Here is a 55677-nt window from a genome sequence, read left to right as displayed (position 1 = left end):
GGATCCGGGGGAAAATTCCTGCAGAGACCAGTAACCCCCTGAACCGGGTGCTGATCAAAGCGTATCATCCTTTGCTGCTGCGGGTCCTCCACTGGCCAAAAACAACCCTGCTGGTTGCGGCCTTGTCCATTTTCACGGTTATCTGGCCACTGAGTCAGGTGGGCGGTGAATTTCTGCCGAAGATTAACGAGGGCGATCTGCTGTATATGCCGTCGACCTTGCCTGGCGTCTCTCCGGCAGAAGCTGCAGCGCTCCTGCAGACAACAGACAAGTTAATCAAAAGCGTTCCTGAAGTGGCTTCTGTATTTGGCAAGACCGGTAAAGCAGAGACCGCAACGGATTCCGCGCCGCTCGAAATGGTGGAAACCACGATCCAGCTCAAACCTGAGGATCAGTGGCGTCCCGGCATGACAATTGACAAGATTATTGATGAACTCGACAGGACAGTCCGTTTACCGGGTCTGGCAAACCTCTGGGTGCCGCCTATCCGTAACCGTATTGATATGCTCTCAACCGGGATCAAAAGCCCGATAGGTATCAAAGTGTCCGGGACTGTTCTGTCCGATATCGACGCGACGGCGCAGAGTATCGAGGCGGTAGCCAAAACCGTGCCTGGCGTGGTGTCTGTCCTGGCTGAGCGACTTGAGGGCGGGCGCTACATCGATATCGATATCAACCGGGAGAAAGCCTCCCGCTACGGGATGACGGTAGGTGATGTCCAGCTGTTCGTCTCTTCAGCAATCGGAGGTGCTATGGTGGGTGAGACAGTTGAAGGGGTGGCCCGGTACCCTATTAACATTCGCTACCCGCAGGATTACCGGAACAGTCCGCAGGCGCTGAAACAGATGCCGATCCTGACCCCGATGAAGCAGCAGATCACGCTGGGCGATGTCGCGGATATTAACGTCGTTTCTGGACCAACCATGCTGAAAACCGAAAATGCCCGGCCAGCCAGCTGGATTTATGTTGATGCCCGCGGCAGGGACATGGTGTCGGTGGTTAACGACATTAAGACGGCCATCAGCGAGAAAGTGAAACTGAGACCGGGAACCAGTGTGGCATTCTCCGGACAGTTTGAACTGCTTGAGCATGCCAACAAGAAACTGAAGCTGATGGTGCCGATGACGGTGATGATCATTTTCATCCTGTTGTATCTGGCATTCCGCCGGGTTGACGAAGCCCTGCTGATCCTGATGAGCCTGCCGTTCGCCCTGGTTGGCGGAATATGGTTCCTGTACTGGCAGGGCTTCCATATGTCAGTGGCGACCGGAACCGGGTTTATCGCCCTGGCCGGGGTGGCAGCAGAGTTTGGCGTGGTCATGCTGATGTATCTGCGTCATGCCATTGAAGTGCACCCGGAATTGTCCCGTAAAGAGACGTTCACACCGGAAGGTCTTGATGAAGCCCTTTATCATGGTGCCGTGCTGCGTGTCCGGCCGAAAGCCATGACCGTGGCGGTGATCATCGCGGGTCTGCTGCCGATACTCTGGGGAACCGGCGCAGGTTCAGAAGTCATGAGCCGTATTGCGGCCCCCATGATTGGCGGGATGATCACAGCTCCGCTGCTGTCCCTGTTCATTATTCCTGCCGCCTATAAACTCATCTGGCTGCGCAGACATAAAAAGAGCGTGTCATAACCCTGAAAGGACACCCCTGCGGGTGTCCTTTTGCATAAATTCACCCTGACGTCAGGGTTTACATCGATAACATACAGAGGTGAGTATGAAAAAAATAATTTTAATGGCCCTGGCTTTTGGCCTTTCACTTCCGGCAATGGCAGGTGAAAAAGTAATAGACATGTACAAGTCTGAAAACTGTGGTTGCTGTTCCCTGTGGGGCAAGGCGATGGAAAAGGACGGGTTTGAGGTACGGACCCACGTCATGAATGATCAGGCTCTGTCAGCCCTGAAAGAAAAATATGCTGTTCCTGCTGAGCTGAGAAGCTGTCATACCGCAGTTACTGGTAATTTGATCATTGAAGGTCATGTGCCTGCCACAACGATACATAAGGCAATGCAGTCTGGTTCAGGGATTTATGGCCTTGCCACCCCCGGTATGCCTGCGGGAAGCCCGGGAATGGAGATGGGGGCCCGTAAAGAGGCTTACGATGTTATCGCATTCTCTCCGGAGGGCAGTAAAAAGATCTTCCAGCGAATCGAATAGTCAGCGGAACGGCTGATAACGGGACGTCGGCAGCAGGCACTCCTGTGCCGGCGACATTCGTGGTAATCGCATCCATGACATACCCTGAAGACAGAAAATGCTTCAGGCATGCATAAGGAGAGTTACTGTGAAAAATGACAATGTAGTGCAACACAACAACCAGACTGCTTCTGAACAGACATTATCCCCGGACGAGAGCCACGTATTGCATAAGGTGAGAGATCCCGTGTGCGGGATGGCATTCCTGCCCGACAAGGCGCACAGCAGCATTCGATACCAGGACCATCAGCTTTATTTCTGCTCTGCCAGCTGTGAGAGTAAATTTACAGCCCATCCCGACCGTTATCTTACCGAAGATGCCAGTGAACATTCCCACCACCACCACGATCACCACGAAGTCAGCCCAGACCAGATAAAACAGCCTCACCATCAGGCGGAGAAAGATATTTCTGAAGGTGTGTGGACATGTCCGATGCACCCGGAGATACGCCGCAGTGGTCCCGGAAGCTGTCCTGTCTGTGGAATGGCACTGGAACCGCTCGTAGCCACGGCATCGACGGGGCCGAGTGATGAACTTCGCGACATGACAAGACGCTTCTGGCTGGGGTTGTTGCTGGCGTTTCCGGTTCTGATACTCGAAATGGGATCTCATCTGTTTCCCGCCTTGAGGAATACAGTACCGCCACAATACAACACATGGCTGCAACTGCTTCTGGCCTCTCCAGTCGTGTTGTACTGCGGCTGGCCATTCTTCGCCCGGGCCGGAATGTCGTTGCGTAACCGCTCCCTGAATATGTTTACCCTTGTTGCAATGGGGACCGGCGTAGCCTGGGTTTACAGCGTCATTGCAACCGTCTTCCCCTCCTGGTTTCCTGCATCGTTCAGAAACATGGATGGCCTGGTGGCCGTTTATTTTGAAGCCGCAGCAGTAATTACGGTGCTTGTTCTGCTGGGACAGGTTCTTGAACTGCGGGCACGGGAACAAACCTCAGGTGCCATTACTGCGCTTCTGAACCTTGCCCCCAAAACAGCCAGGCGGCTGGATCATGACGGTCATGAAACGGATATTAATGCAGAAGATGTCCTGCCTGGCGATAAGCTCCGCATCAGACCTGGAGAGAGTATTCCGGTCGACGGTATCGTGGTCGAAGGCAAAACAACTGTTGATGAATCGATGGTGACCGGGGAGTCTATGCCGGTTACCAAAAAAGAGGGTGAACCTGTCATTGGGGGGACGATTAATCAGACAGGTAGTCTTATCATCCGAGCAGAGAAAGTCGGTGATGAAACGATGCTCTCACGAATTGTTCAGATGGTCGCTGATGCACAGCGTTCGCGAGCCCCCATCCAGAGAATGGCTGACAGCGTTTCAGGCTGGTTTGTTCCTCTGGTGATACTTATCGCGGTTGTTGCTTTCGTGATCTGGTCTGTCTGGGGGCCCGAGCCCAGGATGGCGCACGGTCTGATTGCGGCTGTGTCGGTCCTGATTATTGCCTGTCCCTGCGCGCTGGGGCTGGCCACGCCGATGTCGATAATGGTGGGGGTGGGCAAAGGAGCCCAGGCCGGGGTGTTAATCAAAAATGCCGAAGCCCTTGAGCGTCTTGAAAAAGTGGACACGCTGGTTGTCGACAAAACAGGCACGCTCACGGAAGGTTCGCCTACGGTGACAGGAATTATCAGTCTCAGTCCGGGTGGGGAAGCCTCTCTTTTGCGTGTAACGGCCGCAGTGGAAAAAGGCTCGCAGCATCCGCTGGGTATGGCAGTCGTCAGAGCAGCACAGGAAAAGGGGATCGCAATACCCGCAGTCACTCATTTCGATGCGCCGTCGGGTAAAGGTGTCACAGGCGATGTCGAAGGTCAACGGATTGTTATTGGTAATGAACTGGTTATGCAGGAAAACAGTATCGTTGTTGATAATCAAAAGGCCGTTGCGGATACGTTGCGGATGGAAGGCGCTACCGTTATCTATGTGGCCACGGACGGGGACCTTGCAGGCCTGATAGCTATTTCGGATCCCGTGAAAGCAACCACGCCGGATGCACTTAAAGCGTTGCGTCAGGCGGGGATCCGCATCGTTATGCTCACCGGGGATAACCAGCTTACCGCTGAAGCAGTCGCACGGAAACTGGGAATAGATGAGGTTGAAGCCGGGATTCTGCCGGATGGCAAAAAAGCAGTGATAACCCGACTGAAAGCGTCTGGCCATGTGGTTGCGATGGCCGGAGACGGTGTGAATGATGCCCCGGCGCTGGCAGCGGCTGACGTGGGAATAGCCATGGGAACGGGTACAGATGTGGCAATTGAAAGTGCCGGAGTCACCCTTCTCAAAGGCGACCTGATGATACTGAACAGGGCCCGTCATCTGTCAGAGATCACCATGAAAAATATCCGACAGAATCTGTTTTTTGCATTTATCTACAACGCACTTGGTGTGCCGGTGGCTGCAGGCCTGCTTTATCCTGTGTATGGAATACTGCTGTCGCCAGTTATTGCGGCGGCGGCCATGGCTCTTTCTTCCGTCAGCGTCATTGTGAATGCGTTGCGTCTGAAAAGTGTCAGGCTCGGGAAATAACACTGAGTGAAGGGTCTGTTATGAACAGAAGGAGTCCAGTATGAAAAGTACCACCTATGCGCTTATTGCTGTCGCCGCGATCGCGGCATTTGCCCTCCTGCGAGAACACTGGTCACATGTGGCAGGTTACTGGCCATATCTGTTATTGCTGGTCTGCCCGCTAATGCATCTTTTCCACGGCCACGGAGGGCATGGGGATCACCAACATCACGGAAGTGAAAACAATAAAAAAATTAATCCGGCAAACGGGGCCGCGTCGCGGTCCCGTTATCAGTCCAGGTATCGTTCGTAGTCTCTGGCATGCGCAAAGGCATGCTGTTCGAGTTTGTTATCAGCGGGTGCCGATGCCCGGAACGCCAGTGAATTAACAGGATTGTTATTGATGACCAGCTCGTAATGTAAATGAGGACCGGATGAACGTCCGCTGTTACCGGATAACGCAATAGCACCTCCCCGGGTAACTCTGGCCCCTTTAGTAACGAGTATTTTATTGAGGTGGAGATAGCGAGTTTTAACACCGGCTTTTCCCGTTACTTCAACAAAATATCCCATGGTACTGTTGTATTCGGCCCGGGTGATTTTTCCGTCGATGACGCTGACTATTTTCGTGTTCATGGGCATGGAATAATCAATGCCATTATGGGGACTCACTTTTCCCGATACCGGGTTAAGTCTTGCAGGATTGAAAGGTGAACTGAGTCTTGCTGTGGCTGGTAACGGATAATCGAGACTGCCTTTCCCGGAAGTATCGGAAAGATTATAGAACTTTTTGTCTGATATACGATACGCCGTGTAATTAAATGAGCCGGACGTAAATTTATAAGCCACTACACGTGATTTTCCCGCTTTCTTTTGCAGTACGAGTTTTAATGATTCATTTTTTTTCAAATGCCGAAGATTAAAGCGGGAAGGCAAAGAGCGCTGAAGGATAGCGATCTCGTTCGATTCCAGCCCCGAGCGGGTGGCTGAAAGGTAAGCATTTTCTTTTACGACATCGGTAGAATACATTTACTGGAATTCGCCGTTAGCATGAACACTGCGGCGTATGCTAGGGGTTTTCAGGAGGCGTGTCATCTGCCAGTTAATCGGGAGCACCGTTGATGGTCGTCATTTTTGTAACATATCTTGTTTCCCGTTTGCTCCTGAAGATCTGGGAACTGTATGACCAGCCTGACGGTGATGATTAACGGGACTGAAACAGGTTACGGCAGAGCAATATGGGGCTCATGTCCTGCTACGTAACCCGTCAGTAAAGCCCTGCTAAGCACTAACCCGCCTGCAGTTACCTGGAGGAATACAGGCCGCGAAGCTTTCTTGCCTGTGTCTGATGAGCTTCCGCACCGGCATTATTGACCTGCTCATGCACGAGGGCGGCTTTCTCTCCGGCATTCAGTTCGTTAAAAGAAGAAGAGGAGGTCTTTGAATTTGCACCACTGTCGGACAGCATTTTTTTATGTTCCTCAATCATTTTCTGATGTGCATAGGACGCGCTGTTGTTCATAAATGAATGAGCAACAATGGCCCTTTCATGTTCATTCATTTCAGAGAATGAGGGCGTGTTGTTTTTATTAACCCTGTCCGGTAAGTTTTCATGCGTCGAGGAATTCACATGACTGACGGCTGAGGCATTATTAACAAATCGATGTGCTTCATGGGCAATATCACTGGACTGAGCAAAAGCTGCCCCACAAAATAAAGCTGTAAACGCAGTGGCCGTGATTAATATATTCATGTGTAATTACCTTCTGAGGTACATAAAAGATGTCCTTATGATCATATATAAAAATAATCAACCTGTGGGGAAGATGACGTAAATGTAATACAGCTATGTACATTACACGATTGTAATGAATTTGTTTCTTAAGGTGTGCTAGATTCATTTCATTGTAAGTGGATGAACCAGTAATTTAATTTAAATCGGTTCTCGAATTCTGTCAGTAACCATACTTTAAATAAGGGAATGCGCATGCTGTTGAAAACGTCTCGACGAACTTTCCTGAAGGGGTTAACCCTCTCTGGCGTAGCCGGAAGTCTTGGCGTATGGAGTTTCAATGCGCGTTCCAGTCTGAGCCTGCCAGTTGCCGCATCCCTGCAGGGTACTCAGTTTGACCTGACCATTGGTGAAACGGCCGTCAATATCACGGGCAGTGAGCGTCAGGCCAAAACAATCAATGGAGGCCTGCCGGGGCCCGTTCTTCGCTGGAAAGAAGGTGACACCATTACCCTGAAGGTCAAAAACCGTCTTAATGAACAGACGTCCATTCACTGGCACGGCATTATTCTTCCGGCCAATATGGATGGTGTTCCGGGGCTGAGTTTTATGGGCATAGAGCCTGATGATACCTACGTTTACACCTTTAAGGTTAAGCAGAACGGGACTTACTGGTACCACAGCCATTCCGGTCTGCAGGAACAGGAGGGGGTATACGGTGCCATTATCATCGATGCCAGGGAGCCAGAACCGTTTGCTTACGATCGTGAGCATGTGGTCATGTTGTCTGACTGGACCGATGAAAATCCTCACAGCCTGCTGAAAAAATTAAAAAAACAGTCGGATTACTACAATTTCAATAAACCAACCGTTGGCTCTTTTTTCCGCGACGTGAATACCAGGGGGCTGTCAGCCACCATTGCCGATCGGAAAATGTGGGCTGAAATGAAAATGAATCCGACTGACCTCGCGGATGTCAGTGGCTACACCTACACCTATCTCATGAACGGGCAGGCCCCGCTGAAAAACTGGACCGGACTGTTCCGTCCCGGTGAAAAGATACGCTTACGGTTTATCAACGGCTCGGCAATGACCTATTTCGATATCCGTATCCCCGGGCTGAAAATGACGGTCGTGGCTGCAGATGGCCAGTATGTAAACCCGGTTACCGTTGACGAATTCAGGATTGCCGTTGCCGAAACCTATGATGTCATTGTGGAGCCTCAGGGTGAGGCCTATACCATCTTCGCACAATCCATGGACAGGACCGGTTACGCTCGAGGGACACTGGCCACGAGAGAGGGGTTAAGTGCTGCCGTTCCCCCCCTCGATCCCCGTCCTCTGTTGACCATGGAAGATATGGGTATGGGGGGAATGGGCCATGATATGGCAAGAATGGACCACAGCCAGATGGGAGGCATGGATAACAGCGGAGAGATGATGTCTATGGACGGTGCTGACCTTCCGGATAGCGGGACATCCTCCGCGCCCATGGATCACAGCAGCATGGCCGGTATGGATCATTCCCGGATGGCCGGAATGCCGGGTATGCAAAGTCATCCTGCGTCAGAAACGGATAACCCACTGGTTGATATGCAGGCGATGAGCGTCTCTCCGAAATTAAATGATCCGGGTATTGGTCTTCGAAATAACGGAAGAAAGGTTCTCACGTACGCGGATTTGAAAAGCCGCTTTGAGGATCCTGACGGACGTGAACCTGGCCGTACCATAGAACTGCATTTAACCGGCCACATGGAAAAGTTTGCCTGGTCATTTAACGGAATCAAGTTTTCAGATGCCGCACCGGTGCTGCTGAAATACGGTGAGCGGCTCAGGATCACGCTGGTCAACGATACCATGATGACTCACCCCATTCACCTGCATGGTATGTGGAGCGATCTGGAAGATGAAAACGGTAATTTCATGGTTCGTAAACACACAATAGATGTTCCCCCTGGTACAAAACGCAGTTACAGAGTGACAGCAGATGCGCTTGGCCGCTGGGCGTATCACTGCCATTTGCTCTATCACATGGAAATGGGAATGTTTCGTGAAGTCCGGGTGGAGGAATGATGCGAATGAAGAGAAATTTGAAGGCCATACCTGTTCTGGTCGCCGGTTTGTTTACCTCACAGCTTTCTATTGCGGCGGGCTCCGTCTCTGCAGATCCCCACGCCGGGCACGACATGTCTGCCATGCAGATGCCAGCAGATGAGAATTTCACTGAGATGACGTCAATGGAGCCCATTGTAACTGAGAGCAGAACGCCAATTCCGCCTGTTACCGATGCCGACCGGAAGGCTGCATTCGGCAATTTACAGGGGCATGCGATTCACGACAGTGCGATTAATTATCTGGTTCTGCTGGATCAACTGGAATGGCAACGGTCGGATAACACCAACAATTTCAGCTGGAGTGTTAACAGCTGGATTGGAGGCGACACAGATCGGATTTGGCTAAAGAGTGAAGGTGAACGAAGCAATGGGGAAACGGAGGCGGCTGAAGCGCAGTTACTCTGGGGACATGCGGTTGGCCCATGGTGGGATTTGGTTGCGGGTGTCAGGCAGGATTTCAGACCTGCTTCTGCCCGGACCTGGGCTGCTGTCGGTTTTCAGGGGCTGGCACTCTATAATTTTGAGTCTGAAATTACGGGTTTTGTCAGTAATGGCGGAAAAGCAGCCCTTCGTTTGGGAGGAGAATACGACGTTTTACTGACTAACCGGCTCATACTCCAGCCATCCTATGAGGTGAATTTCTACAGTCAGGATGATGAATCGCGGGGTCGCGGCAGGGGACTGACTGACACAGAGCTGGGGCTCCGGCTGCGCTATGAAATACGCCGTGAGTTTGCACCCTATATAGGCGTTTCCTGGAATCAACTTTACGGGAAAACATCCGATATGGCGAAAAGAGAAGGTGAGAAAGACCATCAGGTAGTATTCCTGGCGGGAGCCAGAATCTGGTTTTAACGCACTGATATAAAACACTCAACTAAACAGGTAAATAAAATGTCGATTTTAAATAAAGCCATTCTTACAGGTGGCCTCGTTATGGGCGTTGCTTTCTCTGCTATGGCCCATCCGGAATTAAAAAGCTCTGTGCCACAGGCTGATTCAGCCGTAGCGGCCCCGGAAAAGATTCAGCTTAATTTCTCGGAAAATCTGACCGTGAAATTCTCAGGTGCAAAATTAACGATGACGGGTATGAAAGGCATGTCATCACATTCTCCGATGCCGGTCGCGGCAAAAGTGGCGCCAGGCGCTGACCCTAAATCGATGGTCATTATTCCGCGAGAGCCTTTACCCGCTGGCACTTATCGTGTTGACTGGCGCGCGGTTTCTTCAGATACGCACCCTATTACCGGTAATTACACCTTTACAGTGAAGTAATATTATGAACGACCTGATTATGATTGTTATTCGTTTTCTTCTTTATCTGGATTTGATGGTAATATTTGGATTGCCATTTTTTCAGATATATGGAATAAGCGGTGTCAGACATGAAACCTATAACCTGACTAATTTCAGGTCGTTTATAACCTTTGCTGTTGTTACAGGCATCATTCTTACTGGCATTAATATGCTCCTGGTATCTAATGCCATGAGTGGAGTAACTGACCTCAGAGAATTATCCATCCATGTTATCGAGATGGTGATAGAAGAAACTGATGTGGGTATTAGCTGGATTGTCAGGCTCTGTGCCCTGTTTACCACACTCGGTGCTTTGTTCCTTTACACTAATAAGAGAGTATTGTCCTGCCTGCTGATGACGATGAGTGGGGGCGTGGCGCTGGCTACACTTGCCTGGGGAGGACACGCCGTTATGCATGACGGTCTGCATTACTATCTCCATTTACTGAGCGATCTGACCCATCTCGGCGCTGCAGGTGCCTGGACAGGTGCTCTGGTTGCATTTGCTATCCTGCTGATGCGCAGAAACGAGCATAATGCACAGAGCGTCATTGTGATATCTGACTCCCTGGCAAAATTTGCCACGGCAGGAACGGTGATTGTTGTAGCCCTGATCCTGAGTGCGCTGGTCAACTATCTGTATATTGCTGAGGGTAACTTAACTCCCTTATTCAACAGTTCCTGGGGGAGGATATTGCTTGCCAAGACGGCTCTGTTTGTTCTGATGCTTCTTCTGGCTGCAGCAAACCGGTTTCACCTGGGTCCCCGGCTTGAAGTTATGGTCAGGGAAGGGAATTATGATCGCAGCGTTGCCCTGATGCGAAACAGCATCCTGACAGAATTCGTTGTTGCGATTATCATTCTGGGCGCCGTAGCGTGGCTCGGAATGCTTGCTCCGTCTCAGGTCAGCTAGGGGACAGCCAAAGCTCATGCGTGAGATTTTTACTTTCATATCAGCGAGTTGACCATGCAGCGTATTTTAATCGTTGAAGACGAACAAAATACAGGTCGTTACCTGCAGCAGGGACTGGTTGAGGAAGGCTATCAGGCCGATCTCTTTAATAATGGCCGCGATGGTCTCGGGGCCGCGTCGAAGGGACAGTATGATTTGATAATACTGGACGTGATGCTGCCTTTCCTCGACGGGTGGCAAATCATCAGCGCACTGAGGGAGTCCGGGCACGAAGAACCGGTCCTGTTTTTAACCGCAAAGGACAACGTGCGGGACAAAGTGAAAGGACTGGAGCTTGGCGCAGATGACTACCTGATTAAGCCCTTTGATTTTACGGAGCTGGTTGCACGTGTAAGAACCCTACTGCGCCGGGCACGCTCGCAGGCCGCAACAGTCTGCACCATCGCCGATATGACCGTTGATATGGTGCGCCGGACCGTGATCCGTTCGGGGAAGAAGATCCATCTCACCGGTAAAGAATACGTTCTGCTTGAGTTGCTGCTGCAACGCACCGGAGAAGTGTTACCCAGGAGTCTTATCTCGTCCCTGGTCTGGAACATGAATTTTGACAGTGATACGAATGTGATTGATGTCGCCGTGAGACGTCTGAGAAGTAAAATTGATGATGACTTTGAGCCAAAACTGATCCATACCGTTCGCGGTGCCGGATATGTCCTGGAGATCAGAGAAGAGTGAGGTTCAAAATTTCCCTGACCACACGCCTGAGCCTGATTTTTTCTGCGGTGATGCTTACGGTATGGTGGTTATCAAGTTTTATCCTGATTAGCACCCTTAATGGCTATTTCGATAATCAGGACCGCGATTTTCTGACAGGTAAACTTCAGCTCACCGAAGAGTTTCTTAAAACAGAGACGTTCAGGAACAAAACGGATATTAAGTCATTATCAGAAAAAATAAACGATGCGATGGTGGGGCACAATGGCTTATTCATTTCTATAAAAAACATGGAAAATGAAAAAATTGTTGAACTCTATGCCAAAAATTCTGTTGTTCCAGCGGTCCTGCTTAATAAGTCGGGTGATATTCTCGACTATATGATCCAGACGGAAGAAAATAACACCGTGTACCGCAGTATCTCGCGGCGGGTTGCCGTGACGCCGGAACAGGGTAAAAGCAAACATGTCATCATTACGGTTGCCACGGATACTGGGTATCACACCCTGTTTATGGACAAACTCAGTACCTGGCTGTTCTGGTTCAATATCGGTCTGGTCTTTATTTCTGTTTTTCTGGGCTGGCTGACCACACGTATTGGTCTGAAACCGCTACGGGAAATGACCAGTCTGGCTTCCTCCATGACCGTACACAGCCTGGATCAGCGTCTAAATCCCGATCTGGCTCCGCCGGAAATCTCTGAGACCATGCAGGAGTTCAATAATATGTTTGATCGCCTGGAGGGGGCATTCCGGAAACTGTCAGATTTCTCGTCTGACATCGCGCATGAGCTGCGCACACCAGTCAGTAATCTGATGATGCAGACGCAGTTTGCACTGGCTAAGGAAAGGGATGTTTCGCATTACCGCGAAATTTTATTCGCTAACCTGGAAGAACTGAAAAGGTTGTCACGAATGACCAGTGACATGCTTTTTCTGGCACGTTCAGAGCATGGTCTGCTGCGGCTGGATAAACATGATGTGGATCTGGCAGCCGAACTGAATGAATTACGTGAGTTGTTCGAGCCCCTGGCAGACGAAACAGGAAAGACAATCACGGTTGAAGGAGAGGGCGTTGTTGCCGGAGACAGCGATATGCTCCGACGTGCTTTCAGTAACCTGCTTTCCAATGCAATCAAGTATTCTCCCGATAACACCTGTACAGCGATACACCTTGAGCGTGACAGTGACTGTGTGAACGTGATGATTACGAATACGATGTCCGGCCAGGTTCCCGCTAATCTGGAACGTTTGTTTGACCGGTTCTATCGCGCAGACTCATCAAGGTTCTACAACACGGAAGGCGCGGGGCTGGGCTTATCAATTACAAGGTCGATCATTCATGCTCACGGCGGCGAGCTGTCAGCAGAACAGCAGGGGCGTGAAATTGTGTTCAAAGTGCGCCTGTTAATGGATTAATCCCGTTGTTCAGGAGAAACCTGGAAGGTGACAAAATTGTCATCATTCAGTCACGCGATAAACAGAGGCGGTTTTTTATAATTATTCATAAATCAGGAGCAGCGTGATAACACAATCACCTGGTTCCTGGAGTGATGATTAACCCGCCCTGAGATCAACTGCTTTCTCTGTTATAAGCCATTGATTGTTTGGGTATGTAAACACCGGAGACCCAACCATGAAAAAGATTCTCGTATCATTTGTTGCCATTATGGCTGCCGCTTCATCTGCCATGGCTGCAGAGACAATGAACATGCATGACCAGGTAAATAATGCACAGGCACCTGCCCACCAGATGCAGTCATCTGCTGAAAAAAGTGCAATTCAGGGAGACAGCATGACAATGATGGATATGAGCAGTCACGATCAGGCCGCAATGTCCCATGACATGATGCAAAACAGCAATTCTGCTGCCCACCAGGACATGGCTGAAATGCATAAAAAAATGATGAAAGCTAAACCCGGAGCTACCAACGAAACAGCAAAGTCATTTTCTGAAATGAGCGAGCATGAGAAGGCCGCAGCTGTACATGAGAAGGCGAATAATGGTCAGTCTTCCGTTGTTCACCAGCAGCAGGCTGATAAGCATCGCAGTCAGATCACCCAGAATTAACCCGCAGCTCCACTTGTTAGACCCTCATTTGACGCCGAAGTCACTGGCTTACGCTCCCGTCCGGGAGCGTTTTTTTTTCCCATATATCAAACTTTAACTCTGAAGAGGTGGAAGTATCTGACCAACACTGTCACGTAACGCCAGATAACTACAAAAACACCTTTTTCCTCCTGTAAATTGCAGTTCCTGCAAGAACATCAAGGCATAATGTTGGAACAGCGTGTGATACACACTTAGCATCATGTTTTGTATGTGTTTTTTTTAAAACTTTACAACTTTAAAGTCTTTTTCAGGTTAAAGGATACAACTTTAATGTCTCTACACAGCTGAAAAGAACGGTTAATATTTATTTTTTAGCGTGATGCCTCCTTAACGGGCCCACGCTTTTTATTGCGTGCATGGTGTTTTGTCTTCTTAAAAGGGTTGTCTATGTCTGCTGCTCATCTCGGTTTCCCGACGGAAACCGTTGTTGTCTTCGTGGTGATGGCCGTTGGGGCGATGTTTATCGACCTCTTCATGCACCGTCACGATAAACCGATCTCGCTGAAAAACGCGGTCATGTGGTCCATCTTCTGGGTCATGATGGCGATGGCCTTCGCCGGATTCTTATACGTGCACCACGGCGCGGAGATGGCCAGTCTGTTCCTGACCGGCTATGCGCTGGAAGAGGTGCTCTCCGTCGACAACCTGTTTGTGATGATGGCGATCTTCGCCTGGTTCGGCGTGCCGGATAGATATCGTCACCGCGTGCTCTACTGGGGCGTGCTCGGGGCGATTGTGTTCCGCGGTATTTTTGTTGCCATCGGCACCAGCCTGCTGAGCCTGGGGCCGTATGTTGAGGTCATTTTTGCGCTGGTCGTCGGCTGGACGGCGGTGATGATGCTGAAACGCAATGAAGAGAGCGATGAAGTAGAAGATTATTCCAACCATCTGGCGTACCGCCTGGTGAAACGCTTCTACCCGGTGTGGCCAAAAATCAGCAGCCATGCGTTTATCCTGACCCAGAAAGAGGTGGATGCCGAACTGGAGAAGCCTGAAAACAAGGATGTAATGGTAGGCCGCGTGAAGAAGGCGAAGCGCTACGCGACGCCGCTGCTGCTCTGTGTTGCGGTGGTGGAGCTGTCCGACGTGATGTTCGCCTTCGATTCCGTACCCGCAATCATTGCCGTCAGCCGTGAGCCGCTGATTATCTACAGCGCAATGATGTTCGCGATCCTCGGCCTGCGTACCCTCTACTTTGTGCTGGAAGCGCTGAAGCAGTATCTGGTGCATCTGGAGAAAGCGGTGGTGTTACTGCTGTTCTTCGTGGCGTTCAAGCTTGGGCTGAATGCGACCGACCATTTCTGGCATCACGGTTATAACATCGGCGCCACGGCAAGTCTGTTTGTGGTGCTGGGGGTACTGGCGCTGGGGATTATTGCGAGCGTGATGTTCCCGGGAAAACGTGAGGCCTGATGTACCGCTTTTCTCCCTCTCCCTGTGGGAGAGGGCCGGGGTGAGGGCACCGGGCCGCACCTAACCCTTAATTGGTGAATTTCGGCGCTTGCTCGGATGATGAAAATGCCGCCAGTGCGGATCCTGCGCCGCCGCCAGCAACTCGTGGTCGCCACGCGTGTCGCCCCAGGCGCGCAGGTGATACGCGTTCAAATCCCCATACACCTTCTCCAGCCTCGCCACCTTCTGGGCACACCGGCAGTTGTGGCCGGTGATCCGCCCGGTCAGCTTGCCGTCTTTCACTTCCAGCTGCGTGCCAATCAGCTTAATGCCGAGCTTATCGGCCCACGGCTGCAATACCAGCGCCGGGGAAGCAGAGCAAATCGTCACTTCCGCACCGGAATTGACCTCGTTGGCGACGGCCAGCACACCTTCCGGGCGCATCAGCTTGTTCCAGTATTTTTCACAGAAGGCTTCCGCCTGCTGACGTAACCAGTGCTCATCCACCCCCGTCAGGAAGGTTTTGATCAACACCTCTTTCAGCTCATCTCGCGTCAGCTTGCGGCGCACACAGTGCAGCGTAGGCAGGGCCATGCGCACCAGTCGGCCAGCAAAGTAGCGCTTGCCAAAGGCAAAGCGCAGGAACGGGATAAAACTGTCGTGGTGCGTCAACGTACCATCAAAGTCAAAGACAGAGAGCACGCTGGACTTCGCCACGGCTTCGTCGGCAATCATATTGGTCATAAATACGTCTTAGCTGAAATACACATTCTGTTCACTAGTTTACCTGCTTTACCTTCATAGTCCTTATATCAGGTCGCATTTTTTCCTGAACCTGTGGCCTGACGGGTCAAACTATGTCATCCACCACGCCACCGTCAACGCGCAGCGCCGCGCCGGAAGTCGCGGAGGCCTGCATGGAACAGACATACACCACCATATTCGCCACTTCTTCTACCGTTGCGGCGCGCTGAATAACCGAGCTGGGACGATTCTCCATCACGAACGCTTTCGCCAGCTGCTCCAGCGATTTACCGGTTCTTTCGATTTCGTCTTTCATCATCGCGGCAAAACCGTCCGACATTGTCGGGCCCGGCAGTACGCTGTTCACCGTCACGCCGCTGCCTGCCACGAACTTCGCCAGACCGCGCGCCAGCGAGAGCTGGGCGGTTTTTGTCACGCCATAGTGGATCATATCCGCAGGAATATTGCAGGCCGATTCTGACGAGATAAACACTACCCGACCCCAGCCCTTTTGTACCATGCCGGGCAACAGGGCACGGGAGAGGCGCACGCCGGACATCACGTTGGTTTGCCAGTAGCGTTCCCAGGTCTCGTCGTCGGTGGAATAAAAATCCTGCTGGCCATAGATCCCGGCGTTATTAACCAGAATATCGACGTGCGTGGCGACCCTGAGCAGTTCGTCAACGCCCTCCTGCGAGCTCAGGTCGGCGATGGCGGCACGGACCTGTACGCCAGGCACCACCTGCTGTAGCGCCTGAATGCCTTTATTCACCGAGTCGACGCTGCGTCCGTTTACGATCACTTCCGCACCGCTCTCCGCCAGCCCGCGGGCGATGGCAAACCCAATACCGCCGGTGGACGCGGTCACCAGCGCTACTTTCCCCGTTAAATCGATTTTCATCGTTCACTCCTTGTCGTTTTATGGTTCAAAACTTAAAGCGTAGCAGTTGACGATGACGGCTCCTGCTTAAAAAGGCGCAACAGCGTCTCAACCTGCTCGTCCAGCGGGCTGAGGGAGCGTTTGACGATGAGGTGCAGCGGCGTGGCGCGACGTACGCCGTGGCTGAGCGGCAGCGTTTTAAGGATGCCCTGCTGGAGCGGGGTCTGAATGCGTTCTTCCGGTAACCAGCCGTACCCAACCTGATACATCACCGCTTCGATCGCGGCATCGATGGTGGAGAATGTCCACGACTCCCCGGTGGGGTGAGTGGTGGGCTGGCTGTCTGCGATCTGAATGCGCGGCCACGGCCGTAGCATCTCGTCATTAAGCGGCGTATCCAGCGAAAACAGCGGGTGCGCGTGATGCGCGACGGCAACAAAATCGATATTCATCAGCCATTCGCCCAGGCCGGTAATGTCCTGGCGGCGGGTTAAGACCATCACGTCGGCTTCATCATTGAGCGCATCTGCGCGGCTGTTTTCCAGAACCTCGGTAAGCCGCACCTGCGTTTGCGGGTACAGCTGCTGAAACTGGCGCAAAATCGCGAACAGCCGGCTACGCGGAAAAATACTGTCTACCATCAGGTCGATACGGGTTCGCATCCCGCTGCGCAGGGTCGCAGCGCGCGTTTCAACATAGGCGAAGGCTTTCAGCAGCGGTTTAACCTGATTCAGCAACAGCTCACCCGCCGGGGTTAGCACGGCACGCCGTCCCTCTGTCATCAGGAGCGCCACGCCCAGCCGCTCCTGCAAAAGCGACAGGTTATAGCTGACCGAGGACTGGCTGCGGTAGGTCTCTTCCGCCGCCTTAGCGAAGCTGCCAGCCTCGATGACTCTCTCCAGCAAGGCCCACTGTTCGAGCGTCGTCTTGTGCATAATTAATCTAAATTTTGGATGAATTTGATTCAAACATAGCGTTATTCATTCATTTTTTGAAGGGGTACGATCGTCTCATCAAAACAAAGGAGACAGCGTATGAGCACCTTCGATAAACATGATTTAAGCGGCTTCGTCGGCAAACATCTTGTATATACCTACGATAATGGCTGGAATTACGAAATTTACGTTAAAAACGAAAACACCCTGGACTACCGTATTCACAGTGGTCTGGTTGGCAACCGTTGGGTGAAAGATCAGCAGGCCTACATCGTCCGTGTTGGGGAGAGCATCTATAAAATTTCCTGGACGGAGCCAACCGGTACTGACGTGAGCTTGATCGTGAACCTGGGCGACCGCCTGTTCCACGGCACCATCTTCTTCCCGCGCTGGGTCATGAATAATCCGGAAAAAACCGTCTGCTTCCAGAACGATCACATTCCGCTGATGAATAGCTACCGTGATGCCGGACCAGCGTATCCAACCGAAGTGATTGATGAATTTGCCACCATCACCTTCGTGCGTGACTGCGGTGCGAATGACGATAGCGTGATCAATTGCGCGGCCAGCGAGCTGCCTGCAAACTTCCCGGAAAATTTAAAATAAGATCGAGAACAACGTGAACGGGACATCGGCCATGTTGGTTTTAACCGGCATGGCCGTTTTTTATGCCGCAGGAATACCGGAGTAAGTAACCGCTTCCGCCGTTAAGGTGAAAGGCGTAGGGGTACAGACCGCCAGGCTCAGCGAGCCGAAGCGTAGCTGACTGACCGGGAGCGACTGGGCGGTGCTGTCAATGCTGACTATCTGCCACGCGCTGCCGCCACGCTGTTTGACGATTGCCTCTTTGCGTGTCCAGATGCGCCAGAATGCGGAAAGCTGCTCTTCCGGCGCTTCACGTTCCAGCTCGTCATGTTCGGTGAGGCTGAAAACGGCATTTGCCAGCGCCTGCCAGTTCTCCCGCGGGCGGATCACTTCGATATCGCAGCCCACTTCACCTTCATCGCTCATCAGCAGGGCAATATCGTCCCCGCTGTGGCTCAGGTTAAACCACAGCGGATGGCCGTTAGCGAAGGCCGGTTTTCCCTGCTCGCCGTAAATTATCTCGGGAAGGGGCGAGGGGGATAAGGTTCTGGCGAGCAGCGTCCGGCCTGCAAGCCAGGAAGCGTGTCGTGCACCCTGAGGTGCCATGTCTGCGAGCGTTGACGCCAGCGGGTCCGCGCTAAGGGTGGAGATCTTTCCCAGTACAAACTGGTACATAGTTACGCCCAGCGTTTAATGATTATCGAGGTATTGATGCCGCCAAAGGCAAAGTTATTGCTCTGAATAAATTCGCAATCAATCGGGCGGGTTTCCCCCATAATATAATCTAAAGCGCCGCATTGCTCATCCGGTTGTCTTAAATTGAGCGTCGGCGTGAACCAGCCCTCCCGCATCATGTGCAGACTCAGCAAGGCTTCCAGCGCGCCGCAGGCACCCAGGGTATGACCGAAATAACTCTTTAAGGATGAGATGGGCACGCTGTCGCCGAAAATGGCGGCGGTCGCCTGACTCTCGGCGATATCCCCGCGATCGGTTGCCGTGCCGTGGGCAGAAATGTAGCCAATGTCCTGAGGGCCAAGACCCGCCATCGCCAGCGACTGCTCCATACACACCTGCATGGTTTCACGCTGGGGCTGGGTGATGTGCGCCGCATCGCAGTTGGTGGCAAAGCCCACGATCTCGCCATAAATTGTCGCTCCGCGCGCTCTGGCGTGATCCAGCGCTTCCAGCACCAGCGTACCCGCCCCTTCGCCAATCACCAGGCCATCGCGCTGAACGTCAAACGGCGACGGCGTGGTTTTTGGCGCGTCGTTACGCTGGCTGGTGGCAAACAGGGTATCGAAAACCGCCGCTTCCGACGGGCACAGCTCTTCCGCGCCGCCTGCCACCATCACCGTCTGGTAGCCGTGACGAATCGCTTCCCAGGCGTAGCCAATCGCCTGGCTGCCAGAGGTACAGGCGCTCGAGGTGGGGATCACCCGTCCGCGCAGGCCAAAGAACAGCCCGGTATTCACCGCCGTGGTGTGCGGCATCATCTGCACATAGGTGGTGCCGGTGATGTTGTGGGTGTGCTTTTCGGTGAGCATGGAGGCAAACTCGCTGACCGGCCCGGTGCTGCCGGTCGACGAGCCGTAGGCGATGCCGGTCTGACCGTTGGTCAGCACCGCGTCGTCGATCAGTCCCGCCTGCTCCAGCGCCAGCTCGGTGGCGCGGGTAGAGAGCAGCGACACGCGGCCCATGGCGCGAATGCGCTTACGGGTATAGTGAGCGGGGAGAGTGAAGTCTTCAATCGGCGCGGCGAGCAGGGTTTGCAGGCCGTCATACGCCTGCCACTCCGTCATGGTACGCACCGCATTTTCATACTCGCGCAGACGGCGCGAGATGGTCGGCCAGTCCTCGCCGAACGCGGTGACGCCGCCCATGCCCGTAATCACTACCCGGCGGGTCATAGCATGCCTCCGTTAATCGAAATCACCTGACGCGTCACATAGCCTGCCTTATCCGACATCAGGTAACTCGCCAGCCCCGCGACCTCCTCGGCCTGGCCCATACGCTGCATCGGGATCATCGACATCGCCGCGTGCAGTGCGGCTTCGTCCATTTCGATCATGCCGGTATCGATCAGCCCTGGCGCGATGCAGTTGACGGTGATTTTGCGTTTTGCCAGCTCGGTGGCGAGCGCTTTGGTGGCGCCGATGATCCCGGCTTTCGCCGCGCTGTAGTTCACCTGCCCACGGTTGCCCATAATGCCTGACACCGACGACAGGGTGATGATCCGCCCGCCCTTGCGGGTGCCGATCATCGGCATAATGCAGGGATGAATGACGTTATAAAAACTGTCGAGATTGGTGTGGATCACGCTGTCCCAGTCATCGTCGCTGAGCGCAGGAAATGCGCCGTCGCGGGTAATACCGGCGTTACTGACCACGCCATACCACGCGCCGTGGTCAGCGATCTCCTGTTCCAGCACCGTGCGGCACTGCTCGCGGTTGCCCACGTCGAAGGTGAGTAAACGGCCCGCGCCGCCTGCCTGGACAATCGCTTCCAGCGTCTCCTGCGCGCCCGCTTCATCACGATGGTAATGCACGCCGACGGTGAAACCGTCCGCCGCAAGCTGAAGGGCGATAGCGCGGCCAATGCCTTTGCTGGCGCCAGTGACCAGTACGGATCTCATGATGGTGTTCCCTGGTTGAAAAGTGTGGTTAATTCTTCCTCGCTCGGCTGGAAGGTGTTCACGCGTCCCGTGGCGAGGGGGACACTATCCGCATGAATGGTGCACTCGAAGCTGCCAAAGCGTTCATCCTGCATCAGACGTTCGATGGTGATGGTCAGCGTGCTGCCTGCGGCAAAATGCCCTGCGTCGCACACCAGCTCGCGCGCGCCCAGCACCATGCCCAGCGCACAGTGCGGCAGCCCTTTTTGCATCCGGTGCCATTCAGACCAGACGCCCACGGTCTGGGCCATCAGCTCCAGCGCAAACCAGCCAGGCAGGTTGCCGTCCGCGTCCAGGAACGGGGCCAGAACGCCCCGTTCGTTCACCGTCACGCTGCAAACGGCGCGGTCATCGGTGACGCTTTCCACGCTCTCAAGCAGCAGCATCGGCGTGTCGTGAGGAAGATAATCCCCGGGAGGTAAGTAGTGCATCATACTCTCCCCAGCAGAAGGCTGGCGTTGTTGCCGCCAAACGCGAAGGAGTTTGACAGGATCACCGGTTTATTCAGCGGTGCGCTCTGGTGCAGTAGGCCGAAGGCGGGCAGGGTGTCGTCCGGCGCGTAGCGGGAAAAATCCTGCGGCGGCAGCGGCATGCTTCGGGTCAGGATCAGCCAGCTCAGGGCGGCCTCGGTGATCCCCGCGGCGCCCAGCGTGTGGCCGGTAAGATGTTTCGTGGAGCTGCACGGCACGCGGTCGCCAAAGAGATCGTGGATCACCTGCGCCTCAATGCGATCGTTCAGCGGCGTGGCGGTGCCGTGCAGGTTGACATAGCCGACGTCCGCCGCCGTTATGCCCGCCTCGTTCAGCGCCTGGTTGATGGCGCGGATCGCCCCTTCGCCCTGCGGATGTGGGGCGGAAATATGGTACGCATCGCTGGATTCCCCCGCGCCCAGGAGCGCAACCTCGCCCGGCTCGCGGGTCAGCACCATCAGTGCCGCCGCTTCGCCAATGGTGATCCCCCGACGGTTGCGGCCAAACGGTTCGCACAGGGTCGGGGAGAAGGACTCCAGGCTGTTGAAGCCGTTGACCGGCATGCGGCTCAGGCTGTCGGCCCCGCCGACGATGGCGACGTCCACCAGCCCGGCGTCGATCAGGCGACGACCGCTGATGATCGCCCGCGCGCTGGAGGAGCAGGCGGTCGAAATGGTATACGCCGGGCCGTCCAGCGCAAGCCAGCTGGCGAGAAAGCGCGACGGATCGCCCAGCTCCTGCTGCGGATATTGCCACTGCGGGCTGCGCTCGCCGTTCTGCGCGCGGCGCACGTACTCATCACCCTCGTCCAGTCCGGAGGTGCTGGTGCCCAGCACAACCGCCACGCGGTCTCGCCCCACGCGCGCAATGGCCGCATCGACGGCGGGCCAGATTTGCGCAAGCGCCGCCAGCAGCAGCTGGTTGTTGCGGCTGCGATGGGCGGAAAAAGACTCGGGGACAGGGGGAAGTTCACCCTCCACGCCTCCCAGCACGGCCTCGGGTAAGCCCTGTAGCCAGCCCGCACGCTGGCGCATCCCGGGGGCCACGCCAGCGATCAGGTTCGCCGCTATTTCATCAGCCGAGTTGCCGAGCGCGTTGACCATGCCAACGGCAGAAAGGTAAATCATCTCAGTCACCCAGATATTGAATGGTGATGTGGTAGTGAAAAGCGTGCTGCACAATGCTAATCGGTTCGCGCCTGCCGTTACGGTTCAGGTAGACAATTTCCGTGACCAGTTTGCCATCGGGGTTGCGCAGTTCGCGTCTGGTGTCAGTATCGTTCAGCGTCCAGCCTTTCGGCAACTGCGGCTGCCAGGCGCTGAGCGGCCAGTGGCTCAGCATCACGTCGGCCAGCACCTGGCTGGCGGGCGGCAGCAGCGGCATCACAACCGACTGCTCGGTGTGGATCCCGGTGTCGTCGTAGGTGGCGAGGAACAGGCGGATCCCGACGTAAGAGAGGCCGGCAAGCGTCACTTTATTTCCGTCGGCGTTCAGCATCACCAGCAGCGACTGGGTCTGGCCTTTAAAACTGCCGGTAAGCAACTGCTGCGCGCGGATGGCAGGCGTGATGCCCGGCGGGGGTAGCGTGACGCGGGTGCCGGGCTGGAGCCAGGCCTGAGGGCGCGCGTCATCGCGGTTCGTCGTATGGCTACACCCCGCCAGCAACAGGGCCATCATCACTGCCGCCAGGCGAATGAAACGGGTCATGGTAAGTTCTCTTTGTTAGACGGCATCGCCAGCGGGGCGAGCAGGAACGCGGTGAAGATACCGCTCACCAGCACAGTGCCAAAGCTGCTGATGGCCTGAGTGGTGCTGAATACCAGCATCCCCAGCGTCAGCAGGGTGGTCATCATGGCGAGGGTAATCGCCAGCATGGAGGTCAGCGGCGTGCCGCGCGGGTTGCTGAAAAACAGCGTGTAGTTGATGCCAATGCCGAGGACCAGCACCAGCGCCAGCAGGGAAAACAGGTTCACCGGATGGCCCGTCACGGCCAGCGCCGCCAGCCCGCCGCCCAGCGACAGCACGGACGGCACCAGCGCCACCAGCCCTTTTCGCCAGCCGAGGCGTAGCATCGCGCCGCAGGCAATCACCGCCAGCGCCACGCCCAGCAGCCCCGACAGCAGCGAGCGGTAGAGCGCAAACAGGCTGTCGAAGCTGGCCTTACGGTCAACCCAGACGACCCCGGGATGGCGGGTGGCCAGCTCACCGAGCGCGGCGCTGTTTCTGACGCCATCGACCGGGACCAGCACACCGCTTTTGCCGTCCGGCAACGTCAGCCACAGCAAACGCCAGCCCTCGCTGGCCGGGCTGGCGAGCCACGCTTCCACGCTAACAGGCATGGCGTTCAGATTCGGGGCGACGGCGTTCAGCCCCGTGCTTTGCAGCATTTTCGTCACCGTCGGCGCGGCGTTACGCAGAAGTTGCAGATCGCTGTTCTGCCGCGCCAGCGAGTTCAGCGGCAGGGTACGCCAGCGGGTTAATTCACCGGCTTTTTGCGCCTGCGCCAGCGCCGGGGTAAACGCCTCCAGCCGCTCCAGCGTTTCCTGAGCCGACGCGCCGTACACCAAGAACCATTTCTGATCGACATTTTGCCCGGTCAGGGCGGTGATGGTTTTTTCCTGCGCCAGAATGTCCTGCGGCAGCGCCTGAAGCCGGGCGATATCGTCATCCACCCGCAGGCTGGCGATCCCGATGGCGGAGAGCAGCGCCAGCGCGACCGGCAGCCCGACGGAGAGGGTTTTGCTGTCGCGCCAGGCGTTCAGCCAGCGCTGCATCATCCCTCTCAGGGGGATCGGGCGGACCGGCATGCCCCGGCACAACCACGGATGCCAGAACATTACCGTCAGGCACGAGGCGCTCAGACCTGCGGCGGCGAACACCGCCATCTGACGAATGCCGGGGAAGGGGGCCAGCATCATGAAGAGATACGCCACGACGGTGGTCAGCAGCGCCAGCAGCAGCGCGTTACGCACTTTTGCCAGGCTTTGCCAGGGCGAGTGTTCCGCGCCGTGCACCATCCGCTCCGTGAGGTAGTAAATCGTATAGTCCGCCGAGATGCCGATAATGCTCATGCTCATCACCAGCGTCATCAGGTGCAGCTCACCGAACAGCAGGAGCGTCACGACCGTCCCCGCCAGCGCGCCGATGGCAATGGAGAGCAGGCTCAGCAGCAGCGGACGCACGGAGCGAAACACCGACACAATCAGCAGGATCACCCCGAGCACCGTGGCGACGCCAAGCGTGGAAATATCGTTTTTAGCCTGCTGGCTGGCGTAATCGCTGTAGAACACCGTCCCGCGCGAGAGCAGCTGCGCCTGTGGATACTGGCTTTTCAGCGTCTGCTGCAACGCGTTGAGGGTGGTCACCAGCTGGTGGGTTTGCTGCATGTCAAACGACGAGCCCGCCAGCTCGCCGTGTAGCAGATACCAATAGTTCCCGGCCGCATCCTTTGTCACCAGCCAGCCGTCCATCAGCTGCATCTTCTGGCTGTTCTTCGCCAGCGCGAGCTGCGCGCCGCGCATCAGCATCAGCGGATCGTTTTGCAGCTCCTTGCCGCTCACGCCGGAAAAGGCGGAGTAGAGCTGGGACAGGATCCACTGAGCCTGCGCTTCACCGCCGTTTTGCAGGCGGGCGCGGGTGGCCGGATCGACCAGACCATTGCGGTGCTGCCAGAAGAAATCTCCCCAGGCCTGTTGCCCGGCGGCATCCAGCGGACCTTTTACGACACTCAGCGCCTGGCTGCGTTGCAGCAGGGTTAACCACTGCTGCGCCACGCGCGGGTCCGGCTGTTTGCCGGGGCTGACCAGCCAGATGAGCTGGCGGTCGAGGCGCTGCATAAATCCGTCGTTAAGAGCGGGAGGGATCGCGCCGAGCGTCTGTTTCGGCAGCATGGCGAGCACGCTGCTGTTCAGCCGCGCGCCAGGCAGCAGCGACAGCAGCACGCCCAGCAGGATCAGGCATACCGCGGCCCACAGCAGCGCCGGGCGCAGGGCGTTACGGTGCGGCAAAGCGCTGGCGTTCTGCATCAGTCAGGCGGGCGGGCGTCAGTTGGTGGCGGGAGAGGGCGATATCCGTCGTGTCGCCCTGCTTATCGTTCAGGCGAATGGATTCCAGATAGATCGCGCCCTTCAAATCAAGGGTGGAGAAAATCTTGTCCAGCGGCGTGGTGACGGGCGTCAGCACCAGCGACCAGCGGCCTTCGCCCAGGTCTTTGAAATCGACGCGGAAGTTCTCTTCCAGTACCTTGCGGTCGGCCTGGAACAGCGCCCGCAGCAGATGGTTGAACTGAAACATCTGCGGGTTAGTGTCGGCGGTAATGGTCTGCGGCGACTGACCGTTGAAGATCTGCACCATCCGTTTGTCATCCAGCAGCAGCGTCATCGGGAATGGCGCTTTTTGATCCCATAGCAGGCCATTGTCACGGGCGATTAGCATCTCCCCCTGCGAGCGCAGGGGCTGAGGCATATCCTTGATCGTGCGGGTCTGTTCGAAGTGTGCGCGCACTACCGGTTGCTCCGCAAACCGCTGTTGCAGTTCATCCAGCGTGACCGCGTTCACCAGCGGGCTTACCAGCAGCGCGAGTAGCGTTATCCATTTCATGGCGCGATCCCCATGCGTTCGAACAGAATGGCCGGGCTGACAAAGCACATCTCCCGGCTTGCTTCTTCCACCGCCACCTGAATGGTGTAGCCGGTGGTGGTGCGTTTCCCGGTTTGCGCGTCGAAGATTTGATAGGCGATGCGCAGACGGTTTTCAACCTCTTCAATGTGGGCGCGGATGCGAATGCGCTGCTCGAAGGTCACCGCGTCGCGGTATTTCACCCGGGTATCCACCACCGGCCAGACGTAGCCGGACGCTTTCATCTGGCGATAGCCGTAATCAAACTGGTTGAGCAGCGCTTCGCGGGCAATCTCAAAGTAGCGGAAGTAGTTGCCGTGCCACACCACGCCCATCATATCGACGTCGTGGAACGGAACGGTGATTTCAACTTCAGCCGTAAAGCGGGGATCGGTCAGCACCCTTTACTCCTTCTCGTTGATCTCTGGCAGCTGCCAGAAATCGAAAAAATTAAACCAGTCGAGCGGCGACAAGAGCGCGTAATGCTCCAGCCGCTCCGCATAGCGGTCGACGGTCTGCTGTAGCGCCTGCTGGCGTTCGCCGCGCGGCAGCAGCAGCGGGTCGGCAAACGGCTCGCAGTGCAGGGTCAGCTTTCCCTGCTGACAGAGGGCAAAAATCAGCACCACCGGGCAGCGCAAAATGGACGCCAGGATAAACGGCCCCTGCGGGAACGGCGCGGGCTGGCCCATAAATTCGCTCCATATCACCCGCCAGCTACCGCCGCGCTGCGGGGTGACGGCAATGCGATCGCCCACGATCGCCACCCATTCGCCGCGATCCAGCTTCTCTTTGATGAGGATGGCGGTCTCCGGGCCAATGTCGGTGACCGGCATCAGGTGAATGCCCGCCTGCGGCGCCATCTCCTCCATCACCTGCTTAAAACGTCTGGCGTTGTCGCTAAAGACCAGCGCGTTGATGGTTTTCGCCCCTTCGCGCTGGGCCAGCGCCCGGCAGGCTTCCACATCGCCAAGATGCGACGCGAGCAGCAGTTTGCCCTGAGGATCGTCGAGCCCCAGCGCCTCCTGCGCGCCTGGCGCAAAGACCAGATCGCGATGGAGTTTCATTTCGCCGCGCCAGCTGGCCACTTTGTTCAGCATGGCATGACCGAAGCGCAGGAAGTGGGAAAAACTGTTAAGCCGCGCGGGTTGCGGCATTTGCCGCTGTGCCATCACCGTTTTAACCCGCGCCAGCCACTGCTGCGACGCCTGACGCGCAGCGCGGGCGGTTAGCCAGTAGACGGCCGTAACCGGCCATAGCAGGGCGGTAAACGCCTTACGCCCCAGCAGTTGCCAGACGCGCAGCATCAGGCGCATGCCCCATAATCCTTTCACCTCCTGCTGCTGCGCCCAGTGCTGCGAGCGGCGACGCATCAGCAGGGAAGGAATGCGCGGCAGCATGCTGAGAAACAGACGGGTATGCATCAACGAGATGCGCACATTGTCTTTCAGGGCATCGAAATGGGATACCCCGTCCGGCGGATAGGTCACGCGGGTGGGCAGAAAATAGCTGGTGTTGCCCTGCCAGTAGAGGCGCACCATCACTTCGGTATCAAAATCCATTCGCCTGCCGAGCGGCGTGGTTGCTGCAAGGCGCAAAACCGGGGCTATAGGGTAAACGCGAAACCCGCACATGCTGTCTTTCAGTTGCAGGGAGAGGGTTTCAATCCAGACCCAGACGTGCGTTATCCAGCGGCCGTACAGGCGCGAACGGGGGATCGAGTCATCGTAAACGGGCTGCCCGGAAATGAGCGCATCGGGATGGCGTTCGGCCAGCGCCAGCAGTTTGGGGATGTCTTCGATAGCGTGCTGGCCGTCAGCGTCCACCTGAACGGCGTGGGTGAAGCCGCGATCGGCGCAGTCTTTCAGCCCCTGCATCACCGCCGCGCCTTTGCCGCTGTTTTCGGCCAGCCGCAGTAGCGTGACCTGCGGACGATCCGCCGCCAGCGCTTCAAGCGTGCGGCGCGTGGTTTCATCGCTGCCGTCGTCCACCACCAGACAGGGCAGATCGAAAGGCGCCAGGCGCGCCAGCACCGAAGCCATCATCACCCCGTGGTTATAGCACGGGATCAGCACGCAGGGACGGAAGGTTACTGACATAAGCGAATCTTCCCGCTGCTGGCGGTGTGGCGCTCGTTACCCGCATGGCGCTGGTAGCTAAAGGTCAGCATCTCGCGTTCGGGCTGCCAGGCAAGGAGCAGCGTGACCGTATTCTCCGGCAACAGCGGGGCGGCGAACTTCACGTTCTGAATACTGTGAAAACGGTAGCCCGGCGCCAGCGCGGCAGCGTAATGCATTACCCAGTCGAGCTGGGCCACGCCCGGCAGCAGCGGCTGTACGGCGAAATGTCCCTTAAACCAGAGCAGGTCAGGATCAAGATAAAAGGTTATCTCCAGATGCTGTGGATCGGGCTGGAGGCGCCCGATTTCAGGGATCTTCATGAAACAACTCCTGTAGCTGCGCAGTCACGCGCTTGTTCATGCTGTTGACCGGGATTTCATCAACGATCCGCCAGTAGCGCGGCACGGCAACCGGTTCAAGCCAGGGGCGAAGGGCGCGTCGCCAGGCGAGCTCCTGCGCTTTTTTGCCCTGTTCGTGTTGCTGACGCACCGCTTCATTCAGCACCAGCAATACGCCAATGCCCTGACGCCCGCCGCGCGTCACCGTCAGCGCGGCGGCCTCGCGGATGCCGTCCAGCGCCAACAGGCAGCGCTCAATGTCATCGAGTGAAATGCGTTTATCTTCAATTTTGACCGCCCGACCGCGGCGCCCGACGAGGCTGAACTGCCCGTCAGCCGTGAAGTGCAGGATATCATCCAGCACGACCCCCTCCACCTCGGGGATCAGCGGCGACATCACGCGATCGCCGTGAAACGTCACGCCGGGGAAAGGCTGCCAGCGCGTGCTTTCCTCCTGACGGTAGCGCCAGGCCATTACGCCTGTTTCCGTGCTGCCGTATATTTCATCCGGCCAGACGTTGAGCCAGGCCTGAACCGCGGCGACCTCCTGCCAGGGCAGCGCGCCGCCAGCGGAGAAGAGCAGGTTGACGGGGGGCGGCGTCAGTGACGCGTCCAGCCGCTTGAGAAACGCCGGACTGCTGATGAAAAGATAGCGTTTATCGTCGGGAAGGGCAGAGAGCTGCTCGGCATAGTTGAGCAGGCTGGCGTGCAGCGGCAGGCCGAGCGCCATGGGTAAGACGACACGAAACGTCAGGCCATACAGGTGGTGCAGCACCACGGAAGCCACGACGTGACAGCCCGCCAGACGCTCGCCAAAATGCGCCGCCAGAAGACGAGCCTCACGATCCAGGCTGACCACCGGCTTACTCACCCGCTGCGGCGTGCCGGTCGAGCCGGAGGTGTAAAGCTCGATCGTGCGCATCTCACCGATGGCAGGCAGCGGTGAAAAGGGATGGCCTGCCCGCTGAGCGGAAGCCACCCGCAGCTGTTGCCCCTGAAAATCGAGCGTGGTGTCGCTCAGGACGCCGCTGAACAGCGCCCGCTGTTCGTTAAGCTGCGCCGCCCGGCTGTGCCCGGGGAGGACCGGCGTTTTACCCGCATGCAGCGTCGCCAGCAGCGCGACAATAAACAGATAGCCGTTTTCGATGCACAGCGCCCAGCGCTCGCCATCTTCACGACGCAGCGTGTCGACCAGCTGAGTGACGTCGTGGCGCAGATCGCCAAGCGTCCAGAGATGGTCGTCCTGCCAGGCGACAGGGGTGTCGTCAGGGCGGGGCGCACTGAGCCACTGGCTAAGCGGAAGAGGGTTAAGCATCGTTTTTCTTCACCCGTTGTCGCACCAGCCACTCGCCAGCCATCAGCGTGCCCATCAGGAGATAGGCAATCATCCCGTTCCACAGCGTCCACAGACGGATATCGGCGTGTAATACGGTAAACAGCGCGATCGCCCCGTTGATAATAAAAAAGCCGCACCAGACCTGGGTAACCCGGCGCGTGTAACGTACCCCGACGGGGGAGAGGTCCGGTTCACGCAGGCGCGCCAGCCGCTCGACGACGGGCATTGCCGTCCACAGCGAACCGCCAAACACCACCAGCATCACCAGATTCACCACCACCGGATATAACAGCACCCACTGGTGCGCGTGCAGGACGTAGCTCGCCGCGCAAAGCGCTATGCCGGCCAGCGCCACGCTTACGAACAGATAACGCAGGGGGCCGCCTTGCCGACGGGCCTGGCAGACGCGCATCAGCAGCACCAGCGCCATCACGGGCAGTATCCCGTGCAGGCTATTATTCGCCAGCCCGAAGCCGATCAAAAACGGCCATGCCAGCAGCATCAGCCCCGTCAGGGCGGGAAGAACTGGAATCGAACGCACGTTACGCGTCGCGCTGAAGCTGTTCCACAACGTCCACGACGTCCTGCACCGTGCGCACCGCTCTGAAGGTTTCAGGCTTGATTTTATGGCCCGTTTTCTTTTGCAGGTGCACCACCATATCGACGGCATCAATGCTGTCGAGGTCCAGATCCTCGTAAAGACGTGCCTCAGGGGTAATATCCTCCGGGGCGATTTCAAACAGCGTAATAAGAAGCGCAGAGACTTCCTGATAAATCGTTTGTTGTTCTGTCATAGCGGTCATTCTCAGGCGCGTTGTTGATGGATAAAAGCCGCGAGCGTGGCAACGGAATAAAAGTGCTGACGCATCTCATCACTTTCGGCAGAAAGCACTACGCCGTACTGATTTTTTACCGCCAGCCCCAGCTCAAGGGCGTCGATTGAGTCCAGACCGAGGCCGTCGCCAAAGAGCGCGGCGTCTGTATCAATATCCTCTGGGGTAAGTTCTTCCAGATTCAGTGTAGAGATAATGAGATTCTTAATTTCAAGATAGAGCGCTTGCATCTTTCGTTCCTGACAAAGATTGAAGACCGGTTGTTAACTGATGCTGCATATGCCGGTTTAACTGCCTTGCTGCCAGCGCGGGTTCGTGCTGACTCGCATCATAAAAATCATGAATGTTGATGCGTTCGCGAACATCCACGGTGAAAACAGGTTTGTTGGGGGGCACGTTATACCAGCTGCTCTGTTTATCCAGCATCCGTTCGCTACAGTGGATCACCACCACGCGCACGGCGCTGTTGCAGCGAACGGCGATATTCGCCGCCCCACGTTGCAGGGTCATGACTTCCCCCACCCGGGTGCGGGTGCCTTCAGGGAAGATAAGCAGGGTGTCGCCCTGGGACAGACGCTGCTGGCTTGCGGCAAGCAGCGTGTCGGCTTCGCTGTTAATCAGATAGTCAGCCGCGCGGATCACGCCGCTGACGAACGGGTTACGCAGCAACGCGCTTTTCACCAGACAGTCGGTTTCGTTCATCACCGACGCCAGCAGAACGTAGTCCAGCAGCGAGGGATGATTCGCAATCACCAGACAGCCCCGCTCGGCGCGCAGAACGTCCAGGTTGTTGAAACGGTAATCCAGTACCCCTACACCGCGTACCACCGCGAGGAACAGGCGAAAACTGGCAGAAATAGTACGGCGTGCCAGGCGGCGACGTTGGGTGCGGTCGCGCTGGAAAATCAGCAGCAGGTTAAACCATACCAGCGACAGCGTCAGTCCGCCGAGGCCGAACAGGGCGAAGCACAATCCGGTCATCAGCATCCGCCATAACCGATCGAGGCGGGAACGTAACCCTCTCATTGGCGCGTCCATTGCCACAGCAGGCGCTCGCCCGGCAGGGTGAACTGGCGCTCGTCCCGCAGGTAATGGCGCAGGAACTGGAGGCTTTGCGGCAGCGCGGGCTCTTCAGGCGCGCGGTTGACGTGCGTTTCACAGCTGAGCGTATTTCCCGCCTCAATCACCAGCGCCAGCGCGTAGGGCCAGACGGGCATCTGCGGCGGCAGCCCGGCGTGATAAAAATCAGGCAGCAGACCGTCGAAATCCACCAGCAACACGCGGGAGTAGCCCGCATGCAGCAGGCTCAGCACGTCGCACAAGCTCTGCTGGAAGGTATCCATACCGGCGGAAACCGACGAAGAGACAACAGGCTGTCGCGCGGCGATAGTGAGATTGCCGACCGCCGAGTTGTGTACCGACATGGCAAAATCGGTGGGGGAAACGGGCTGTTCTGCCGCCAGGGCCTGGAGAATACGGAAATTGCGCTCCAGCTCCCCATGACGGCTGCTGTAGACGACGGCATCGATGCGGTGTTTGCGCAGCATCATCAGGCCAAGATCGACGGCCAGCCTGCTGCCTGAATTCAGGCGGCGGGCGGTCATCATCGGCAGATCGGTCAGTTTCGCCAGCGGTGCAGCGGGATCGATGGCGTCAGACCGGCGTGACCATGCCTGCCATTCGTCGGCATCGCTGAGTCCTGGCGCTCTTGCCTGCCAGTCGATAAGGGTAAGTGTAAATTTCATCTACGCGCGTCCGCGATAAACCTTTTTCTGTGACTTTTTCTTCGCCAGCGCGATTTGCTGCGCACATCGTACAATGTTGTCGTCGCGCTGGCGAATAAACGTCACTTTTGACCCATTCCACCCGGTTATCCCGGCAAACGGCTTTTTGGCCGACCCGGACCCAGAAGAATGGCGAGTTTACTGCCTCCTTTTGTGGTTTCCATCCAGATTTTACAGACGCTGGTGAGCGGCACGGAGAGCAGCATGCCCACCGGACCCAGCAGCCATCCCCAGATCAGTAACGATAAAAACACCACCATCGTCGACATGCCCAGACGGTGGCCCATCATGCGCGGCTCAAGAATGTTACCCAGCACCATATGCACGACGAGGAACAGCGCCCCTACCAGCATGCACTCATAAAAACCGTTAAACAGGAACGCCTGGATCATCGGCGGAACGGCGGAAAGCACCGCGCCGATATTGGGTACGTAGTTCAGTAAAAACGCCAGCACGCCCCACATCAGCGCGAACTGCACGTCCAGCAGTACCAGCCCCAGCCAGACAATCACGCCGGTCCACAGGCTTAACAATGTTTTCAGCGCCAGATACTTGGATACGCCTTTCAGCGCGCGGTGCAAGCCGGCAATGTGGATCTGCGGATTGTTCAGGGCAAAACGCAGCTTATACGGCACGTGGCGCACTTCGAACAGCATAAACACCACCGTCATCACCAGCAGCAGAATGCTGGCCATTGCCCCGGAAAGCCCGGTCATCAACGTGGTGGCGTAGGTCATCACCTTCTCGGAATCCATCCGGCGCAGCATCCGTTCCGGTGAGATATGCAGATTCACGAATGGCAACATGCGCTGAAGATCGACCAGCTTGCGCGTCAGCTCTTTATTGTACTGCGGCAGCATGGTGGAAAATTCGCTCAGCGAGGCGGCGAGCACGCCGAACAGCGCCGTCAGGACAACCAGCATCACCATCACCACAATGGTAATCGCGACCGGGCGGCTGATGCCCCGGCGTATAAACCATGTCACCAGCGGGTTGAGCACAATGGCGAAAAACAGCGCCAGCAGAAGCTGAACAATGATATCCGCCGCCGCGTGGATACCCGCAAGGATAACCACCAGGCAGGCAAGTTTTAATAAAATATGAAGTCCGGCTTTGTCGGGCGGGCTGGCAGTCATAAGAATTCCTTTTTCCGGGGGGCGTGTTAATTGTAGTGCGCCGGATGGGCTTCGTCTGGAGCGTTAGTCTGAAAGTCGTGGCAAAAAAATGGCCCCCGGCGCAAGCGACGGAGGCCACGGCATCCCGGTGAACGATTACTGGATCACGAGGGTGTTAATGATGTTTTCAGCGGCGGTCTGCGCTTTCTGCTGATTATCTGCCGGCAGGGTGATCTGCATGGTCAGCAGTTTATTGTCCACCTTGCCGAGCACCACGGAGGAGTACGCGGTCTGGCCTTTGGCAGAGATGATGCTGTCCAGCTGTTGCAGCGTGTGGCCTTTCAGTTCAACAGACTTGTTGGTGACCACCTGAAGCTGCGGGTCGCGGCTGCGCTGCTGATCTTCCAGGCGTTTGGCCAGCACGCCCAGATCTTCGCTGGTATCGTCACCGACGATCACAATCACCGCTTTTTGGCCGGTGGCATCGGAATAGACGTGCATATTGTTCGCCTGGGTACCCAGCTTACCGCTCTGGTCGGTCATGTCCGCGGGCAGAGAGAAACTGAGTTTGCCATCCATCAGGCTCACCGGCTGACCGGTGGCGTTGCTTTCTGCTGACGCGCCCTGAGCAGGCGTTTTGGTGTCGCTGTTATCACAGGCTGCAAGGCCAACAACCAGCAGGCCAATCCCGACATATTTAACCAGATTGCGCATTGACTTCTTCCTTTCGATAAACGGCCATAACGGCTCATTCGTTCATCTTATCACAACTGATAAAGCGAACCCTTAACCTGCCTGCAATGCGGAGATTTCAGATTTATCTGCCAGCCTTTTCAGCAGCATATTCAACAGTACGCCGTACATCGGCAGGAAGAAAACCAGGCTGATAAGCACCTTAAAGGCGTAGTCCACCAGAGCGATTTCCATCCAGTGTTCTGCCATGAAGGCGTCCGGGCTGCGCCAGAAGGCGATGAAGAAGAAGGCCAGCGTATCGCTCACGTTACCGAACAGCGTGGAGGCCGTTGGCGCCATCCACCAGCGATGGTTCTGACGCAGGCGGTTAAACACGTGGACATCGAGGATCTGCCCCAGGGCGTAGGCCATAAAGCTGGCGGTGGCAATACGCGCGACGAAGAGGTTGAAGTGCGTCAGCGCTTCGAAGCCCTGCCAGCTTCCCATGTAAAACAGCGAGGAGATGGCGTAGGAGACAAACAGTGCCGGGATCATCACCGCAAAAATAATCCGCCGCGCCAGCGGTGCGCCAAAAATACGCACGGTTAAATCCGTCGCAAGGAAAATAAACGGGAAACTGAACGCGCCCCAGGTGGTATGGAAACCAAAAATGGAGATGGGGAGCTGTACCAGATAGTTACTGGAGATGATCACCAGCAGATGAAATAGCGAAAGCCAGAACAACGCCTTGACGCGCTGCGATTGTGTAAAGGAGTTCATATTGTACCTTTTTGATTAATATTTGGGGTGAGGGAACCCAATAAAGCCGCCGCATGATACTGCTTTGACGACACTTTGCAATGGCTAATTTTCACGCAATCGTTAACCTGGTTTGCATTGGCGATAGCGGGGCGTAAACTACAGCCGTTTTTACCTGAACGAGAAGAAAATGACCGACCTGTTTTCCAGCCCAGACCACACGCTTGATGCTCAGGGCCTCCGTTGCCCGGAGCCGGTAATGATGGTGCGTAAAACCGTCCGTAACATGCAGAGTGGCGAAACGCTGCTGATCGTCGCCGATGACCCGGCTACCACCCGTGATATCCCCGGCTTTTGTACCTTTATGGAACATGAGCTGGTGGCGCAGCAAACCGAGACCTTGCCGTACCGGTATTTGATTCGTAAGGGGTAAGCGCGGCCTGACGCCCGGCGGCGCTTCGCTTGCACGGGCCTACGGGTGTAGTAGGTCGGGTAAGGCGCAGCCGCCACCCGACAAGTACTCATCACAATTTCGAACCATCGTTTCAAAATTTCGCGCTTTTTGTGAGGCGCTTCACCCTCCCTTTTCCAGCCGTAGTCTAATTTTTAAGCGTCAAAAACTAAAACATCGTTTTAACGCTTATCTCACTACCCTGGAGTTGACTTAATGAAAACGACCCTCAAGCCGTTACTGGCCGCGCTGTGTCTGACTGCTTTCGCCTGCACCGTTTCTGCCCAGACCATTAAAGCCGCCGATGTGCATCCCGAAGGCTACCCGAACGTGGTGGCGGTCCAGCACATGGGTGAAAAACTCAAACAACAAACCGATGGCAAGCTGGAGATTAAGGTCTTCCCCGGCGGCGTGCTGGGGGATGAAAAGCAGATGATTGAGCAGGCGCAGATGGGGGCGATCGACATGATCCGCGTCTCCATGGCGCCGGTGGCCGCCATCCTGCCGGATATCGAAGTGTTTACCCTGCCCTACGTATTCCGCGATGAAGACCACATGCACAAGGTGATTGACGGGGATATCGGCAAGCAGATCGGCGACAAACTCACCGCCAACCCGAAATCGCGTCTGGTCTTCCTTGGCTGGATGGATTCCGGCACCCGCAACCTGATCACCAAAGAGCCGATCGTCAAACCGGACGATCTGAAAGGGAAGAAAATCCGCGTGCAGGGCAGCCCGGTGGCGCTGGCCACGCTGAAAGCGATGGGGGCGAACTCGGTGGCGATGGGCGTCAGCGAGGTTTACAGCGGCATGCAGACCGGGGTGATCGACGGCGCGGAGAACAACCCGCCAACCTTTATCGCCCACAACTATATGCCGGTCGCCAAAAACTACACGCTGAGCGGCCACTTTATCACCCCGGAAATGCTGCTCTATTCCAAAGTGAAATGGGACAAGCTCAGCGCTGACGAACAGCAAAAGATCCTGACGCTGGCCCGCGAAGCGCAGTTCGAGCAGCGCAAGCTGTGGAATGCGTATAACGACCAGGCGCTGGCGAAAATGAAGGCCGGCGGCGTGCAGTTCCACGACATCGATAAAACGGTGTTTATCAAGGCGACAGAGCCGGTGCGCGCGCAGTATGGCGATAAGCATCAGGATCTGATGAAAGCCATCGCTGACGTTCAGTAAGCCGGAGTACGTATGTCCGAACTCTACCTGAAGTGGATGGACCGTCTGTACCTGCTCGCCATGGTGGTGGCGGGTCTCTCGCTACTGGTGATGACGATTGTGATCCCCATTGGCATCTTCTCTCGCTATGTGCTCAATCGCGGCGAATCCTGGCCGGAGCCGATCGCCATTATCTGCATGGTGACGTTTACCTTTATCGGCGCGGCGGTGAGCTATCGCGCCGGGTCGCATATCGCGGTCAACATGCTCACCGACCGCCTGCCCGCGTCGCTGCAAAGAGTGTGCGCGCGAGTGGTAGATCTGCTGATGCTGCTCATCTCCGGCCTGATGTGCTGGTACAGCTACTGGCTGTGCGTCGAGCTGTGGGAGCAGCCGGTGGCGGAGTTTCCGCTCCTGACCTCCGGCGAAAGCTATCTGCCGCTGCCTGTCGGGTCGGCCATTTTGATCCTGTTTGTGCTTGAACGCCTGCTGTTTGGCTCGCAGGAAAACCGTCCCGTCGTGCTGATCGGCAATCACAGTTAAGGGGTGAACAATGGATGCGTTTGTTTTGTTATTCACCCTCGCCATTTTGCTGGCGCTGGGGATGCCGGTGGCCTTCGCCGTCGGCTTAAGCGCCGTGGCGGGCGCGCTGTGGATTGACCTGCCGCTGGAGGCGCTGATGATCCAGATCACCAGTGGAGTGAATAAATTTACCCTGCTGGCGATCCCGTTCTTCATTCTTGCCGGGGCGATCATGGCGGAAGGGGGTATTGCCCGACGGCTGGTTAACTTCGCGTACGTTTTTGTCGGCTTTATTCGCGGCGGGCTGTCGCTGGTGAACATCGTGGCATCAACGTTCTTCGGCGCGATTTCCGGCTCGTCGGTGGCGGATACGGCGTCTATCGGCAGCGTGATGATCCCGGAGATGGAGAAGAAGGGCTATCCGCGCGAATACGCGGCGGCGGTGACGGCCAGCGGGTCGGTGCAGGCGATCCTGATCCCGCCCAGCCACAACTCGGTGATTTACTCCCTGGCGGCAGGGGGAACGGTCTCCATCGCCACGCTGTTTATCGCGGGCGTGCTGCCGGGCTTGCTGCTGGGCGTGAGCCTGATGGTGCTCTGCCTGTGCTTCGCCCGCAAGCGCGGCTATCCGAAGGGGGACAAAATCCCGTTCAGGCAGGCGCTGAAAATCATGCTCGATGCCCTGTGGGGGCTGATGACGGTGGTGATTATCCTCGGTGGGATCTTGTCCGGGATATTCACGGCGACCGAATCTGCCGCCGTGGCCTGCCTGTGGGCGTTTTTCGTCACCATGTTTATCTACCGCGACTATAAATGGAGCGAACTGCCGAAGCTGATGTGCCGCACGGTGAAAACCGTCACCATTGTGATGATTTTGATTGGCTTTGCCGCGGCGTTTGGCGCGGTAATGACCTACATGCAGCTGCCGATGCGCATCACCGAATTCTTCACGTCGCTCTCCGATAACAAATACGTGATCCTGATGTACCTCAATATCATGCTGCTGCTGATTGGCACGCTGATGGACATGGCGCCGATCATCCTGATCCTGACCCCGGTGCTGCTGCCGGTGACCAACTCGCTGGGGATCGACCCGGTGCATTTCGGGATGATCATGATGGTGAACCTGGGGATTGGGCTGATCACGCCGCCGGTCGGATCGGTGCTGTTTGTGGCGAGCGCGGTGAGTAAGCAGAAGATCGAGCACGTGGTGCGGGCGATGCTGCCGTTTTACGGTATGTTGCTGGTGGTGCTGGGGATGGTGACGTACATCCCGGCGATTTCATTGTGGTTGCCGGGGCTGCTAGGGATGCAGTGATGCGTGCGGCCTGATGCCCTCACCCCGGCCCTCTCCCGCGGGGAGAGGGGGCAAACACGAGAAACGGCAACCCGGTTGCCGTTTCACTTTTACCTTTGGCGCAACAGCCGCAACGCGTTCGCCGTAACCAGCACTGTCGCCCCCGTATCCGCCAGCACCGCCAGCCACAGTCCGGTCATGCCGAGCAGCGTGGTGACCAGGAAAATCCCCTTCAGACCCAGCGCAATGCCGATGTTCTGCCGAATATTGGCCCGCGTCGCCCGCGCAAGATCTATCATCTGCGCCAGCCCGGTCAGGCGGTTGTGCGTCAGCGCCGCGTCGGCGGTCTCCAGCGCCACGTCGGTGCCGCTGCCCATCGCAATGCCGATGGTGGAAGCTTTCATTGCCGGGGCATCGTTTATCCCGTCCCCGACCATCGCCAGCGGGGCGTTGCTGTTCAGCTCGGTTACCGCGCTGACTTTATCCGCAGGCAACAATCCGGCCTTAAACTCCAGCCCCAGCTCACCGGCAATCGCCGCCGCCGCGCGCGGATTATCGCCGGTCAGGATCACACCCTGTACTTCCAGCCTGTGCAGCGCGTCGACGACGTCTTTCGCATCGTCGCGCAGGGTGTCGCGCAGCGCCAGCATGCCCATCGGTACACCGTCCTGCATCACGGCAACGACCGTCTGCCCGGCCTGCTCCAGCGCCTCAACCTGTGGAGTAGAGCGCGAGTCCGCCGCGGCAATCAGCACTTTTTTGCCTTCGACCACAGCCTCAATCCCTGACCCGACCAGCGCTCGCTGGGCGGTTGCCGGAGGGATGTTCAGCCCGCGCGACTGCGCTTCACGCACAATCGCCTGCGCCAGCGGGTGAGTGGAGCCCCGCTCCACGGCAGCGGCCAGCGTCAGCAGATCGTCTTCACTGACATCCTGCGGATACACGCCGGTCACCTGCGGTTTGCCGACGGTGAGCGTTCCGGTTTTGTCGAAGGCAACGTGCCGGATCTGGCTCAGTTGCTCCAGCGCCGCGCCGCCCTTAATCAACGCCCCGCGACGTGCCGCTGCCGCCAGCCCTGAGGTAATCGCCGCCGGGGTGGAGATCACCAGTGCACACGGACAGCCTATCAGCAGCAGCGTCAGCCCTTTGTAAATCCAGCCCTCCCACGGCGCGCCGAAGCACAGCGGCGGGACGACGGTGACCAGCAGCGCCACCAGCATGATGGCGGGGGTGTAAATCCGGCTGAAGCGATCGATAAAGCGTTCTACCGGCGCGCGGCGCTCCTCGGCCTCTTCAATCAGCCTGAGGATGCGGTCGATGGCGCTGTCGCCCGGTTCGGAAAGGACCGTCAACTGCACCAGTCGGTCGACGCTGGTGGCGCCCGCAGGCACCTTTTCACCCGCCGCGCGCGCTACCGGGATGGATTCCCCGGTCAGGGCACTTTCGTCAAAACTTGCGGTGGCAGTAACGAGGGCCCCATCGGCTGGCAGGCGTCCGCCTGCGGGCACTTCAATCACGTCGCCCGGGCGCAGGGTGTTGATGGCGACCGTTTCACGCTGACCATCAATAACCCGCGTGGCGGTTTCCGGCTTCAGCGCCATCAGCGCGCTCACCCCTTTACGCGCCCGGCTCGCCGCCCAGCCCTCAAGGCGTTCGCCAATTAAGAACAGCAGCAGCACCATCGCCGCTTCCGCCGTCGCGCCAATAAACAGCGCCCCGATAGCCGCCACGCTCATCAGCGTTTCGATGGCAAACCAGCTGCCGCTTCTCATCAGACGCAGCGCCTGACGCGCAATCGGGAACAGGCCAACCAGCGTGGTGGCGATAAACGCCAGGTTGCCGAATGGGTGGTTGATCTGCTCCAGCCCCCAGCTCAGGGCCATCATGATGATGAGGGTGATAAGGGGCAGATTTTCTTTTAGCGGGGACGTTTTTTCTGCGGGCGCCGTTTCGCTGCGCAGGGTATAACCCGCTTTGCTGACGGCGGCTTCAACCTGTCTGCTGACGTCGTTTTCGGCGCTGACCAGCAGCTTTTCGGTAGCGAACAGCACCTGAACGTGATTCACGCCTGGCACCTGCTTCACCGCATTTTCCACTTTGCGGGCGCAGGCCGCGCAGTCCATGCCGTTGACCACCCAACTGTAGCGGTTGCCGCTTTCAGGCAGCGCTTCGGTCCGGGTTTCGCACGCGCCCTCGCAGCAGCAGTCCTCTTTTGGCGGAACCGGGCTGAGCTTAAGTGCCGAGAATTGGGGAACTTTTTTAGGTGTTTCTGGAGTCGACATGGCAGTCTCCGGTAATGATAATTTTCTCATTAACCGCAGCATACACTCTGGAGTCGACTCCAGAGTCAAGCGTTATTTAGATATACAGCGAACGCACAATCAGGAAGTGTCCGGCAAAGTAACAGGCGGCGGAAATCGCATTATCCGCACGGAAGCGGCGACGATAGTGGCTGCCCAGCCAGACGATATTACCCAACAGCAACAGTGCGGCACCGAAGAACGCAGACATTGCAGGCGCCGTCGGACGGAAGAACCACAGCTCGCCCGCCAGCCACACCATCACCAGCGTCATAGCGATAAACGTACAGACCGGCAGACGCATCTCTTCCAGACGCGACCAGATCACCGCGATCAGCAGGGCGCCAATCACCAGCAGCACCAGCGGCAGCGGCCAGAAGAAGGAGAGCGTCATCTGGCTGGCAAAGTAGATGGTATAGAGCAGATGTGACAGGAAGAACGCCCCCACGGCGTACAGCAGGCGCTGACGCGGCAGCAAGGTTAAGGCATCGCCAATCAGGGAAGCACACAGCCCCGCGAGGACAAGATAGCTAACGGCGTTAAACATCGGGGCCTGCCAGGCAAGCAACAGCAGGAGTAATAGCGTGACGGGTTTAAATAACCAGCGCTGCCAGGCTGGGCCACGGTAGGACGCATCGACGTAAAGCCATGCGGAAAAACAGACAGCGATAAATGACCAAAGCATATTAACTCCCTGTAACTGTTGAGGCTGAATGATCAGTTCCTGATCCAGTGTAGTGACGCGAGCGGTCGTTTGGCAATGCCGGGGCAGGCGAGGTATCCTGAATTCCGCATAATCTGATGGGATTTTTCAATGAGCAAGATGCCGCTGTTTTTCATTATCGTGGTGGCGATTATCGTCATTGCCGCCTCGTTCCGCTTCGTGCAGCAGCGCCGCGAGAAGGCGGATAACGATGCCGCGCCGCTGATGCAAAAGTGTGTGGTGGTGACGAACAAACGCGAAAAGCCGCTCAATGACCGCCGCTCGCGCCAGCAGCAGGAGACGCCTGCGGGCACAACAATGCGTTATGAAGCGAGCTTTAAGCCGGAAACCGGCGGGCTGGAGATGACCTTCCGCCTGGAGGCGCAGCAGTACCATCAGATGACGGTGGGAGAGAAAGGCACGTTGAGCTATAAAGGGTCGCGTTTTGTAGGTTTTAGGGCTGAATAATGCGCGATCGGTCCCCTCTCCCAGTGGGAGAGGGTTAGGGTGAGGGCATCACACCGCACCTTACTTCTTCACCTGCGCCTTAAACTTCTTCATCCACACCAGCAGCTCAAATACGCCGAAAATAAACACCCGCAGCTGCTGCCAGCCGGTCATCGGTGGGCTATCTTTCGGCAGTCCGTTTTTCAGCATCACCATCTGTAAGGCATGCATGAACGCGGTAAAAATCAGCGCCACGTTAATGAAGATATTCAGCGGACGCGGGAACGGGTGCACCAGATTCAAAATCAAAAATGCCCAGACGCCCAGCATCAGCAAGCGCCCTACGTTAATCAGTACTGGCATCGGATCCTCCTTGTGCCTGACGGTGATACAGACGATAAGCCACCTGGCCGGCGACCTTCTCGCGGTGCAGATCCCAGTGAACGGGAACGGGCGGCAGACCATTTTCCACTTCGCTTTCAACGTAAATCAGCGCGTCATCCGCCAGCCAACCATTTTGCTCCAGCAGGGATAGCGTCTCTTCCAGCAGCCCTTTACGGAACGGCGGGTCAACAAACACCACGTTGTACGGCGTCCCCTGTTGGGCGAGGAAGCTCAGCGTGTTGGTATTCACCACTTTGGCGTTGGTTGCCTTCAGCGTAGCCAAATTTTTCTGCAACGTCTGCGCGACGCCGCGCTCCATCTCCAGCAGCGTGGCGCTGGCAGCATAGCGCGACAGCGCTTCCAGCCCTAATGCACCGCTTCCGGCGAAGCAGTCCAGGCAGTTGGCGTCTACCATAGACGGGGCGAGCCAGTTAAACAGCGTCTCGCGAACGCGGTCCGTGGTGGGGCGTAAACCGGGGCTGTCCGGCACCGGTAATTTCCGGCCTCGCCACTGACCGCCGATAATGCGAATTTGACCGGCCGGGGCGCGGGTGGGTTTCTTCATCTCAGGAAAGCTCTGTTAACCATTGCCCTGCGATTGCGGGCGGTGATGTCAATTAAGTAAAGTGTTAGACTATTTCATCATTTTTTTAGCTTCCCTGTATATAGCGCCGCGAGGAGTGTAGTCGCAGATGGCAAAACAAAAAAAACGTGGCTTCTTTTCCTGGTTGGGTTTCGGTGAAAAAGAGCAAGAAACAGAACAGAAAACCGAAGAACAGCAGGTTGTAGAAGAGCAGTCACAGCCTGAAACGCCTGTCGAAACCGCTGCGGTTGTCGAAGCGGAAGAGCCAGCGCACAGCAAAGAAGAGATTGAATCCTTTGCTGAAGAGGTGGTTGAGGTCACTGAGCAGGTTCAGGAGAGCGAGAAGCCAGAGCCGGTTATCGTTGAAACCCTTACCGAAGCGCCGCAGGCCGCTATCGAACACGAAGCGCTGCCGCTGCCGGAAGAGGTTAAAGCTGAAGAGGTTTCTGCCGAAGAGTGGCAGGCCGAAGCGGAAACCGTTGAAATTGTTGAGGCGGTGGAAGAAGAGGCGGCACTTGAGCCAGAGCTGACCGACGAAGAGCTGGAAGCCCAGGCGCTGGCGGCGGAAGCGGCTGAAGAAGCGGTCATCGTCGTGCCGGTGGAAGAGCAAGCCGAAGAAGAGATCGTTCAGGAGCAGGGAAAACCGACCAAAGAAGGTTTCTTCACGCGCCTGAAACGCAGCCTGCTCAAAACCAAAGAAAACTTAGGTTCCGGATTTATCAGTCTTTTCCGCGGCAAGAAGATCGACGACGATCTGTTTGAAGAGCTGGAAGAGCAGCTGCTGATTGCGGACGTGGGCGTGGAAACTACCCGTAAGATCATCGCCAACCTGACCGAAGGGGCGAGCCGCAAACAGCTGCGTGACGCCGAGGCGCTGTACGGCCTGCTGAAAGACGAGATGGGTGAAATTCTCGCAAAAGTTGACGAACCGCTTAATATTGAAGGCAAAATGCCGTTTGTTATCCTGATGGTTGGCGTCAACGGCGTGGGTAAAACCACCACCATCGGCAAGCTGGCGCGCCAGTTTGAGCAGCAGGGCAAATCGGTGATGCTGGCGGCGGGCGATACCTTCCGTGCGGCAGCGGTGGAACAGCTTCAGGTGTGGGGCCAGCGCAACAATATTCCGGTCATTGCTCAGCACACCGGCGCGGATTCCGCGTCCGTGATTTTCGATGCCATCCAGGCGGCGAAGTCGCGTAACGTGGACGTGCTGATTGCGGATACCGCGGGGCGTTTGCAGAACAAATCGCACCTGATGGAAGAGCTGAAGAAAATCGTTCGCGTCATGAAGAAGCTGGACGAAGATGCACCGCATGAAATTATGCTGACTATCGACGCCAGCACCGGACAGAACGCCATCAGCCAGGCGAAGCTGTTCCATGAAGCGGTAGGACTGACCGGGATCACGCTGACCAAGCTGGACGGCACCGCGAAAGGCGGGGTGATCTTCTCAGTGGCCGACCAGTTCGGTATTCCTATCCGTTACATCGGTGTGGGCGAGCGTATTGAGGATTTACGTCCGTTTAAAGCGGACGACTTTATTGAGGCACTATTTGCCCGAGAGGACTAACAATGATTCGCTTTGAACACGTCAGCAAGGCCTATCTCGGCGGGAGACAAGCGCTACAGGGGGTGACATTCCACCTCCAGCCAGGCGAGATGGCATTCCTGACCGGCCATTCCGGCGCGGGGAAAAGTACCCTGCTCAAGCTGATCTGTGGGATCGAGCGGCCAAGCGCCGGGAAAATCTGGTTCAGCGGCCATGAAATTAGCCGTCTTAAGAACCGTGAAGTGCCGTTCCTGCGTCGTCAGATTGGCATGATTTTCCAGGATCACCACCTGCTGATGGATCGCACGGTTTTCGATAACGTCGCGATCCCGCTGATTATTGCCGGCGCCAGTTACGATGATATCCGCCGTCGCGTTTCGGCGGCGCTGGATAAGGTCGGGCTGCTGGACAAAGCGAAGAACTTCCCAATCCAGCTCTCAGGCGGTGAGCAGCAGCGCGTGGGTATCGCCCGTGCGGTGGTGAACAAGCCTGCCGTTTTGCTGGCGGATGAACCGACCGGTAACCTGGACGATGCCCTCTCTGAAGGGATCCTGCGTCTGTTTGAGGAATTTAACCGCGTGGGGGTCACGGTACTGATGGCGACGCACGACATGGGGCTGATCTCCCGCCGTTCGTACCGCATGCTGACCCTGAGCGACGGGCATTTGCACGGAGGCCACGGTGAATAAGCGTGATGCAATGAACCAGATTCGGCAGTTCAGCAACCGGTTTGACCGTTTCCGCAAGCCTCAGGGCGGCGGGGACGGCAATCGCAATGCGCCTAAGCGTGCCAAAGCGGCACCGAAACCGAACTCCCGCAAAACCAACGTCTTTAACGAGCAGGTGCGGTATGCCTTCCAGGGCGCGTTGCAGGATCTGAAAAGCAAACCGCTGGCGACGTTCCTGACGGTGATGGTGATTGCCATCTCCCTGACGCTGCCCAGCGTCTGCTACATGGTTTACAAAAACGTAAACCAGGCGGCGTCCCAGTACTATCCGTCGCCGCAGATCACCGTTTATCTGGATAAAGCCCTCGACGATAACGCGGCGGCTCAGGTAGTGGGGCAGATTCAGGCCGAACAGGGCGTGGAGAAGGTGAACTACCTTTCCCGCGATGAAGCGCTGGGCGAATTCCGCAACTGGTCCGGGTTCGGCGGCGCGCTGGATATGCTTGAAGAGAACCCGCTGCCCGCCGTTGCGGTGGTGATCCCGAAACTCGATTTCCAGGGCACGGATTCGCTCAACACCCTGCGCGACCGCATTACCCGCATCAACGGGATTGATGAAGTGCGCATGGACGACAGCTGGTTTGCCCGTCTTGCCGCCCTGACCGGGCTGGTAGGACGCGTGTCGGCGATGATCGGCGTGCTGATGGTGGCGGCGGTGTTCCTCGTCATTGGTAACAGCGTGCGCCTGAGCATCTTCGCCCGCCGCGATACCATCAACGTGCAGAAACTGATTGGCGCAACGGATGGTTTCATCCTTCGCCCGTTCCTTTACGGCGGCGCATTATTAGGTTTTTCTGGTGCATTTCTTTCATTGATTTTGTCAGAAATTTTGGTGATGCGGCTGTCGTCTGCCGTCACCGAGGTGGCGCAGGTTTTCGGAACTAAGTTTGATATCAGTGGTTTAGGTTTCGATGAGTGCCTGCTGTTGCTGCTGGTGTGCTCCATGATCGGCTGGATTGCCGCATGGCTGGCAACGGTTCAACATTTACGCCACTTTACTCCCGACTAATAAAAGCGTGATATAATCTTTCCCTGCACCGAGATGTTCGCTTGCAGGGAAAGCGTCCCTGTTGTCTCTTCCCCTGTAATCATCTTCATGTCACATTTTGTGCGTAATTTATTCACTGTTGCACCTGGAACTTGTGGATAAAATCACTGTCTGATAAAAGAGTGAATGCTAATCTCGTTGCTCAAACGCTTTGGCATGGTTGTTGCCTGACGGGGACAACCTGGACCAGAAGAAACATTGAGAGGAATGAATGACCAAAGAAATGCAAACTTTAGCTTTAGCCCCTGTTGGTAACCTGGAATCTTACATCCGGGCTGCGAACACCTGGCCGATGTTAACGGCTGAGGAAGAAAAGGAGCTTGCTGAAAAGCTGCATTACCAGGGCGATCTGGAAGCAGCTAAAACGCTGATCCTGTCTCACCTGCGCTTTGTTGTTCACGTTGCTCGTAATTATGCGGGCTACGGCCTGCCGCAGGCGGACCTGATTCAGGAAGGTAATATTGGCCTGATGAAGGCGGTACGTCGCTTTAACCCGGAAATGGGTGTGCGACTCGTCTCCTTCGCCGTGCACTGGATCAAAGCGGAAATTCACGAATACGTCCTGCGTAACTGGCGTATTGTGAAAGTCGCCACGACGAAAGCGCAGCGCAAACTGTTCTTCAACCTGCGTAAAACCAAGCAGCGTCTGGGCTGGTTCAATCAGGATGAAGTAGAAATGGTGGCGCGCGAGCTGGGCGTTTCCAGCAAAGACGTCCGCGAGATGGAATCCCGTATGGCCGCTCAGGACATGACGTTTGATATGTCTGCCGACGATGACGCGTCCGACAGCCAGCCGATGGCCCCGGTTCTGTATCTACAGGATAAAACCTCTAACTTTGCTGACGGCATTGAAGAGGATAACTGGGAAGACCAGGCGGCGAACAAGCTGACCTTCGCGATGGAAGGCCTAGACGAGCGTAGCCAGGATATCATCCGTGCCCGCTGGCTGGACGAAGATAACAAGTCCACGTTGCAGGAACTGGCCGACCGCTACGGCGTCTCCGCTGAACGTGTGCGTCAGCTTGAAAAGAACGCCATGAAAAAACTTCGCGCCGCTATCGAAGCGTAATTTTCGCGAAGTACACCGAGAACCCCTGGATGAGAGTCTGGGGGTTTTGTTTTTTTAGCGCCCGCTCTGGCGAATTTCTTCCCCCTGGCAAACACTTACTGATGCGCTAAGCAGGCGACTTTCAGAGGGTGACAGGGTGAAAAATAACGAACTGAACGACCGGCGTTTACAGGCGACGCCGCGCGGTATCGGCGTCATGTGTAACTTCTATGCCGATAAAGCCGAAAACGCCACGGTGTGGGACGTGGAAGGTAACGAGTATATTGATTTTGCCGCCGGGATCGCCGTGCTGAATACCGGGCATCGCCATCCTAAAGTTATCGCCGCCATCGAAAAACAGCTTCACGCCTTTACCCATACCGCTTATCAGATCGTCCCCTATGAAGGTTATGTGGCGCTTGCCGAGCGCATCAACCAGCGCGTACCCATAGAGGGGCCAGCCAAAACCGCCTTTTTCTCAACCGGTGCAGAAGCGGTCGAAAACGCGGTGAAAATTGCCCGCGCGTACACCAGACGTCCCGGCCTTATCACCTTCGGCGGCGCGTTCCATGGCCGTACCTTTATGACCATGGCGCTGACCGGCAAAGTGGCGCCCTATAAGCTCGGCTTCGGCCCGTTCCCTGGCTCGGTGTACCACGCGCAATTCCCTAACAGCTTGCACGGCGTCAGTACCGCCGAAGCGTTAAAAAGCCTGGAGCGCATCTTCAAAGCCGATATCGCGCCCGATCAGGTGGCGGCAATCATTATTGAACCGGTTCAGGGCGAGGGCGGATTCAACGTCGCGCCCGCTGATTTTATGCAGGCGCTGCGTGCCCTGTGCGATACCCACGGGATTTTACTGATTGCCGACGAAGTGCAAACCGGCTTCGCCCGTACCGGCAAGCTGTTCTCCATGGAAAACCACTGCGTGAAGCCCGATCTGATCACTATGGCGAAAAGCCTGGCGGGCGGGATGCCGCTCTCTGCCGTCTCTGGCCGGGCGGAGGTAATGGATGCGCCGGCCCCGGGCGGACTTGGCGGAACCTACGCAGGTAACCCGCTGGCGATTGCGGCGGCCCATGCGGTGCTGGATGTGATTGACGAGGACGATCTCTGCACCCGCGCGGCGCATCTCGGGCATCATCTGGTCGAGGTGCTGAATAAAGCGAAGGATGGCTGTCCGTATATCGCCGATATCCGTGGGCAGGGGTCGATGGTGGCGGTGGAATTTAACGATCCGCAAACCGGACAGCCGTCGCCGGAATTTACCCGTCAGGTTCAGGAGCGCGCGTTGAACGAAGGGCTGCTGCTTTTGAGCTGCGGCGTTTACGGCAACGTTATTCGCTTCCTCTACCCACTCACCATCCCCGAAGCGCAGTTTCGTAAAGCGCTGGATATTATTTCCGCCTCGCTGACACGATAAAGCCAAAAGCCCGGCTGAAATGAAGGCCGGGCTTATCATATTTTCATTTCAAATTAGCTATTCCAAAATCATAAAAATGGGGTATGTTTTAGCAGAGTATGCTGAAAAAGCGCGAACAGCACGCCTATAACTGAAATAAAGCGCTACACAACAACATCACAACAATCGTTATAACCATAATAATGGGGAATCTCAGGATGAACATGAAGGGTAAAGCGTTACTGGCAGGATGTATCGCGTTGGCATTCAGCGCCATGGCGCAGGCCGATATTAAAGTGGCCGTGGTGGGTGCGATGTCCGGTCCGGTAGCACAGTACGGCGACCAGGAATTTACGGGCGCGGAACAGGCGGTTGCAGACATTAATGCTAAGGGCGGCATCAAGGGCGAAAAGCTGCAAATCGTAAAATATGACGATGCCTGTGACCCAAAACAGGCGGTCGCGGTGGCGAACAAAGTGGTAAACGACGGGATCAAATACGTTATTGGTCACCTGTGCTCCTCTTCCACCCAGCCCGCGTCTGACATCTACGAAGACGAAGGCATTCTGATGATCACGCCAGCCGCGACGGCGCCAGAGCTGACCGCGCGCGGCTATAAGCTGATCCTGCGTACCACCGGTCTGGACTCCGATCAGGGGCCAACCGCCGCGAAATACATCGTGGAAAAAGTGAAGCCGCAGCGCATCGCGATTGTTCATGACAAACAGCAGTACGGCGAAGGCCTGGCCCGTGCGGTGCAGGATAACCTGAAAAAAGCGAACGCCAACGTGGTGTTCTTTGACGGTATCACCGCCGGTGAGAAAGACTTCTCGACCCTGGTCGCGCGTCTGAAGAAGGAAAATATCGATTTCGTTTACTACGGCGGCTACCACCCGGAAATGGGGCAGATCCTGCGTCAGGCGCGTGCGGCGGGTCTGAAGACGCAGTTCATGGGGCCAGAAGGTGTCGCGAACGTTTCCCTGTCTAACATCGCGGGTGAATCCGCTGAAGGTCTGCTGGTGACCAAGCCGAAGAACTACGACCAGGTGCCTGCGAACAAACCTGTTGTCGATGCCATCAAGGCGAAGAAACAGGATCCAAGCGGTGCGTTCGTCTGGACCACTTACGCAGCGTTGCAGTCTCTGCAAGCGGGCCTGAACCAGTCAGCCGATCCGGCGGAGATTGCCACCTGGCTGAAAGCGAACTCGGTGGAAACCGTGATGGGACCGCTGTCCTGGGATGAGAAGGGCGACCTGAAGGGCTTCGAGTTCGGCGTGTTTGACTGGCATGCCAATGGCACTGCTACTGATGCCAAATAATGCTGGTGCGGGTTGATGCCCTCACCCTAACCCTCTCCCACGGGGAGAGGGGATTACCCGGTTTTCTCCCTCTCCCTTAGGGAGAGGGCCGGGGTGAGGGTATCAGGCCGCACAGATCTAGCGCTTCTCCCACCCGTTCGACTGCGCCGTAAACCCTAACGCCTGCATAAACGCTGCCATCACGCCGCGATCCTCCACGCCCACGTCGGCCATCCACCAGGAGGTTACGCTCGGGTTTTCGCGGATCACCTCTTCAATCAAATACTGCCCGACCCCGCGACGACGGGTCACGTCGCGCACGCGCAGGGAGTCCAGCGCCCCTTCCGTGCCGCTCAGCGTTACGCGGACGGCGGCCAGCAGACGTTCATTAAAACGCGCGGCATAGATGCGGTGGTTTTCATCGACGGCCAGCGATGAAGGGGAATATTCCGGCCAGATCTTGCCCAGGTCGATATGATCCTGGTCGCTAAAGGTCACCAGACGCACGATAGTCAGTTTCATTAGCTGCTTGTCCAAATCAAAAAGAGTAGGGCCAGTGTACTCAATTTATTTGCTCAGGCGCTTTCTCTTTTTCTTCCCATTTACCAGGTGATTAGTTTTTTGACAGCGTAATGCGCAGTTTGAAAACACATGGATCGAAAAATAAGCAGAATTTTAACCTGAAGGGTAGTGATTTATTCGGCGCTTTGTACCGTTATTTTATGCTGCCAACTGCGCTTTTATTTGTTTATCTCCGCCTGATTTCAGAATATTATCTTTGCTTAATCGCCTGAAAAATAGAGATTTTAGTCTGGTTTTTGACAAAAAACTGCGCTAAACCATTAAAGGCACTGGTAAAAATAGCGTTGTTCATTAAAAGTACAGGATGCTTTTTAACCATAATAAAACAAAATATAAACACGACATCACGAATGGGGATTCAGAGATGAAAAGGAACGCGAAGACATTAATCGCGGGGATGGTCGCACTGTCGATCTCGCATGCCGCTATGGCAGACGACATTAAAGTTGCGGTAGTGGGGGCGATGTCCGGCCCTGTTGCCCAGTGGGGTGACATGGAGTTCAACGGCGCGCGTCAGGCCATCAAAGATATCAACGCCAAAGGCGGGATCAAAGGCGACAAGCTGGTGGGCGTGGAGTATGACGACGCCTGCGATCCAAAACAGGCCGTCGCGGTCGCCAACAAAATTGTTAACGACGGTATCCAGTACGTCATAGGGCACCTGTGTTCCTCTTCCACGCAGCCTGCGTCTGATATCTACGAAGACGAAGGCATTCTGATGATCACCCCGGGCGCCACCAACCCGGAACTGACCCAGCGCGGCTACCAGCACATCATGCGTACCGCCGGTCTGGACTCCTCTCAGGGGCCAACCGCCGCCAAATACATCCTCGAAACCGTTAAGCCGCAGCGTATCGCCATCATTCACGATAAGCAGCAGTACGGCGAAGGCCTGGCGCGTTCCGTACAGGACGGCCTGAAAAAAGGCGGGGCGAACATCGTCTTCTTCGACGGCATTACCGCCGGTGAAAAAGACTTCTCCGCGCTGATCGCCCGCCTGCAAAAAGAGAATATCGACTTCGTTTACTACGGCGGCTACTACCCGGAAATGGGGCAGATGCTGCGCCAGGCGCGCGCCACCGGACTGAAAACCCAGTTCATGGGGCCAGAGGGCGTGGGCAATGCCTCCCTGTCCAACATCGCGGGGGATTCTGCCGAAGGCATGCTGGTGACGATGCCAAAACGCTATGACCAGGATCCGGCGAATAAGGTTATCGTGGATGCGCTCAAGGCTCAGAAGAAAGATCCAAGTGGTCCGTACGTCTGGATCACCTACGCGGCCGTGCAGTCTCTGGCCACCGCGCTGGACCGTACCGGCAGCAAAGAACCGCTGGATCTGGTGAAAGATTTAAAAGCGCACGGGGCGAACACCGTGATTGGGCCGCTGAACTGGGATGAGAAAGGCGATCTGAAGGGATTTGAATTTGGTGTCTTTAAGTGGCACGCCGACGGTTCGTCCTCGGTCGCCAGATAATCATCCCACCGCCCGGCTCACCGGGCGGGTATAAAAAGGTTTGCATATGTCCGAGCAGTTTCTCTACTTTTTGCAGCAGATGTTTAACGGCGTCACGCTGGGAAGCACCTACGCGCTGATCGCCATCGGCTACACGATGGTTTACGGCATTATCGGCATGATTAACTTCGCCCACGGCGAGGTGTACATGATCGGTAGCTACGTCTCCTTTATGATCATCGCCGCGCTGATGATGATGGGCATCGACAGCAGCTGGCTGCTGGTGGCCGCCGGGTTTGTCGGCGCGATTGTGATCGCCAGCGCCTACGGCTGGAGTATCGAACGGGTAGCCTACCGACCGGTGCGCAGCTCTAAGCGCCTGATCGCGCTGATCTCCGCCATCGGGATGTCCATTTTCCTGCAAAACTACGTCAGCCTGACTGAAGGTTCACGCGACGTGGCGCTGCCAAGCCTGTTTAACGGCCAGTGGATTGTGGGGGCCAGCGAAAACTTCTCCGCCTCTGTCACCACCATGCAGCTGGTAATCTGGGTTGTGACCTTTATTGCGATGCTGGCCCTGACCCTGTTCATCCGCTACTCCCGCATGGGACGCGCCTGCCGCGCCTGCGCGGAAGATCTGAAGATGGCGAGCCTGCTCGGGATCAACACCGACCGCGTGATTGCCCTGACCTTCGTGATCGGCGCAGCGATGGCGGCGGTGGCTGGCGTGTTGCTCGGTCAGTTCTACGGCGTAATCAACCCGTACATCGGTTTTATGGCCGGGATGAAAGCCTTCACCGCGGCGGTACTGGGCGGAATCGGCAGCATTCCGGGCGCGATGATCGGTGGTCTGATCCTCGGCGTGGCGGAGTCGCTCTCCTCGGCGTACCTGAGTACGGAGTATAAAGATGTGGTGTCGTTTGCCCTGCTGATTCTGGTTCTGCTGGTGATGCCTACCGGTATTCTGGGCCGTCCGGAGGTAGAGAAAGTATGAAACCGATGCATTTTGCGATGGCGCTGCTCTCTGCCGCCATGTTCTTCGTCCTGGCGGGCGTCTTTATGGGCGTCCAGTTAGGGCTGGACGGCACGAAGCTGGTGGTGGATACCGCCCCCGACATCCGCTGGCAGTGGGTGTTTATCGGCACCGCTGTGGTGTTCCTGTTCCAGCTGCTGCGTCCGCTGTTCCAGAAGACGCTGAAAAACGTCTCCGGGCCGAAATTCGTCCTGCCGGCGATCGACGGTACAACCGTGAAACAGAAGCTGTTCCTTGTGGCGCTGCTGGTGGCTGCCGTGGCGTGGCCGTTTATGGTATCGCGCGGGACGGTGGATATTGCCACCCTGACCATGATCTACGTGATTCTGGGGCTGGGTCTGAACGTGGTGGTGGGGCTGTCTGGCCTGCTGGTGCTGGGCTACGGCGGGTTCTACGCCATCGGCGCGTACACCTTCGCGCTGCTGAACCACTATTACGGCCTCGGCTTCTGGACCTGTCTGCCGCTTGCGGGGCTGGTCTCTGCCGCGGCGGGCTTCCTGCTCGGCTTCCCGGTGCTGCGCCTGCGCGGTGACTACCTGGCGATTGTGACCTTAGGCTTCGGCGAAATCGTCCGTATCCTGCTGCTCAACAATACCGAGGTGACCGGCGGTCCGAACGGCATCAGCCAGATCCCGAAACCGACCTTCTTCGGCCTGGAGTTCAGCCGTACCGCCCGCGAAGGCGGCTGGGATACCTTCAGCAACTTCTTTGGCATCAAATACGATCCGTCCGACCGCGTGATCTGGCTCTATCTGGTGGCGCTGCTGCTGGTGGTGATTACGCTGTTTGTGATCAACCGTCTGCTGCGCATGCCGCTGGGTCGCGCGTGGGAAGCGCTGCGCGAAGATGAGATCGCCTGCCGCTCCCTGGGCCTGAACCCGACCCGCATCAAGCTGACCGCATTTACCATCAGCGCCGCGTTTGCCGGTTTCGCCGGAACGCTGTTTGCCGCGCGTCAGGGCTTCGTCAGCCCGGAATCGTTCACCTTTGCCGAATCGGCCTTCGTGCTGGCGATTGTGGTGCTCGGCGGAATGGGCTCGCAGTTCGCCGTGATCCTCGCGGCTATCCTGCTGGTGGTCTCCCGCGAGCTGATGCGCGACTTTAACGAATACAGCATGTTAATGCTGGGTGGTTTGATGGTGCTGATGATGATCTGGCGTCCGCAGGGTCTCCTGCCGATGACCCGTCCACAGTTGAAGCTGAAACGCACACAGGCGAAAGGAGAGCAGGCATGAAGCCTTTATTATCCGTTAACGACCTGATGATGCGTTTTGGCGGCCTGCTGGCGGTCAACAATGTGAATCTGGATCTGCACAAGAAAGAGATTGTCTCCCTGATTGGCCCGAACGGCGCGGGAAAAACCACGGTCTTCAACTGCCTGACCGGCTTCTACAAGCCGACGGGCGGCACCATCATGCTGCGCGATCAGCATCTTGAAGGGCTGCCGGGCCAGCAGATTGCCCGCATGGGCGTGGTGCGTACCTTCCAGCACGTGCGTCTGTTCCGCGAGATGACGGTGATTGAGAACCTGCTGGTGGCGCAACATCAGCAGCTGAAAACCGGCCTCTTCTCCGGCCTGCTGAAAACCCCGGCCTTCCGCCGCACGCAGGAAGAGGCGCTCGATCGCGCCGCGACCTGGCTCGACCGTATCGGCCTGCTCCAGCACGCCAACCGTCAGGCGAGCAACCTCGCTTACGGGGATCAGCGTCGCCTTGAGATCGTGCGCTGCATGGTGACCCAGCCGGAGATCCTGATGCTCGACGAACCAGCGGCAGGTCTCAATCCGAAAGAGACCAAAGAGCTGGACGAGCTGATTGCCGAGCTGCGCGACCATCACGACACCACCATCCTGCTGATTGAGCATGACATGAAGCTGGTGATGGGCATTTCGGACCGTATCTACGTGGTAAACCAGGGCACGCCGCTGGCAAACGGCACGCCGGAAGAGATCCGCAACAACCCGGACGTGATCCGCGCATACCTTGGTGAGGCATAAGATGGAAAAAGCGATGTTAACGTTCGACAAGGTCAACGCGCACTACGGCAAAATTCAGGCGCTGCACGATGTTAGTCTGCATATTAATCAGGGCGAAATCGTCACCCTGATTGGGGCTAACGGCGCGGGCAAAACCACGCTGCTCGGCACCCTGTGCGGCGACCCGCGCGCCACCAGCGGGCGGATTGTGTTTGACGGCAAAGACATTACCGACTGGCAGACCGCCAGAATCATGCGTGAAGCGGTGGCGATTGTCCCGGAAGGGCGTCGCGTATTCTCCCGCATGACGGTGGAAGAGAATCTGGCGATGGGCGGTTTCTTCGCCCACCGGGATGAATACCAGACCCGCATCAAGTGGGTGTACGAACTCTTCCCGCGCCTGTGGGAGCGTCGTATTCAGCGCGCGGGCACCATGTCCGGCGGCGAGCAACAGATGCTGGCGATTGGCCGCGCGCTGATGAGCCAGCCGCGTCTGCTGTTGCTGGATGAACCGTCGCTCGGTCTTGCGCCAATCATCATCCAGCAGATTTTCGACACCATTGAGCAGCTGCGCAAAGAGGGGATGACCATCTTCCTCGTCGAACAGAACGCCAACCAGGCGCTGAAGCTCGCTGACCGCGGCTATGTGCTGGAGAACGGGCGCGAGGTGCTCTCCGATACCGGCGATGCGCTGCTGGCGAACGAAGCGGTGCGGAGCGCGTACCTGGGCGGATAGGTAAAAGCAAAAAGGCAACGCAAGTTGCCTTTTTTAGTGTTTTCTCCCTCTCCCACAGGGCTGAGGGTTCCCCAGAAAAATGAAAAGCACGATGAAGTGTGATCTACTGGTTGCGCTAACAAATCAGA

The 55677-nt window shown here is 56.6% G+C and carries 59 protein-coding genes (1 of these 59 only partly in view); 29 read left to right on the top strand and 30 right to left on the bottom strand.

Translation table 11 applies throughout. The annotated features are described in order from the left end of the window. From silA to ACOTYB_RS18275, 4 genes are all read left to right on the top strand, one after another. On the top strand, positions 1-1637 hold the 3' portion of the coding sequence (gene silA, locus ACOTYB_RS18290; RefSeq protein ID WP_016246646.1) for a Cu(+)/Ag(+) efflux RND transporter permease subunit SilA. 1510 nt of this gene lie to the left of the window's left edge; the window shows 1637 of its 3147 coding nt (coding positions 1511-3147); its start codon lies beyond the left edge, outside the window; its stop codon occupies positions 1635-1637. A gap of 85 nt (positions 1638-1722) precedes the next feature. Beyond that, positions 1723-2163, top strand: coding sequence for a DUF411 domain-containing protein (locus ACOTYB_RS18285; RefSeq protein WP_000720618.1), 441 nt, complete (start codon positions 1723-1725; stop codon positions 2161-2163). Between the two features lie 97 nt (positions 2164-2260). Beyond that, positions 2261-4735, top strand: coding sequence for an Ag(+)-translocating P-type ATPase SilP (silP, locus tag ACOTYB_RS18280; protein WP_139158036.1), 2475 nt, complete (start codon positions 2261-2263; stop codon positions 4733-4735). A 40-nt stretch (positions 4736-4775) separates the two neighbouring features. Beyond that, positions 4776-5027: a DUF2933 domain-containing protein gene (locus ACOTYB_RS18275; protein ID WP_150325029.1), complete on the top strand. Its 252-nt coding sequence runs from the start codon at positions 4776-4778 to the stop codon at positions 5025-5027. On the opposite strand, the gene ACOTYB_RS18270 is transcribed toward ACOTYB_RS18275, so the two are convergent. Beyond that, positions 5006-5743, bottom strand: coding sequence for a peptidoglycan DD-metalloendopeptidase family protein (locus ACOTYB_RS18270; protein WP_000287499.1), 738 nt, complete (start codon positions 5741-5743; stop codon positions 5006-5008). The two genes, ACOTYB_RS18275 and ACOTYB_RS18270, sit on opposite strands and share 22 nt — an antisense overlap. Before the next feature lie 274 nt (positions 5744-6017). Next, positions 6018-6467: a hypothetical protein gene (locus ACOTYB_RS18265; RefSeq protein WP_001023231.1), complete on the bottom strand. Its 450-nt coding sequence runs from the start codon at positions 6465-6467 to the stop codon at positions 6018-6020. 234 nt (positions 6468-6701) lie between these two features. On the opposite strand from ACOTYB_RS18265, the gene pcoA reads away from it, so the two are divergent. The 8 genes from pcoA (at position 6702) to ACOTYB_RS18225 (ending at position 15008) form a co-directional block, all read left to right on the top strand. After that, the gene (pcoA, locus tag ACOTYB_RS18260; RefSeq protein ID WP_409248999.1) at positions 6702-8519 is read left to right on the top strand and encodes a multicopper oxidase PcoA; all 1818 of its coding nucleotides are present in this window, start codon (positions 6702-6704) and stop codon (positions 8517-8519) included. A 5-nt stretch (positions 8520-8524) separates the two neighbouring features. After that, positions 8525-9415 carry a copper resistance outer membrane transporter PcoB gene (gene pcoB / locus ACOTYB_RS18255; protein WP_001378118.1) on the top strand — a complete coding sequence of 297 codons (891 nt, stop codon included), beginning with the start codon at positions 8525-8527 and terminating at the stop codon, positions 9413-9415. Positions 9416-9454: 39 nt separating this feature from the next. Further along, entirely contained in the window at positions 9455-9835 is a 381-nt protein-coding gene (gene pcoC, locus ACOTYB_RS18250) for a copper resistance system metallochaperone PcoC (protein ID WP_000025662.1), read from the top strand. A gap of 55 nt (positions 9836-9890) precedes the next feature. Beyond that, entirely contained in the window at positions 9891-10769 is an 879-nt protein-coding gene (pcoD, locus tag ACOTYB_RS18245; protein ID WP_229692861.1) for a copper resistance inner membrane protein PcoD, read from the top strand. A 54-nt stretch (positions 10770-10823) separates the two neighbouring features. Then, on the top strand, positions 10824-11504 hold the full coding sequence (gene pcoR, locus ACOTYB_RS18240; protein ID WP_421765859.1) for a copper response regulator transcription factor PcoR: 681 nt from the start codon (positions 10824-10826) through the stop codon (positions 11502-11504). Next, positions 11501-12901, top strand: a complete 1401-nt coding sequence (gene pcoS / locus ACOTYB_RS18235) for a copper resistance membrane spanning protein PcoS (RefSeq protein ID WP_001211180.1) — start codon at positions 11501-11503, stop codon at positions 12899-12901. The genes pcoR and pcoS overlap by 4 nt, the downstream gene beginning before the upstream one ends. 217 nt (positions 12902-13118) lie before the next feature. Further along, complete coding sequence (gene pcoE, locus ACOTYB_RS18230) at positions 13119-13553, top strand: copper resistance system metallochaperone PcoE (protein WP_000723069.1); 435 nt, start codon at positions 13119-13121, stop codon at positions 13551-13553. Between the two features lie 429 nt (positions 13554-13982). Beyond that, positions 13983-15008 (top strand): TerC/Alx family metal homeostasis membrane protein, encoded by a 1026-nt coding sequence (locus ACOTYB_RS18225; RefSeq protein ID WP_003861227.1) that lies wholly within the window; start codon positions 13983-13985, stop codon positions 15006-15008. 60 nt (positions 15009-15068) lie between these two features. Here the strand turns inward: ACOTYB_RS18225 and ACOTYB_RS18220 are convergent, their stop codons facing one another. The 3 genes from ACOTYB_RS18220 to ACOTYB_RS18210 all read right to left on the bottom strand — a co-directional run bounded on the left by ACOTYB_RS18220 (position 15069) and on the right by ACOTYB_RS18210 (position 17546). Continuing rightward, on the bottom strand, positions 15069-15731 hold the full coding sequence (locus tag ACOTYB_RS18220; protein WP_003861228.1) for an HAD family hydrolase: 663 nt from the start codon (positions 15729-15731) through the stop codon (positions 15069-15071). Positions 15732-15837: 106 nt separating this feature from the next. Further along, positions 15838-16632, bottom strand: a complete 795-nt coding sequence (locus ACOTYB_RS18215; RefSeq protein WP_022651983.1) for an SDR family NAD(P)-dependent oxidoreductase — start codon at positions 16630-16632, stop codon at positions 15838-15840. Between the two features lie 32 nt (positions 16633-16664). Continuing rightward, positions 16665-17546 carry a LysR family transcriptional regulator gene (locus ACOTYB_RS18210; RefSeq protein WP_023314988.1) on the bottom strand — a complete coding sequence of 294 codons (882 nt, stop codon included), beginning with the start codon at positions 17544-17546 and terminating at the stop codon, positions 16665-16667. Positions 17547-17645: 99 nt separating this feature from the next. On the opposite strand from ACOTYB_RS18210, the gene ACOTYB_RS18205 reads away from it, so the two are divergent. Continuing rightward, complete coding sequence (locus ACOTYB_RS18205; protein ID WP_003861232.1) at positions 17646-18152, top strand: phenolic acid decarboxylase; 507 nt, start codon at positions 17646-17648, stop codon at positions 18150-18152. Positions 18153-18212: 60 nt separating this feature from the next. Here ACOTYB_RS18205 and acpT read toward each other — a convergent pair whose 3' ends face one another. The 20 genes from acpT to ACOTYB_RS18105 form a co-directional block, all read right to left on the bottom strand. Next, the gene (gene acpT / locus ACOTYB_RS18200; RefSeq protein ID WP_003861235.1) at positions 18213-18806 is read right to left on the bottom strand and encodes a 4'-phosphopantetheinyl transferase AcpT; all 594 of its coding nucleotides are present in this window, start codon (positions 18804-18806) and stop codon (positions 18213-18215) included. Positions 18807-18808: 2 nt separating this feature from the next. Further along, positions 18809-20038, bottom strand: coding sequence for a beta-ketoacyl-ACP synthase (locus tag ACOTYB_RS18195; RefSeq protein WP_003861237.1), 1230 nt, complete (start codon positions 20036-20038; stop codon positions 18809-18811). Beyond that, positions 20035-20766, bottom strand: a complete 732-nt coding sequence (locus ACOTYB_RS18190; protein ID WP_026094333.1) for a 3-ketoacyl-ACP reductase FabG2 — start codon at positions 20764-20766, stop codon at positions 20035-20037. Before ACOTYB_RS18190 ends, ACOTYB_RS18195 begins: the two co-directional genes overlap by 4 nt. Further along, the gene (locus ACOTYB_RS18185; RefSeq protein ID WP_003861241.1) at positions 20760-21233 is read right to left on the bottom strand and encodes a 3-hydroxy-fatty acyl-ACP dehydratase; all 474 of its coding nucleotides are present in this window, start codon (positions 21231-21233) and stop codon (positions 20760-20762) included. Before ACOTYB_RS18185 ends, ACOTYB_RS18190 begins: the two co-directional genes overlap by 7 nt. Beyond that, a complete protein-coding gene (locus ACOTYB_RS18180) occupies positions 21233-22399 on the bottom strand; it encodes a beta-ketoacyl-[acyl-carrier-protein] synthase family protein (protein ID WP_220153414.1) in 1167 nt (388 codons plus the stop codon). The genes ACOTYB_RS18185 and ACOTYB_RS18180 overlap by 1 nt, the downstream gene beginning before the upstream one ends. Position 22400: 1 nt before the next feature. Beyond that, entirely contained in the window at positions 22401-22979 is a 579-nt protein-coding gene (locus ACOTYB_RS18175; protein WP_409248998.1) for a DUF3261 domain-containing protein, read from the bottom strand. Continuing rightward, complete coding sequence (locus tag ACOTYB_RS18170; protein WP_220153413.1) at positions 22976-25297, bottom strand: MMPL family transporter; 2322 nt, start codon at positions 25295-25297, stop codon at positions 22976-22978. The genes ACOTYB_RS18175 and ACOTYB_RS18170 overlap by 4 nt, the downstream gene beginning before the upstream one ends. Next, positions 25266-25871 carry an outer membrane lipoprotein carrier protein LolA gene (locus ACOTYB_RS18165; protein ID WP_023314981.1) on the bottom strand — a complete coding sequence of 202 codons (606 nt, stop codon included), beginning with the start codon at positions 25869-25871 and terminating at the stop codon, positions 25266-25268. The genes ACOTYB_RS18170 and ACOTYB_RS18165 overlap by 32 nt, the downstream gene beginning before the upstream one ends. After that, positions 25868-26290 (bottom strand): acyl-CoA thioesterase, encoded by a 423-nt coding sequence (locus ACOTYB_RS18160; protein WP_003861252.1) that lies wholly within the window; start codon positions 26288-26290, stop codon positions 25868-25870. The genes ACOTYB_RS18165 and ACOTYB_RS18160 overlap by 4 nt, the downstream gene beginning before the upstream one ends. A 3-nt stretch (positions 26291-26293) precedes the next feature. Continuing rightward, positions 26294-27985 (bottom strand): glycosyltransferase family 2 protein, encoded by a 1692-nt coding sequence (locus ACOTYB_RS18155; protein WP_059294812.1) that lies wholly within the window; start codon positions 27983-27985, stop codon positions 26294-26296. After that, entirely contained in the window at positions 27976-28326 is a 351-nt protein-coding gene (locus tag ACOTYB_RS18150; protein ID WP_003861256.1) for a hydroxymyristoyl-ACP dehydratase, read from the bottom strand. Before ACOTYB_RS18150 ends, ACOTYB_RS18155 begins: the two co-directional genes overlap by 10 nt. Continuing rightward, a complete protein-coding gene (locus ACOTYB_RS18145) occupies positions 28313-29659 on the bottom strand; it encodes an AMP-binding protein (protein WP_409248997.1) in 1347 nt (448 codons plus the stop codon). The genes ACOTYB_RS18150 and ACOTYB_RS18145 overlap by 14 nt, the downstream gene beginning before the upstream one ends. Continuing rightward, positions 29652-30251, bottom strand: coding sequence for a hypothetical protein (locus tag ACOTYB_RS18140; RefSeq protein ID WP_003861260.1), 600 nt, complete (start codon positions 30249-30251; stop codon positions 29652-29654). Before ACOTYB_RS18140 ends, ACOTYB_RS18145 begins: the two co-directional genes overlap by 8 nt. Next, positions 30223-30474, bottom strand: a complete 252-nt coding sequence (locus tag ACOTYB_RS18135) for an acyl carrier protein (RefSeq protein ID WP_220153411.1) — start codon at positions 30472-30474, stop codon at positions 30223-30225. Before ACOTYB_RS18135 ends, ACOTYB_RS18140 begins: the two co-directional genes overlap by 29 nt. Positions 30475-30485: 11 nt before the next feature. Continuing rightward, positions 30486-30743: a phosphopantetheine-binding protein gene (locus ACOTYB_RS18130; protein WP_003861263.1), complete on the bottom strand. Its 258-nt coding sequence runs from the start codon at positions 30741-30743 to the stop codon at positions 30486-30488. Beyond that, a complete protein-coding gene (locus ACOTYB_RS18125; protein ID WP_023314978.1) occupies positions 30724-31539 on the bottom strand; it encodes a lysophospholipid acyltransferase family protein in 816 nt (271 codons plus the stop codon). The genes ACOTYB_RS18130 and ACOTYB_RS18125 overlap by 20 nt, the downstream gene beginning before the upstream one ends. Further along, entirely contained in the window at positions 31536-32258 is a 723-nt protein-coding gene (locus ACOTYB_RS18120) for a beta-ketoacyl synthase chain length factor (protein ID WP_015571484.1), read from the bottom strand. The genes ACOTYB_RS18125 and ACOTYB_RS18120 overlap by 4 nt, the downstream gene beginning before the upstream one ends. Positions 32259-32383: 125 nt before the next feature. Next, complete coding sequence (locus ACOTYB_RS18115) at positions 32384-33433, bottom strand: AI-2E family transporter (protein ID WP_059370263.1); 1050 nt, start codon at positions 33431-33433, stop codon at positions 32384-32386. Between the two features lie 135 nt (positions 33434-33568). Then, a complete protein-coding gene (locus ACOTYB_RS18110) occupies positions 33569-34126 on the bottom strand; it encodes a DcrB family lipoprotein (protein ID WP_003861272.1) in 558 nt (185 codons plus the stop codon). A 72-nt stretch (positions 34127-34198) separates the two neighbouring features. Continuing rightward, positions 34199-34864, bottom strand: a complete 666-nt coding sequence (locus ACOTYB_RS18105) for a 7-cyano-7-deazaguanine/7-aminomethyl-7-deazaguanine transporter (RefSeq protein WP_003861274.1) — start codon at positions 34862-34864, stop codon at positions 34199-34201. Positions 34865-35033: 169 nt separating this feature from the next. Between ACOTYB_RS18105 and tusA the strand changes: the two genes are divergently transcribed. The 4 genes from tusA (at position 35034) to ACOTYB_RS18085 (ending at position 38301) form a co-directional block, all read left to right on the top strand. Then, positions 35034-35276, top strand: a complete 243-nt coding sequence (tusA, locus tag ACOTYB_RS18100; RefSeq protein WP_000130627.1) for a sulfurtransferase TusA — start codon at positions 35034-35036, stop codon at positions 35274-35276. Positions 35277-35510: 234 nt separating this feature from the next. Further along, positions 35511-36482 (top strand): TRAP transporter substrate-binding protein, encoded by a 972-nt coding sequence (locus ACOTYB_RS18095; RefSeq protein ID WP_023323840.1) that lies wholly within the window; start codon positions 35511-35513, stop codon positions 36480-36482. A 12-nt stretch (positions 36483-36494) separates the two neighbouring features. After that, a complete protein-coding gene (locus tag ACOTYB_RS18090) occupies positions 36495-37004 on the top strand; it encodes a TRAP transporter small permease (protein ID WP_003861278.1) in 510 nt (169 codons plus the stop codon). A gap of 10 nt (positions 37005-37014) precedes the next feature. Next, a complete protein-coding gene (locus tag ACOTYB_RS18085; protein ID WP_003861280.1) occupies positions 37015-38301 on the top strand; it encodes a TRAP transporter large permease in 1287 nt (428 codons plus the stop codon). 89 nt (positions 38302-38390) lie between these two features. Here the strand turns inward: ACOTYB_RS18085 and zntA are convergent, their stop codons facing one another. Beyond that, positions 38391-40562, bottom strand: a complete 2172-nt coding sequence (gene zntA / locus ACOTYB_RS18080; protein ID WP_421765858.1) for a Zn(II)/Cd(II)/Pb(II) translocating P-type ATPase ZntA — start codon at positions 40560-40562, stop codon at positions 38391-38393. A gap of 76 nt (positions 40563-40638) precedes the next feature. Further along, positions 40639-41265, bottom strand: a complete 627-nt coding sequence (locus ACOTYB_RS18075) for a lysoplasmalogenase (RefSeq protein ID WP_003861515.1) — start codon at positions 41263-41265, stop codon at positions 40639-40641. 129 nt (positions 41266-41394) lie between these two features. Here ACOTYB_RS18075 and ACOTYB_RS18070 point away from each other — a divergent pair, with 129 nt between their 5' ends. Continuing rightward, positions 41395-41751 carry a DUF2500 domain-containing protein gene (locus tag ACOTYB_RS18070; RefSeq protein WP_409248996.1) on the top strand — a complete coding sequence of 119 codons (357 nt, stop codon included), beginning with the start codon at positions 41395-41397 and terminating at the stop codon, positions 41749-41751. A 60-nt stretch (positions 41752-41811) separates the two neighbouring features. Here the strand turns inward: ACOTYB_RS18070 and ACOTYB_RS18065 are convergent, their stop codons facing one another. Beyond that, on the bottom strand, positions 41812-42093 hold the full coding sequence (locus ACOTYB_RS18065; protein WP_022649670.1) for a DUF1145 family protein: 282 nt from the start codon (positions 42091-42093) through the stop codon (positions 41812-41814). After that, positions 42077-42679, bottom strand: a complete 603-nt coding sequence (rsmD, locus tag ACOTYB_RS18060) for a 16S rRNA (guanine(966)-N(2))-methyltransferase (RefSeq protein WP_045343559.1) — start codon at positions 42677-42679, stop codon at positions 42077-42079. The genes ACOTYB_RS18065 and rsmD overlap by 17 nt, the downstream gene beginning before the upstream one ends. Positions 42680-42806: 127 nt before the next feature. Here rsmD and ftsY point away from each other — a divergent pair, with 127 nt between their 5' ends. From ftsY to livJ, 6 genes are all read left to right on the top strand, one after another. Further along, entirely contained in the window at positions 42807-44267 is a 1461-nt protein-coding gene (gene ftsY / locus ACOTYB_RS18055) for a signal recognition particle-docking protein FtsY (protein ID WP_220153406.1), read from the top strand. A 2-nt stretch (positions 44268-44269) separates the two neighbouring features. Next, positions 44270-44935 (top strand): cell division ATP-binding protein FtsE, encoded by a 666-nt coding sequence (gene ftsE / locus ACOTYB_RS18050; protein ID WP_006812284.1) that lies wholly within the window; start codon positions 44270-44272, stop codon positions 44933-44935. Next, positions 44928-45983: a permease-like cell division protein FtsX gene (ftsX, locus tag ACOTYB_RS18045; protein WP_045333887.1), complete on the top strand. Its 1056-nt coding sequence runs from the start codon at positions 44928-44930 to the stop codon at positions 45981-45983. The genes ftsE and ftsX overlap by 8 nt, the downstream gene beginning before the upstream one ends. Positions 45984-46233: 250 nt before the next feature. Beyond that, entirely contained in the window at positions 46234-47091 is an 858-nt protein-coding gene (rpoH, locus tag ACOTYB_RS18040; protein ID WP_220153404.1) for an RNA polymerase sigma factor RpoH, read from the top strand. A 136-nt stretch (positions 47092-47227) separates the two neighbouring features. After that, the gene (locus tag ACOTYB_RS18035) at positions 47228-48493 is read left to right on the top strand and encodes a 4-aminobutyrate--2-oxoglutarate transaminase (RefSeq protein WP_220153403.1); all 1266 of its coding nucleotides are present in this window, start codon (positions 47228-47230) and stop codon (positions 48491-48493) included. A 197-nt stretch (positions 48494-48690) separates the two neighbouring features. Further along, positions 48691-49791, top strand: coding sequence for a branched chain amino acid ABC transporter substrate-binding protein LivJ (livJ, locus tag ACOTYB_RS18030; RefSeq protein ID WP_003861530.1), 1101 nt, complete (start codon positions 48691-48693; stop codon positions 49789-49791). A 117-nt stretch (positions 49792-49908) separates the two neighbouring features. Here the strand turns inward: livJ and panM are convergent, their stop codons facing one another. Further along, positions 49909-50292 (bottom strand): aspartate 1-decarboxylase autocleavage activator PanM, encoded by a 384-nt coding sequence (gene panM, locus ACOTYB_RS18025; protein WP_023314973.1) that lies wholly within the window; start codon positions 50290-50292, stop codon positions 49909-49911. A gap of 424 nt (positions 50293-50716) precedes the next feature. Here panM and livK point away from each other — a divergent pair, with 424 nt between their 5' ends. Genes livK through livF form a run of 5 tightly spaced genes read left to right on the top strand, consistent with a single transcriptional unit; the run spans position 50717 to position 55549 of the window. Next, complete coding sequence (livK, locus tag ACOTYB_RS18020; protein ID WP_003861537.1) at positions 50717-51826, top strand: high-affinity branched-chain amino acid ABC transporter substrate-binding protein LivK; 1110 nt, start codon at positions 50717-50719, stop codon at positions 51824-51826. Positions 51827-51872: 46 nt separating this feature from the next. Further along, positions 51873-52799 (top strand): high-affinity branched-chain amino acid ABC transporter permease LivH, encoded by a 927-nt coding sequence (livH, locus tag ACOTYB_RS18015; RefSeq protein ID WP_023323835.1) that lies wholly within the window; start codon positions 51873-51875, stop codon positions 52797-52799. Beyond that, a complete protein-coding gene (locus ACOTYB_RS18010; protein WP_003861542.1) occupies positions 52796-54073 on the top strand; it encodes a high-affinity branched-chain amino acid ABC transporter permease LivM in 1278 nt (425 codons plus the stop codon). Before livH ends, ACOTYB_RS18010 begins: the two co-directional genes overlap by 4 nt. Further along, positions 54070-54834 (top strand): high-affinity branched-chain amino acid ABC transporter ATP-binding protein LivG, encoded by a 765-nt coding sequence (gene livG / locus ACOTYB_RS18005; protein WP_220153401.1) that lies wholly within the window; start codon positions 54070-54072, stop codon positions 54832-54834. Before ACOTYB_RS18010 ends, livG begins: the two co-directional genes overlap by 4 nt. A 1-nt stretch (position 54835) precedes the next feature. Next, on the top strand, positions 54836-55549 hold the full coding sequence (gene livF / locus ACOTYB_RS18000; RefSeq protein WP_409248994.1) for a high-affinity branched-chain amino acid ABC transporter ATP-binding protein LivF: 714 nt from the start codon (positions 54836-54838) through the stop codon (positions 55547-55549). Positions 55550-55677: the final 128 nt, after the last annotated feature.

The organism is Enterobacter cloacae complex sp. IR5450, assembly GCF_049238665.1.
Lineage (GTDB): Bacteria > Pseudomonadota > Gammaproteobacteria > Enterobacterales > Enterobacteriaceae > Enterobacter > Enterobacter hormaechei_C.
The sequence above is the reverse complement of the archived record's forward strand: the minus strand, read 5'-3'. Positions and strand labels throughout refer to the sequence as shown.

Excerpts from the sequence above, each read along its gene's own strand:
- ACOTYB_RS18110 (WP_003861272.1), bottom strand. The coding sequence starts at position 34,126 with ATGCGCAATCTGGTTAAATATGTCGGGATTGGCCTGCTGGTTGTTGGC.
- ACOTYB_RS18010 (WP_003861542.1), top strand. The coding sequence starts at position 52,796 with ATGAAACCGATGCATTTTGCGATGGCGCTGCTCTCTGCCGCCATGTTC.
- ACOTYB_RS18175 (WP_409248998.1), bottom strand. The coding sequence starts at position 22,979 with ATGACCCGTTTCATTCGCCTGGCGGCAGTGATGATGGCCCTGTTGCTG.
- ACOTYB_RS18135 (WP_220153411.1), bottom strand. The coding sequence starts at position 30,474 with ATGACAGAACAACAAACGATTTATCAGGAAGTCTCTGCGCTTCTTATT.
- ACOTYB_RS18195 (WP_003861237.1), bottom strand. The coding sequence starts at position 20,038 with ATGACCCGCCGGGTAGTGATTACGGGCATGGGCGGCGTCACCGCGTTC.
- ACOTYB_RS18265 (WP_001023231.1), bottom strand. The coding sequence starts at position 6,467 with ATGAATATATTAATCACGGCCACTGCGTTTACAGCTTTATTTTGTGGG.
- livF (WP_409248994.1), top strand. The coding sequence starts at position 54,836 with ATGGAAAAAGCGATGTTAACGTTCGACAAGGTCAACGCGCACTACGGC.
- pcoR (WP_421765859.1), top strand. The coding sequence starts at position 10,824 with ATGCAGCGTATTTTAATCGTTGAAGACGAACAAAATACAGGTCGTTAC.
- ACOTYB_RS18090 (WP_003861278.1), top strand. The coding sequence starts at position 36,495 with ATGTCCGAACTCTACCTGAAGTGGATGGACCGTCTGTACCTGCTCGCC.
- pcoE (WP_000723069.1), top strand. The coding sequence starts at position 13,119 with ATGAAAAAGATTCTCGTATCATTTGTTGCCATTATGGCTGCCGCTTCA.
- pcoA (WP_409248999.1), top strand. The coding sequence starts at position 6,702 with ATGCTGTTGAAAACGTCTCGACGAACTTTCCTGAAGGGGTTAACCCTC.
- ftsE (WP_006812284.1), top strand. The coding sequence starts at position 44,270 with ATGATTCGCTTTGAACACGTCAGCAAGGCCTATCTCGGCGGGAGACAA.
- livH (WP_023323835.1), top strand. The coding sequence starts at position 51,873 with ATGTCCGAGCAGTTTCTCTACTTTTTGCAGCAGATGTTTAACGGCGTC.
- ACOTYB_RS18095 (WP_023323840.1), top strand. The coding sequence starts at position 35,511 with ATGAAAACGACCCTCAAGCCGTTACTGGCCGCGCTGTGTCTGACTGCT.
- ACOTYB_RS18185 (WP_003861241.1), bottom strand. The coding sequence starts at position 21,233 with ATGCACTACTTACCTCCCGGGGATTATCTTCCTCACGACACGCCGATG.
- tusA (WP_000130627.1), top strand. The coding sequence starts at position 35,034 with ATGACCGACCTGTTTTCCAGCCCAGACCACACGCTTGATGCTCAGGGC.
- ACOTYB_RS18210 (WP_023314988.1), bottom strand. The coding sequence starts at position 17,546 with ATGCACAAGACGACGCTCGAACAGTGGGCCTTGCTGGAGAGAGTCATC.
- ACOTYB_RS18225 (WP_003861227.1), top strand. The coding sequence starts at position 13,983 with ATGTCTGCTGCTCATCTCGGTTTCCCGACGGAAACCGTTGTTGTCTTC.
- ACOTYB_RS18150 (WP_003861256.1), bottom strand. The coding sequence starts at position 28,326 with ATGAAGATCCCTGAAATCGGGCGCCTCCAGCCCGATCCACAGCATCTG.
- ACOTYB_RS18105 (WP_003861274.1), bottom strand. The coding sequence starts at position 34,864 with ATGAACTCCTTTACACAATCGCAGCGCGTCAAGGCGTTGTTCTGGCTT.
- ftsY (WP_220153406.1), top strand. The coding sequence starts at position 42,807 with ATGGCAAAACAAAAAAAACGTGGCTTCTTTTCCTGGTTGGGTTTCGGT.
- ACOTYB_RS18215 (WP_022651983.1), bottom strand. The coding sequence starts at position 16,632 with ATGAAAATCGATTTAACGGGGAAAGTAGCGCTGGTGACCGCGTCCACC.
- ACOTYB_RS18125 (WP_023314978.1), bottom strand. The coding sequence starts at position 31,539 with ATGAGAGGGTTACGTTCCCGCCTCGATCGGTTATGGCGGATGCTGATG.
- ACOTYB_RS18085 (WP_003861280.1), top strand. The coding sequence starts at position 37,015 with ATGGATGCGTTTGTTTTGTTATTCACCCTCGCCATTTTGCTGGCGCTG.
- ACOTYB_RS18275 (WP_150325029.1), top strand. The coding sequence starts at position 4,776 with ATGAAAAGTACCACCTATGCGCTTATTGCTGTCGCCGCGATCGCGGCA.
- panM (WP_023314973.1), bottom strand. The coding sequence starts at position 50,292 with ATGAAACTGACTATCGTGCGTCTGGTGACCTTTAGCGACCAGGATCAT.
- pcoB (WP_001378118.1), top strand. The coding sequence starts at position 8,525 with ATGAAGAGAAATTTGAAGGCCATACCTGTTCTGGTCGCCGGTTTGTTT.
- pcoD (WP_229692861.1), top strand. The coding sequence starts at position 9,891 with ATGGTAATATTTGGATTGCCATTTTTTCAGATATATGGAATAAGCGGT.
- ACOTYB_RS18070 (WP_409248996.1), top strand. The coding sequence starts at position 41,395 with ATGAGCAAGATGCCGCTGTTTTTCATTATCGTGGTGGCGATTATCGTC.
- rsmD (WP_045343559.1), bottom strand. The coding sequence starts at position 42,679 with ATGAAGAAACCCACCCGCGCCCCGGCCGGTCAAATTCGCATTATCGGC.
- ACOTYB_RS18120 (WP_015571484.1), bottom strand. The coding sequence starts at position 32,258 with ATGAAATTTACACTTACCCTTATCGACTGGCAGGCAAGAGCGCCAGGA.
- ACOTYB_RS18145 (WP_409248997.1), bottom strand. The coding sequence starts at position 29,659 with ATGCTTAACCCTCTTCCGCTTAGCCAGTGGCTCAGTGCGCCCCGCCCT.
- silP (WP_139158036.1), top strand. The coding sequence starts at position 2,261 with ATGCTTCAGGCATGCATAAGGAGAGTTACTGTGAAAAATGACAATGTA.
- ACOTYB_RS18115 (WP_059370263.1), bottom strand. The coding sequence starts at position 33,433 with ATGACTGCCAGCCCGCCCGACAAAGCCGGACTTCATATTTTATTAAAA.
- rpoH (WP_220153404.1), top strand. The coding sequence starts at position 46,234 with ATGACCAAAGAAATGCAAACTTTAGCTTTAGCCCCTGTTGGTAACCTG.
- ACOTYB_RS18285 (WP_000720618.1), top strand. The coding sequence starts at position 1,723 with ATGAAAAAAATAATTTTAATGGCCCTGGCTTTTGGCCTTTCACTTCCG.
- ACOTYB_RS18170 (WP_220153413.1), bottom strand. The coding sequence starts at position 25,297 with ATGCAGAACGCCAGCGCTTTGCCGCACCGTAACGCCCTGCGCCCGGCG.
- ACOTYB_RS18220 (WP_003861228.1), bottom strand. The coding sequence starts at position 15,731 with ATGACCAATATGATTGCCGACGAAGCCGTGGCGAAGTCCAGCGTGCTC.
- acpT (WP_003861235.1), bottom strand. The coding sequence starts at position 18,806 with ATGTACCAGTTTGTACTGGGAAAGATCTCCACCCTTAGCGCGGACCCG.
- ACOTYB_RS18075 (WP_003861515.1), bottom strand. The coding sequence starts at position 41,265 with ATGCTTTGGTCATTTATCGCTGTCTGTTTTTCCGCATGGCTTTACGTC.
- ACOTYB_RS18205 (WP_003861232.1), top strand. The coding sequence starts at position 17,646 with ATGAGCACCTTCGATAAACATGATTTAAGCGGCTTCGTCGGCAAACAT.
- livJ (WP_003861530.1), top strand. The coding sequence starts at position 48,691 with ATGAACATGAAGGGTAAAGCGTTACTGGCAGGATGTATCGCGTTGGCA.
- ACOTYB_RS18165 (WP_023314981.1), bottom strand. The coding sequence starts at position 25,871 with ATGAAATGGATAACGCTACTCGCGCTGCTGGTAAGCCCGCTGGTGAAC.
- ACOTYB_RS18270 (WP_000287499.1), bottom strand. The coding sequence starts at position 5,743 with ATGTATTCTACCGATGTCGTAAAAGAAAATGCTTACCTTTCAGCCACC.
- ACOTYB_RS18155 (WP_059294812.1), bottom strand. The coding sequence starts at position 27,985 with ATGTCAGTAACCTTCCGTCCCTGCGTGCTGATCCCGTGCTATAACCAC.
- pcoC (WP_000025662.1), top strand. The coding sequence starts at position 9,455 with ATGTCGATTTTAAATAAAGCCATTCTTACAGGTGGCCTCGTTATGGGC.
- ACOTYB_RS18180 (WP_220153414.1), bottom strand. The coding sequence starts at position 22,399 with ATGATTTACCTTTCTGCCGTTGGCATGGTCAACGCGCTCGGCAACTCG.
- zntA (WP_421765858.1), bottom strand. The coding sequence starts at position 40,562 with ATGTCGACTCCAGAAACACCTAAAAAAGTTCCCCAATTCTCGGCACTT.
- ACOTYB_RS18065 (WP_022649670.1), bottom strand. The coding sequence starts at position 42,093 with ATGCCAGTACTGATTAACGTAGGGCGCTTGCTGATGCTGGGCGTCTGG.
- ACOTYB_RS18130 (WP_003861263.1), bottom strand. The coding sequence starts at position 30,743 with ATGCAAGCGCTCTATCTTGAAATTAAGAATCTCATTATCTCTACACTG.
- livG (WP_220153401.1), top strand. The coding sequence starts at position 54,070 with ATGAAGCCTTTATTATCCGTTAACGACCTGATGATGCGTTTTGGCGGC.
- livK (WP_003861537.1), top strand. The coding sequence starts at position 50,717 with ATGAAAAGGAACGCGAAGACATTAATCGCGGGGATGGTCGCACTGTCG.